49 protein-coding genes and 1 tRNA gene (2 of these 50 only partly in view) are annotated in these 57,671 nt (G+C 44.0%); 19 read left to right on the top strand and 31 right to left on the bottom strand.

Annotation, left to right across the window (positions count from 1 at the left end):
• The 6 genes from DUL71_RS16180 to DUL71_RS16155 form a co-directional block, all read right to left on the bottom strand.
• Positions 1 to 502, bottom strand: the 5' portion of a protein-coding gene (locus tag DUL71_RS16180; protein ID WP_114939066.1) for a DUF417 family protein. It extends 71 nt beyond the left edge of the window; only the first 502 of its 573 coding nucleotides appear in the window; its start codon is at positions 500 to 502; its stop codon lies beyond the left edge, outside the window.
• A gap of 67 nt (positions 503 to 569) precedes the next feature.
• Positions 570 to 1,427 carry a helix-turn-helix domain-containing protein gene (locus DUL71_RS16175; protein ID WP_114939065.1) on the bottom strand — a complete coding sequence of 286 codons (858 nt, stop codon included), beginning with the start codon at positions 1,425 to 1,427 and terminating at the stop codon, positions 570 to 572.
• A 200-nt stretch (positions 1,428 to 1,627) separates the two neighbouring features.
• Complete coding sequence (locus DUL71_RS32190; protein ID WP_114939064.1) at positions 1,628 to 1,759, bottom strand: SDR family oxidoreductase; 132 nt, start codon at positions 1,757 to 1,759, stop codon at positions 1,628 to 1,630.
• Between the two features lie 61 nt (positions 1,760 to 1,820).
• Positions 1,821 to 2,399 (bottom strand): sigma-70 family RNA polymerase sigma factor, encoded by a 579-nt coding sequence (locus DUL71_RS16165; protein WP_114939063.1) that lies wholly within the window; start codon positions 2,397 to 2,399, stop codon positions 1,821 to 1,823.
• A gap of 123 nt (positions 2,400 to 2,522) precedes the next feature.
• Positions 2,523 to 3,725, bottom strand: coding sequence for an aminotransferase class V-fold PLP-dependent enzyme (locus tag DUL71_RS16160; protein WP_114939062.1), 1,203 nt, complete (start codon positions 3,723 to 3,725; stop codon positions 2,523 to 2,525).
• A 7-nt stretch (positions 3,726 to 3,732) separates the two neighbouring features.
• Positions 3,733 to 4,200, bottom strand: coding sequence for a GNAT family N-acetyltransferase (locus DUL71_RS16155; protein WP_114939061.1), 468 nt, complete (start codon positions 4,198 to 4,200; stop codon positions 3,733 to 3,735).
• 91 nt (positions 4,201 to 4,291) lie between these two features.
• Between DUL71_RS16155 and DUL71_RS16150 the strand changes: the two genes are divergently transcribed.
• On the top strand, positions 4,292 to 5,734 hold the full coding sequence (locus tag DUL71_RS16150; protein WP_114939060.1) for an aminotransferase-like domain-containing protein: 1,443 nt from the start codon (positions 4,292 to 4,294) through the stop codon (positions 5,732 to 5,734).
• A 163-nt stretch (positions 5,735 to 5,897) separates the two neighbouring features.
• Here DUL71_RS16150 and DUL71_RS16145 read toward each other — a convergent pair whose 3' ends face one another.
• From DUL71_RS16145 to DUL71_RS16135, 3 genes are read right to left on the bottom strand one after another with little or no spacing between them, the layout of a single operon-like run.
• Entirely contained in the window at positions 5,898 to 6,320 is a 423-nt protein-coding gene (locus DUL71_RS16145) for a DUF1801 domain-containing protein (RefSeq protein ID WP_114939059.1), read from the bottom strand.
• Positions 6,321 to 6,360: 40 nt separating this feature from the next.
• Complete coding sequence (locus DUL71_RS16140; RefSeq protein WP_114939058.1) at positions 6,361 to 7,101, bottom strand: LytR/AlgR family response regulator transcription factor; 741 nt, start codon at positions 7,099 to 7,101, stop codon at positions 6,361 to 6,363.
• Positions 7,098 to 8,231 (bottom strand): sensor histidine kinase, encoded by a 1,134-nt coding sequence (locus DUL71_RS16135; RefSeq protein WP_114939057.1) that lies wholly within the window; start codon positions 8,229 to 8,231, stop codon positions 7,098 to 7,100. Before DUL71_RS16135 ends, DUL71_RS16140 begins: the two co-directional genes overlap by 4 nt.
• A 430-nt stretch (positions 8,232 to 8,661) precedes the next feature.
• Here DUL71_RS16135 and DUL71_RS16130 point away from each other — a divergent pair, with 430 nt between their 5' ends.
• The 5 genes from DUL71_RS16130 to DUL71_RS16110 all read left to right on the top strand — a co-directional run bounded on the left by DUL71_RS16130 (position 8,662) and on the right by DUL71_RS16110 (position 19,404).
• On the top strand, positions 8,662 to 11,127 hold the full coding sequence (locus DUL71_RS16130; protein WP_114939056.1) for a TonB-dependent receptor: 2,466 nt from the start codon (positions 8,662 to 8,664) through the stop codon (positions 11,125 to 11,127).
• A 538-nt stretch (positions 11,128 to 11,665) separates the two neighbouring features.
• On the top strand, positions 11,666 to 14,953 hold the full coding sequence (locus DUL71_RS16125; RefSeq protein WP_244228774.1) for a SusC/RagA family TonB-linked outer membrane protein: 3,288 nt from the start codon (positions 11,666 to 11,668) through the stop codon (positions 14,951 to 14,953).
• A 21-nt stretch (positions 14,954 to 14,974) separates the two neighbouring features.
• Positions 14,975 to 16,894 carry a RagB/SusD family nutrient uptake outer membrane protein gene (locus tag DUL71_RS16120; protein WP_114939055.1) on the top strand — a complete coding sequence of 640 codons (1,920 nt, stop codon included), beginning with the start codon at positions 14,975 to 14,977 and terminating at the stop codon, positions 16,892 to 16,894.
• Positions 16,895 to 16,945: 51 nt separating this feature from the next.
• Positions 16,946 to 18,172 (top strand): DUF4959 domain-containing protein, encoded by a 1,227-nt coding sequence (locus tag DUL71_RS16115; RefSeq protein WP_114939054.1) that lies wholly within the window; start codon positions 16,946 to 16,948, stop codon positions 18,170 to 18,172.
• A gap of 20 nt (positions 18,173 to 18,192) precedes the next feature.
• Positions 18,193 to 19,404, top strand: coding sequence for a DUF5000 domain-containing lipoprotein (locus DUL71_RS16110; RefSeq protein ID WP_114939053.1), 1,212 nt, complete (start codon positions 18,193 to 18,195; stop codon positions 19,402 to 19,404).
• A gap of 237 nt (positions 19,405 to 19,641) precedes the next feature.
• Here DUL71_RS16110 and DUL71_RS16105 read toward each other — a convergent pair whose 3' ends face one another.
• Positions 19,642 to 20,172: a DUF6886 family protein gene (locus DUL71_RS16105; protein WP_114939052.1), complete on the bottom strand. Its 531-nt coding sequence runs from the start codon at positions 20,170 to 20,172 to the stop codon at positions 19,642 to 19,644.
• 203 nt (positions 20,173 to 20,375) lie between these two features.
• Positions 20,376 to 21,272 (bottom strand): AraC family transcriptional regulator, encoded by an 897-nt coding sequence (locus tag DUL71_RS16100; protein ID WP_114939051.1) that lies wholly within the window; start codon positions 21,270 to 21,272, stop codon positions 20,376 to 20,378.
• Between the two features lie 229 nt (positions 21,273 to 21,501).
• Here DUL71_RS16100 and DUL71_RS16095 point away from each other — a divergent pair, with 229 nt between their 5' ends.
• The 5 genes from DUL71_RS16095 to DUL71_RS16075 all read left to right on the top strand — a co-directional run bounded on the left by DUL71_RS16095 (position 21,502) and on the right by DUL71_RS16075 (position 31,535).
• The gene (locus DUL71_RS16095) at positions 21,502 to 22,536 is read left to right on the top strand and encodes an aldose epimerase family protein (protein WP_208645570.1); all 1,035 of its coding nucleotides are present in this window, start codon (positions 21,502 to 21,504) and stop codon (positions 22,534 to 22,536) included.
• The gene (locus DUL71_RS16090; RefSeq protein ID WP_114939049.1) at positions 22,533 to 24,494 is read left to right on the top strand and encodes a glycoside hydrolase family 97 protein; all 1,962 of its coding nucleotides are present in this window, start codon (positions 22,533 to 22,535) and stop codon (positions 24,492 to 24,494) included. The genes DUL71_RS16095 and DUL71_RS16090 overlap by 4 nt, the downstream gene beginning before the upstream one ends.
• A gap of 101 nt (positions 24,495 to 24,595) precedes the next feature.
• Positions 24,596 to 25,954: a sugar porter family MFS transporter gene (locus tag DUL71_RS16085; RefSeq protein WP_114939048.1), complete on the top strand. Its 1,359-nt coding sequence runs from the start codon at positions 24,596 to 24,598 to the stop codon at positions 25,952 to 25,954.
• 14 nt (positions 25,955 to 25,968) lie between these two features.
• Complete coding sequence (locus DUL71_RS16080; RefSeq protein WP_114939047.1) at positions 25,969 to 29,307, top strand: DUF5107 domain-containing protein; 3,339 nt, start codon at positions 25,969 to 25,971, stop codon at positions 29,305 to 29,307.
• Positions 29,308 to 29,321: 14 nt separating this feature from the next.
• Complete coding sequence (locus DUL71_RS16075; RefSeq protein WP_244228773.1) at positions 29,322 to 31,535, top strand: alpha-galactosidase; 2,214 nt, start codon at positions 29,322 to 29,324, stop codon at positions 31,533 to 31,535.
• A 332-nt stretch (positions 31,536 to 31,867) separates the two neighbouring features.
• Here the strand turns inward: DUL71_RS16075 and DUL71_RS16070 are convergent, their stop codons facing one another.
• Both DUL71_RS16070 and DUL71_RS16065 read right to left on the bottom strand, forming a co-directional pair.
• Positions 31,868 to 32,812 (bottom strand): polysaccharide deacetylase family protein, encoded by a 945-nt coding sequence (locus tag DUL71_RS16070; RefSeq protein ID WP_114939045.1) that lies wholly within the window; start codon positions 32,810 to 32,812, stop codon positions 31,868 to 31,870.
• Between the two features lie 4 nt (positions 32,813 to 32,816).
• Entirely contained in the window at positions 32,817 to 33,212 is a 396-nt protein-coding gene (locus DUL71_RS16065; protein ID WP_112572545.1) for a DoxX family protein, read from the bottom strand.
• Between the two features lie 87 nt (positions 33,213 to 33,299).
• On the opposite strand from DUL71_RS16065, the gene DUL71_RS16060 reads away from it, so the two are divergent.
• A complete protein-coding gene (locus DUL71_RS16060; protein WP_114939044.1) occupies positions 33,300 to 34,142 on the top strand; it encodes a helix-turn-helix domain-containing protein in 843 nt (280 codons plus the stop codon).
• Between the two features lie 37 nt (positions 34,143 to 34,179).
• Here the strand turns inward: DUL71_RS16060 and DUL71_RS16055 are convergent.
• Positions 34,180 to 34,251 (bottom strand) — tRNA-Arg (locus DUL71_RS16055).
• Positions 34,252 to 34,581: 330 nt separating this feature from the next.
• Here DUL71_RS16055 and DUL71_RS16050 point away from each other — a divergent pair.
• Positions 34,582 to 35,574, top strand: a complete 993-nt coding sequence (locus DUL71_RS16050) for an amidohydrolase family protein (RefSeq protein WP_208645569.1) — start codon at positions 34,582 to 34,584, stop codon at positions 35,572 to 35,574.
• A gap of 58 nt (positions 35,575 to 35,632) precedes the next feature.
• On the opposite strand, the gene katG is transcribed toward DUL71_RS16050, so the two are convergent.
• Positions 35,633 to 37,906, bottom strand: coding sequence for a catalase/peroxidase HPI (gene katG / locus DUL71_RS16045; RefSeq protein WP_114939043.1), 2,274 nt, complete (start codon positions 37,904 to 37,906; stop codon positions 35,633 to 35,635).
• 1,134 nt (positions 37,907 to 39,040) lie between these two features.
• Here katG and DUL71_RS16040 point away from each other — a divergent pair.
• On the top strand, positions 39,041 to 39,790 hold the full coding sequence (locus DUL71_RS16040; protein WP_114939042.1) for a hypothetical protein: 750 nt from the start codon (positions 39,041 to 39,043) through the stop codon (positions 39,788 to 39,790).
• A 77-nt stretch (positions 39,791 to 39,867) separates the two neighbouring features.
• Here DUL71_RS16040 and DUL71_RS16035 read toward each other — a convergent pair whose 3' ends face one another.
• Positions 39,868 to 40,611, bottom strand: coding sequence for an SDR family NAD(P)-dependent oxidoreductase (locus tag DUL71_RS16035; protein ID WP_114939041.1), 744 nt, complete (start codon positions 40,609 to 40,611; stop codon positions 39,868 to 39,870).
• A 104-nt stretch (positions 40,612 to 40,715) separates the two neighbouring features.
• On the opposite strand from DUL71_RS16035, the gene DUL71_RS16030 reads away from it, so the two are divergent.
• Entirely contained in the window at positions 40,716 to 41,072 is a 357-nt protein-coding gene (locus DUL71_RS16030; protein ID WP_114939040.1) for a winged helix-turn-helix transcriptional regulator, read from the top strand.
• 58 nt (positions 41,073 to 41,130) lie between these two features.
• Here DUL71_RS16030 and DUL71_RS16025 read toward each other — a convergent pair whose 3' ends face one another.
• Positions 41,131 to 43,518, bottom strand: a complete 2,388-nt coding sequence (locus DUL71_RS16025) for a TonB-dependent receptor (RefSeq protein ID WP_114939039.1) — start codon at positions 43,516 to 43,518, stop codon at positions 41,131 to 41,133.
• 228 nt (positions 43,519 to 43,746) lie between these two features.
• On the opposite strand from DUL71_RS16025, the gene DUL71_RS16020 reads away from it, so the two are divergent.
• Positions 43,747 to 45,702 carry a sialate O-acetylesterase gene (locus tag DUL71_RS16020; RefSeq protein WP_114939204.1) on the top strand — a complete coding sequence of 652 codons (1,956 nt, stop codon included), beginning with the start codon at positions 43,747 to 43,749 and terminating at the stop codon, positions 45,700 to 45,702.
• Positions 45,703 to 45,996: 294 nt separating this feature from the next.
• Here the strand turns inward: DUL71_RS16020 and DUL71_RS16015 are convergent, their stop codons facing one another.
• Entirely contained in the window at positions 45,997 to 46,347 is a 351-nt protein-coding gene (locus DUL71_RS16015; RefSeq protein WP_114939038.1) for a nuclear transport factor 2 family protein, read from the bottom strand.
• Between the two features lie 78 nt (positions 46,348 to 46,425).
• Positions 46,426 to 46,926: a DUF3859 domain-containing protein gene (locus tag DUL71_RS16010; RefSeq protein WP_161964448.1), complete on the bottom strand. Its 501-nt coding sequence runs from the start codon at positions 46,924 to 46,926 to the stop codon at positions 46,426 to 46,428.
• Positions 46,927 to 47,013: 87 nt separating this feature from the next.
• Here DUL71_RS16010 and DUL71_RS16005 point away from each other — a divergent pair, with 87 nt between their 5' ends.
• A complete protein-coding gene (locus DUL71_RS16005) occupies positions 47,014 to 47,304 on the top strand; it encodes a YciI family protein (protein ID WP_114939036.1) in 291 nt (96 codons plus the stop codon).
• A gap of 71 nt (positions 47,305 to 47,375) precedes the next feature.
• Here the strand turns inward: DUL71_RS16005 and DUL71_RS16000 are convergent, their stop codons facing one another.
• The 3 genes from DUL71_RS16000 to DUL71_RS15990 form a co-directional block, all read right to left on the bottom strand.
• Entirely contained in the window at positions 47,376 to 47,813 is a 438-nt protein-coding gene (locus DUL71_RS16000; RefSeq protein WP_114939035.1) for a carboxymuconolactone decarboxylase family protein, read from the bottom strand.
• Positions 47,814 to 47,884: 71 nt separating this feature from the next.
• A complete protein-coding gene (locus tag DUL71_RS15995; RefSeq protein WP_114939034.1) occupies positions 47,885 to 48,457 on the bottom strand; it encodes a Crp/Fnr family transcriptional regulator in 573 nt (190 codons plus the stop codon).
• Between the two features lie 89 nt (positions 48,458 to 48,546).
• Positions 48,547 to 49,020, bottom strand: coding sequence for a hypothetical protein (locus tag DUL71_RS15990; RefSeq protein WP_114939033.1), 474 nt, complete (start codon positions 49,018 to 49,020; stop codon positions 48,547 to 48,549).
• A 140-nt stretch (positions 49,021 to 49,160) separates the two neighbouring features.
• Between DUL71_RS15990 and DUL71_RS15985 the strand changes: the two genes are divergently transcribed.
• Positions 49,161 to 49,517 (top strand): nuclear transport factor 2 family protein, encoded by a 357-nt coding sequence (locus tag DUL71_RS15985; RefSeq protein ID WP_114939032.1) that lies wholly within the window; start codon positions 49,161 to 49,163, stop codon positions 49,515 to 49,517.
• Between the two features lie 6 nt (positions 49,518 to 49,523).
• Here DUL71_RS15985 and DUL71_RS15980 read toward each other — a convergent pair whose 3' ends face one another.
• The 3 genes from DUL71_RS15980 to DUL71_RS15970 form a co-directional block, all read right to left on the bottom strand.
• A complete protein-coding gene (locus DUL71_RS15980) occupies positions 49,524 to 50,327 on the bottom strand; it encodes a helix-turn-helix domain-containing protein (RefSeq protein ID WP_114939031.1) in 804 nt (267 codons plus the stop codon).
• 29 nt (positions 50,328 to 50,356) lie between these two features.
• Positions 50,357 to 51,175 carry an oxidoreductase gene (locus tag DUL71_RS15975; protein WP_114939203.1) on the bottom strand — a complete coding sequence of 273 codons (819 nt, stop codon included), beginning with the start codon at positions 51,173 to 51,175 and terminating at the stop codon, positions 50,357 to 50,359.
• A 177-nt stretch (positions 51,176 to 51,352) separates the two neighbouring features.
• On the bottom strand, positions 51,353 to 51,640 hold the full coding sequence (locus DUL71_RS15970; RefSeq protein ID WP_114939030.1) for a DUF3892 domain-containing protein: 288 nt from the start codon (positions 51,638 to 51,640) through the stop codon (positions 51,353 to 51,355).
• A 584-nt stretch (positions 51,641 to 52,224) separates the two neighbouring features.
• On the opposite strand from DUL71_RS15970, the gene DUL71_RS15965 reads away from it, so the two are divergent.
• A complete protein-coding gene (locus tag DUL71_RS15965) occupies positions 52,225 to 52,686 on the top strand; it encodes a DUF4268 domain-containing protein (RefSeq protein ID WP_114939029.1) in 462 nt (153 codons plus the stop codon).
• A gap of 364 nt (positions 52,687 to 53,050) precedes the next feature.
• On the opposite strand, the gene DUL71_RS15960 is transcribed toward DUL71_RS15965, so the two are convergent.
• From DUL71_RS15960 to DUL71_RS15935, 6 genes are all read right to left on the bottom strand, one after another.
• Positions 53,051 to 53,440 carry a response regulator gene (locus DUL71_RS15960; RefSeq protein WP_112572508.1) on the bottom strand — a complete coding sequence of 130 codons (390 nt, stop codon included), beginning with the start codon at positions 53,438 to 53,440 and terminating at the stop codon, positions 53,051 to 53,053.
• A 102-nt stretch (positions 53,441 to 53,542) separates the two neighbouring features.
• On the bottom strand, positions 53,543 to 54,145 hold the full coding sequence (locus tag DUL71_RS15955) for a TetR/AcrR family transcriptional regulator (protein ID WP_112572506.1): 603 nt from the start codon (positions 54,143 to 54,145) through the stop codon (positions 53,543 to 53,545).
• Between the two features lie 30 nt (positions 54,146 to 54,175).
• Positions 54,176 to 55,717: a DHA2 family efflux MFS transporter permease subunit gene (locus tag DUL71_RS15950; protein ID WP_114939028.1), complete on the bottom strand. Its 1,542-nt coding sequence runs from the start codon at positions 55,715 to 55,717 to the stop codon at positions 54,176 to 54,178.
• 81 nt (positions 55,718 to 55,798) lie between these two features.
• Positions 55,799 to 56,536: an SDR family oxidoreductase gene (locus DUL71_RS15945; RefSeq protein WP_114939027.1), complete on the bottom strand. Its 738-nt coding sequence runs from the start codon at positions 56,534 to 56,536 to the stop codon at positions 55,799 to 55,801.
• A 28-nt stretch (positions 56,537 to 56,564) separates the two neighbouring features.
• Positions 56,565 to 57,305, bottom strand: a complete 741-nt coding sequence (locus DUL71_RS15940; protein ID WP_114939026.1) for an SDR family oxidoreductase — start codon at positions 57,303 to 57,305, stop codon at positions 56,565 to 56,567.
• Positions 57,306 to 57,582: 277 nt separating this feature from the next.
• Positions 57,583 to 57,671, bottom strand: the end of a protein-coding gene (locus tag DUL71_RS15935) for a LutC/YkgG family protein (protein ID WP_114939025.1). Its footprint extends 505 nt past the window's final position; 89 of the gene's 594 nt are visible here — the last part of the coding sequence; its start codon lies off the right edge, out of view; the stop codon is at positions 57,583 to 57,585.

Genomic DNA, 57,671 nt, shown 5'->3' with positions numbered 1-57,671 from the left:
GGATCACGATGTCTTTGATTACCAAACGGCCGCGGCCTGACAGGTAAGGGAAGCCCCATTGATTATCGGTTAAGTGTGGTACCCAGCTTTCGGGCGTAGTGATCAGGAAAGATAATGTACCCAGGGTCATGATAAATACCAGGATGCTGGCAATCATACTTGGTATTGGTACAACTTTATAAAGGGCAACTAAAATACCCAGGGCCACCAGGAAAATTCCCAATCCAACGGAAAAACCGTAAGTGTTATTTTCAGTATGCCATTGGTGATTGGCTGCAATCAGTTCACCTTCTTTGTTTACGTGTTTTTTGTATTCGGCTGGGTGATTATAGAAGAATGACATCACCGGGCTGTTAGCCACAAAGGGTACTACACCATCGGCCTCATAAGTGAAAAATTTAAGACCGCCTATCCAAAGGAATACGACTACGATGCCGAAACGAACGGCTTTTTTACCAAGCTGATCAAGGTTTGCTATGGTATTTATTATTGAAGTTTTCATGTTGTTGTTTTTTGATGAAGCAAAATTACAACGCCACGTACTCCCCCAACATGGACAAAAAAGGGTTTTACTTGTACAAATCCGCTACGATGGAAATTCCTGTTTTATCGCGGAATGTTTGCGGCGATACTTTGGTGAATTTTTTAAATACCCGGCTGAAGTAGAATTCGTCCTGAAATTTAAGGTTATAGGCAATTTCTTTAATGCTTTGCCGAGTGAGGTGAAGCTGTTTTTTGGCTTCGAGGATGAGCCGCTCCTGTATAAGCTGGGATGGTGACTTATGGAAGTATTTGGTACAGCGTCTGGTTAAGGTATCAGACGATATGGCCAGTAATGACGCGTAATCTGATGGTTTATGCAGATCAAGAAAATGCTGATTGAGCAGTGTACGGAATTTCTCCATCAGCTCATCTTTCTGAGGCTTATCCTGATCGGTATTGATGGCGTTTATTTTGATACTGCTGGCTTTGGCCAAAAAAAGCTGAAGGTATGCCCTCAATACAATTTCAGACGGTTGCGGCTGCATAAATTCGTCGTCCATCTGCATAAGCAGCAGCTCAAAAACTTTTACATCCTGCGGGGTAAGCGCAACAATAGGATCAAGATAAATGTTATTAAATAACAGTCCGTTGCAGGCTACTTCCTCCCTGTGGTACTCAATACAGTAAAAATCGCTGTGGAACTGCAATAAATTGCTTTTTACAGCGTGGCATTCATCTACATAAATGATCTGAAGCGGAGTTGAAAATAGCAACACCGGGCCGGTAAAAGGAAAAGCACCAAAATCAGCATGGAAAATACCTGAACCTTCAGGAACCAGGTAAACGGTATATTCTGAAAACTGGGCAGGTGTACATAAAATATCTTCCTGTGGTTCTTTCAGCCCAAGTAAAAACTCTCCTGATTTATCGCGGATTTCCTTCAAAACGCACGTGGTTTAGGCCGCTAATATAGCTAACCGGCGGCCTGTTTGGCAACGTTAATTACGCGATCGGGAAAAAGATTTTAAAATAAAGGATTCGAAATCAACTGCGTTTTAACAGAGGCGCCCACACTTACCGGTTAATACGGTGAGTGTGGGCGCTTATTAACTCTAATTAAAATATGCTTAGTTCCTACCCGTCATTACGCCACCGTCAACATTGTAAAGCGCGCTGGTGAGGCACCTTGTTGTAATAATTGTTTGGTGGTTTCTTTACCTATACCGCTACTGCCGCCTACTATGAGGGCTGTTTTGCCTTTAAATTGCTGTTCCATAAAAAGGAATTTTTAAAAATTTGCTCCCTATGACCGGCAACTTTCAAAAAGATGCAAAAAATCAGGAAATATTTTTGAGCCGTTGTTTTTCGGCCTGCAGCTCCTTGCATTGCGGCTTAATATCAAAGCTTATCATCTCGCCGTTCTCGTCAAAGGCAACAGCACAGCATTCTAAAAAACGTTCCTTCAGTTTTATCCGTGCCCTCTGAATCCGTGATTTGGTATTTGGCAGGCTGAGCCTAAGTTTATCGGCAATTGTTTTTTGATCTATGCCGTCCAGATCATACATCGCTAACGGAATGGCATAATCTTCGGGCAATAGTTGTAGCAGGGCCTTGATATACGCTGATGCTTCGCCAATTAACGAATCATCGTTTTCCATATCGATAAGGTCAAACTGCAATGGTTGCGATTTCCCGGTTGATTTATAATGATCAACAATGGTGTTGCTTGTGATCTTATATAACCAGGCCTTTAAATGAAGAACCGTTTTTCCTTTTGAACAATATTGATAACTTTTCAGAAGCACGTCCTGCAGCAGGTCTTTGGCTTCCTGCTCGTCAGGCACACGTTTTAATATAAATCCGTATAATGACGACTTATACTGCTCCCAAACTTCGAATATGTTACAGTCCTGCATCTGTCTGTTTTTAAGTATTGCAAAGTAAGATCAAAAGAAAATATTAATAAAGTTTTTTTAAGCCGTTGTTGGTGACAACGCCAACAACAGCTTAAAAATCTTTAAGTGGTAACAATTGCTGAATTAAACAACTTTGCCAATCATCCCTTTCAGCGCCTCACACAAAACCGCTATCTCTTCTTCAGTATTATAGTAATGCACGGATGCCCTTACAATATTATTCAAATGGTTTTTATTCATGTAGATAAGCGTTGATACAGCCTTACCAACTGATACATTGATATGTCGCTCTGCCAGTTTGTTTTTTACTGTTGCGGCGTCCGAGCCATCTACAGAGAAAGTGACAATGCCGCATAACTGATCGCCGAAGTCATGAACTGTTAGGCCGTTGACTTCTTTCAGCTTTTCGCGCAATAACCCTGCTAAGTATTGTACCCGCTGCCAGGTACGCTCAACACCAAGATTAAGCGCGTATTCAACAGCTTTTCCGAGGCCCAGCGTGAGGGCACGGTTTTTCTCATAAACTTCGAAACGACGTGCATCATCACGTGGTTTAAAATCGGTTTCGGTTACCCATTGCGTGGTAAAGCCATCCATAAAAAACAGTTTTAATTTATCCTGCACCACTTTACGTACATATAAAAAGCCGGTACCCCTCGGCGCACGCAGATACTTCCTACCGGTTACCGCCAGCATATCGCAGCCTATTTCCTCTACATCCAATGGTACATGGCCAACGCTCTGGCAGGCATCAAGCAGGTAGAGGATATTATGCCTGCGGGCTATTTCGCCTATTTCCACAATGGGTATCATTCCCCCGGCTGTGGATGGGATATGCGTTACCGCAATCAGCTTTGTTTTAGGGCCGATGGCTTCCTCAAAAGCTTTAAGCGGGAAATTACCATGCTCGTCATTAGGGATCACTTTAAACTCGACCCCCAGTGTTTTTTGCGCATGAAGTAAACCAATCAGGTTGGTTACATACTCCATTTCGCAGGTAATGATCTCATCGCCGGGTTTAAAATCAATCCCGTTAAATGCCAGCCACCAGCCAATACTGGCGTTTTCAACAATGGCAATCTCATCCTTGCGGGCGTTAATAAGTTTAGCTATCAGGTTGTACGTGTTCTCGAGCTCTTCGCGGTAAGTGTATTCGGTTTCATAGCCCCCATTTTGCGCTTCTTCGTACAGGTAATCTATCACCGTATCAACCACTGCATTGGGCGGCAGGGATGAACCTGCATTGTTAAAATGGATAGTTTTCTCGGTCCCCCGGGTTTCGGTCCTTAACTGGTGTATTTCCTGTTCGGTTAGTATATCTTTCATTGAGCTATTAGTTGTTAATAAAATTTATTTCCATCATAATATCGGCACGTTTGTAGGTGCCCGGTTCAACCGGTATTTCGGTAAAACCCAATTTGCGGTAAATGTGGATGGCATTTTCCAATACCCTGCTCGAAAACAATATCAGTTTTTTTACGCCAAGTTCCCTGGCTTTATCAATCCCCGTTTTACATAAAAACTGACCTGCACCCGCGCCGCGATAATCTTTATCAACGGCCATTTTAGTGAGCTCATAAACGCCATCTTCAATATATCGCAGGGCTACGGTTCCAATAATTTTTTGGTTTGAAGTAACAAAGTAAATGCTTCCGCCTGTTTTGATGATAGCCTCATCCGGATTTTCCAAAACCCATTTATCAAAAGGCTCAACGGTAAAATACTCTTCAAGCCATGCCTTATTAAATTTTTCAAAGTAGGGGGCATGTTGGGGCTGATAATTGATAACCTGTAGTTCCATGTGCTTAATTATTTGATCGATACAAAATAAAAGTATCCGGCAATAGAAAAACAGATGCAGTTTTTTTAATTTTGAGCATAACAGATTTGCTATGGAAAGTCCGGTAATCAGTACAGATAATGATTTTTTGTATGCGCAGATAGCTGCCCGTATAGAAAAACAGATCAAACAAAACCTGCTCAAGCCGGGAGATAAGCTGCCATCGGTAAGGATGCTGAGCCAAGAACAGGGTATTAGCCTGAGCACGGCGTATAAGGCTTACGTAGAGCTGGAAAATATGGGATTGATAGAAGCCCGTACCAAATCGGGTTATTATGTAAAATATCTACCGGCCCGTTTTACCAGCGTGCCGGAAACCAAGCCCCCGGTTAGTAAAGCGGAGCAGGTTAGCGTTGCCGAAATGATTGCCATGGTTTACCGCAACATGTCCGAAGACAGCGTTATACAGTTGTCCCGCTCGTCCCCACCTCTGAGTTTGATTCCGATGGCTAAGCTCAGTAAATCCATGCTCGAGTCTATTCGTAACAGTCCCACCGGAAATATTACTTATGAAAACCCACAGGGTAACATGGCTTTGCGCAAGCAGGTTGCAAAAAATGCCTTTAACTGGGGCGGCAACATTACCGAAGATGATGTAATTACCACGCAAGGTTGTCTGGAAGCACTGATATTTTGCCTGAGGGCGCTTACCAAACCGGGCGACACCATCGCTATTGAAAGCCCTACCTATTTCGGGATTTTCAATGTGATGCTGAGCCTCGATTTGAAAGTATTGGAGATTCCTGTAAAACCGGATACCGGCCTCGACCTGGAATACCTGGAGCGGGCAATGGAAGAAGTGCCTGTAAAGGTATGCCTGTTTGTTACCAATTTCAGCAACCCCATAGGTGTTTGCATGTCCGATGAACGCAAGCAACAACTGGTTCGCCTGCTGGCCAAAAAACAAGTTCCCTTAATTGAGGACGATATTTATGGCGAGATCTATTTTGGCAAAAGCCGGCCGCGAACCTGCAAAAGCTATGATACCGAAGGCCTGGTGATCCTGTGCTCATCAGTTTCCAAGTCCATAGCGCCGGGTTACCGTGTGGGTTGGTGTATACCCGGACGGTTTAAAGAGCAGGTGCTGAATATCAAAATGATGCATAGTATAGCCTCCGCTACCCCCACGCAGGCAGCTATCGGTCATTTTTTTGAAACCGGACGGTATGACCTGCACATGCGGCACCTACGTAAAGCGCTATACACCCAATGCCTGAGGTATACGCAGGCTATAGCGACACACTTTCCGGCGGGTACAAAAATAAGCAGGCCCCAGGGCGGTTATGCCCTTTGGATTGAGCTGGATAAAAAGGTTAACGCCTTTGAACTTTATCAGGCGGCTATGGAGCATAACATCAGTATAGCTCCCGGCCAGATCTTTAGTGTAGACGGGCGTTTTAACAATTTTATCCGCATTAGCTTTGGTTTAGCTTTTGATGATGTGGTTGAGGAGAGTTTTAAGGTATTAGGAAAATTGGTAAAGCAACTTTCTTAAAAGCTGCTTAAAAATGAAGGGTATTCATTGCCGTTGGTTTTAACCAACGGAATAAAAGCTGAAAAAAGTTCTGGCTTTAGCCTAATTATGCAAGCGGATTTGGGCTGAAGCCCCCTTTTGCTACTCATTATTCCGTTGGTTAAAACCAACGGTAATGATTTTTTTACTTACAGTGCGTTGTTTCGGCGTGCTTAAACGATTCGCTAAGCAATTGCGTTAGCACAGCGGCATCAACATCGGTTAACTTAATAATATGTGTACAACCGCCGCTTTGTTTATGCTTACCTAACTTTTGCAGTAGTTGTTCTTTACTCTCAAAGCTTGGAAGGTAAAGGGTAAGCGAACTCTTACGTGGTGAAAACGCGATGAGTGGCGCGTCACCTTCGCGGCCACTTTCATATTTGTAATGATAGCTACCAAAACCCACAATAGCCGGGCCCCACATTTTTGCTTTTTGTCCGCTGGCTTCCTCCATCAGTTTGGCAAGCTTAAAGCTGTCGGCGCGTTTAGTTTCATCCGCTATGGTGTTAATGAAATCGGCAACACTGCTTTCGTTTTCGGTGGTTTTATTGGTGTTTTTGGCCATGGCTTTACGCGGATAAAGGTTTAAAACTGATATAAATATATCATGAAAATTTTATTTTATCCCACAGTTTATTGGTAACAACCTGCTGTATCACCTGCTCGCGGTAATTGCGGCTTATGGGCACACGATGCTGGCCGATAAAAATATCGTTCCCTTCAATACCATCAATTTTACTGGTAGATACAATGTATGATTTATGCACGCGGATAAATAATTTACTATCCAGGTTTTGCTCCAGGCTTTTAAGGTTTAACAGCGTAACGTATTTGGCTTTAGTGGTAAAAATGGTCACATAGTTCTGCATGCCCTCAACATACAGGATCTCATCAAAATAGATCTTTTCATACTTGTTGCCGCATTTGATAAAAAAATATCCCTCATCAGTTTCTGTTTTCGGCGCGCCGGGCTGGGCCGAATTACAAAGCAGCCGGTGGTAATCTTTAGCCTTATTGGCCGATTTGAAAAAGCGATCGAACGTGATGGGTTTCAGCAGGTAGTCAAGCACATTGAGCTGGAAACCTTCCAGCGCGTAACTTGGGTAGGCCGTGGTGATGATTACCATGGGTGGTTTTTGCATGATCTTTAAAAAATCAATCCCGTTCATTTTGGGCATCTGGATATCCAGGAATATCAGGTCAATGGCTTCACGGTCGAGCAGTTTGATGAGTTCAAGCGGGTTTTCGCAGGTGCCTGTTAAGTTCAAGAAATCTACCTCGCGTACATAGCTGGCCAATCCTTCCCGGGCCAAAGGTTCATCGTCAATTATTACACAATTCATCATAATGAAGCCATTTGAAGGGTTGTGGCCGATTGTTCCAGTTCGGCCAAAGTCAATTGCAGGTGTACCTCAAAGCGGTTACCCGTATTTTGAATCTCCAGTTTATGAAGATCGGGGTAGATCAGATCAAGTCTGCGTTTTACATTTTTCAGACCGATGCCACCGTAGTCTAATACTTCGGTACCCGGCTCATTGGAGGTACTGTTGGCGACTGAAAAGTCAAGCTGATTATTGGTTAACCCGAGTTTAATTCCGATCCAGTTAGGTTGTCCTGCATCTTTTGATACATGTTTAAAAGCGTTTTCTACAAAGGTCATGAGTATGAAAGGGGCTATACCTAAATGCCCGGGCATGGGTTCATCGGCCTCAAAAGTGACATGCACGTTGTTGTTTTGGCGAAGCTTTTCCAGTTCGATAAAATTTTCGAGGTAGGTGAGCTCTTTTCCCAGGGGGATTTGATGATCGTTACATTCGTAAAGCTGATATCGTAACAACTCCGAAAATTTGGCAAGGGAAGCAGACGCCATTCCCGGATTTTTATGGATCAGGAAAAATATAGAGTTGATACTGTTGAACAGGAAATGCGGGTTAAACTGATACTTGAGGAATTTGAGTTCGGTTTCCAGTTTCTCTTTTTCGAGTAATTGCTGGCGATGCTGGGTTTGCAGCCAGTTTTTAGTAAGCTTGATGCTCATGCCTAAGGTCATGCTGGCGATGGTTGAAGGGAATGAAGTATTATAGAAATACATGAAGTTATCCGGATCAACCCCGAACATTGTTTTAACCGAACAGCCCGCGAAGAATGCGCTCAAATAATAACCGCCATTAATAAGTGACGACGCGCAAATTGCCGTTAACGAAAGGTATATAACATATTTTGTAAGACTGCCCTTTTTCATATACCTGGGCATCAGGTAGTACAGATTAAAATAAACCGCAAATGCCTGTAAAACCACGTAAGCCAGCATCTTAACGCTATAAGCAGAAAAAAACATGGATTTGGCAGCAGCCACAGGATTAGCCACCGCTATAGTGAACCAGAAATAATGGTACACACACCAAAACGGGATGTGGTACAGCTTGTATTTAAACAACCAGTTCTGGTTTAAAGTATCTACGGATAATCTGGTCATATCAAATATGATATAGTTAGGTAACAAGTTAAAAACGGATGTCATGTTGAGCCTGTCGAAGCATGGTGGGATGGGCCTCTGCGCGCATCCTTCGACAAGCTCAGGATGACAGTCCCGCCGCACCACGATGGAATATTAAAATCCTTTCATTATTGCTCATCATGACAGATTTTTCAACTTCATACCTAAAGATACGGCAATAGCACTGATTTATACATGGTTATTGTATCAAGCGGGGTAAATAATTGATCAAATGCAAGCTTTGGGGTATAACCAGCTAAAAAGGTAATATAGTTTAGGTTTTAAGCTTGTTGGGTTGCTTTTTCAGTATCTCGTCAATTATCCCCGGCTACTCATCACTGAAGTTTTTTAAAGATTAATAACCGGTTTTTATTTGTTGGTATAACCGCTAAAAAGGTTGTGGAAACTTATGAAAACTTTAAGTATCAGTCTGTTATTTATTTGCCTTTTACAAGTGGTGAAAGCGCAGGTATCTGGCCGGGTAACTACAGTCAACGGTCAGCCTTTAGCATATGCAACTGTATCGCTCATTAAAACGGTAGATTCTTCATCAGTTAAAAGTATGCTTACCACCGAGCAGGGTAGTTATAATATTGCCGATGTATCTGCCGGGAATTACCGCCTTAAGCTTAGTAATATAGGTTATCAAACCTGGTTTTCGTCACCTTTCGCTATCAGCGGAAGCAAAGAGGTAAAATACCTTGCGGTTATAGTAATGAAGGAGGATACCCGCCAACTGGGCGAAGTGGTGATCCGCTCCCGCAAGCCGCTATACCAGCAACGCAGCGACGGATTGGTGGTAAACGTTGAAAACAGTGTGCTTACCAAAGGTAGTACAGCTTTGCAGGTATTGGAGCGCTCGCCGGGAGTAGCTATCGATCACAGGGATAACGGAATCTCCCTGAATGGTAAAAGCGGTGCTACAGTTATGATTAACGGAAAGCTGGTGCGGATGCCGCTTGCACAGGTCATGAATCTGCTTAACGGTACCAGTGCCGATAATATTGAAAAGATAGAGTTGCTGAGCACCCCGCCTGCTGGTTATGATGCCGAGGGAAGCGCCGGGATCATTAACGTTGTGATGAAGAAAAATAAAAAGCAGGGAACTAACGGTTCATATTCTTTAACCGGTGGCTATGGCATGGGCGAAAAAGGTACAGCCAGCATCAACCTCAATCACAATACGCAAAATGTTAGCCTATACGGCTCCTATACTTTTCAGCACGACAGGACTTATACCGATCTGTTTATCACGGGTAGTCAAAATATGCCCTTCCTTGGCGGTGATGCCGAAGTGGAGTTTTACACTAAAACCAAACGGGTAAGTAATAACCATAATGCCAATTTGGGGGCCGATATTAAGCTGGACAGTAAAACTACCCTAAGCGGCAATGTGAGCTATAACAATATCCATTCCCCAACTTATACCTATAGCAATGCAGGTTACAATGTCCTTCCGGATTCTTTGATCAGGTATATTGGGCATGTTAACGGTAGGGATGGTATTGATAACCTCATAAGTTCACTTAGTATGGAGCGGGTACTGAAGGAAGGGGGGAAGATTAGTGTGGAGGGTGATTATATCCATTACAACAGCGATGGTCCAACGGTAGTTAATACTTCCTTTATCAACAAACATGGCGAGCAGGTATATGCCGATAACAGCGTAAGCGCTCAACAACAGCGCGGATTTGCCAATACCACTATCAACGTAGGCGTATTCAAGGCTGATTACGCCAACCAGTTATCATCATTGTTAAAACTGGAAACAGGCATCAAGGGAACGCATACAGGTAGTTCAAGTTCCTCAGGTATCGAAAGCTTTAACAATGGCGTTTGGGAGCGTAACATGCAAACCGCTGCTAATATTTATATGAAGGAGGATATCGGCGCGGCTTACCTTTCCCTTAACTGGCAGCTGGCTAAAGGCACAAGTCTGAATACCGGGGCACGATATGAATACTCGTATACCAATATGGACAACCCGCAAACCGGCAGCAACATCGTAAACCGCAAATTAGGAAAACTGTTCCCGACGGTACTTTTTACTGCTAAGCTGGGCGACCGCTCGGAGTTGCAGTTATCCTATACCAAAAGGATAGCAAGGCCATCATATGACGACCTGGCCTCGTACTTTGCCTACAGTGATCCAACCGCGGTGTACACCGGTAACCCTTTTTTGAAACCAACTATCACCAATAATATAAAACTGGGATATAACTACGACGATTATAGTTTCTCATTGCTTTACAGCCGGGATGATAATGCCATCGCCCGTTATCAGCTTAGCGAAAGTGCTGACCACGATATTTTATTTATCTCGCCTCAAAACTTGTCACGCCAAAACTTTCTGAGCTTCCAGGTAAATGCCCCGTTTAAGGTGGGCAACTGGTGGGAAATGACCTATAGTTTTGTGGGGGGATTAAGGCAGTTTAAGGAAAATTATACTTTAAACGCTTTGAGCAAATCATACTTCGGCTATTCCTTTAATTTTAACCAGCTGTTTAAGTTGCCAGACAGTTTTTCGGCGGAAGTATCAGGGCAATATAATTCCCTCTCATATAATGGTACAACCCGGGTTGATGGTTTCGGGGTGATCAACGCGGGGATCAAAAAGGAGTTGAAAAACAATGGTGGCAGTCTGCAATTGGCGGTAGCCGATGTGTTAAGTGCATCGCAGATCCATGTAAGGTATGGCACACTCACCCGCGAAGCTTTTGATATAAAAAGCCATGTGATTGTCAATACCGAAACCAGGCGTTTCCCGGTGATTAAGCTTACTTATACAAAGTCGTTCGGTGGCGCCGGATCGGCAAATCGTAATAAACAGGAAAATGGTATGAAAGAAGAGCGTGACCGGCTTAAGAATAACTAAAAGGTTTTTGCAATGGTAAAAAAGCAATATCGTTAATTTTTACTAAGGTCGCGACGCGGCCTTTTTCTTTTTATAGTGCTTAAAAATGGTGCAGGTTTATTTGATTAAATCGACCCGGAAAGTTTATCTAAATACCTGTAATTCACTTTGAAATGGAGTATTGTGAAAGATAATATTATCCATCTTTTTATGTGTTTTATCCATTTTAAATTTTGCGACACACTTATAGATTTACAAAACCAATTAGTTAAATCAAACGCAAAAAATTATGAAAAGAAGTGCTACTCCCTTAATGCGGCGAAACTGTCGTTGCTACAATTAAAATTCACGGAGCCTGGATAAGTCTGGCAAGTCATCGAGCCATTTTGCTCAAATGATATTATTAGCCATTATTTAATTTTTCCTTTTGGTGTGGTCGCTTAGCCATTTAACCCCTGGTTAAGTCTGCCGACATAGGAATGTTATGGACTTAAACTAAGGGCAGGTTGAATTTTAAACCCGGCCAATAACCCTAAATACTTTATATGAACCCAATTTTATGAAACCATTTTACAATTATGATCAATTTCCGGTGAAGAGGGGCAGGCAGCAAAGCCATCTTTTTATTGGTCGGTTATTAATGCTTCTGATACTATCATGTTTTGTCATTAATGTGCATGCGCAAAACAAGATCACAGTTGTGGGGCAGGTAACCGACACCCTTGGCGTAAAAATACCCGGCGCCAACATTACTGCCGAAAATGTTAAAAACACAGGCACAACCTCCGATATAAACGGCCGGTTTGTGCTTGAAGTGCCGGCAGGTACCAGTCTTAAAATCTCGTTTGTTGGTTTTATCGATCAGCATATGGTGGTAACTTCAGATAATCAACATATCACCATCAGGCTTAAAGAACAAAAACTCCTGGCCGAAGAGGTAGTGGTAACGGCCTTTGGTAAAAAGGAACGTAAGGAAGCCTTGGTAGGTTCGGTTACCAGTATCAAGCCCGGCGAGTTAAAAATCCCGGCAAGTAACCTTACCAACGCGCTTGCAGGCCAGGCGGCAGGTATTATTGCTTATCAGCGCAGCGGCCAGCCCGGGCAGGATAACGCCTCGTTCTTTATTCGTGGCGTAACTACTTTTGGCTACAAACGCGATCCGTTAATCTTGATTGATAACGTTGAGCTATCAACCAATGACCTTGCCCGCTTAAACGTGGATGATATCGCCAGTTTTTCGATATTGAAAGATGCGAGTGCTACCGCCTTATATGGTGCACGTGGTGCAAACGGCGTAATTTTGGTTGCCACCAAAGAGGGTAAACAAGGCCCGGCCAAAGTAAACTTCCGTTCGGAGTTTTCTTCGTCGCAATCAACACAAACCCCACAACTGGTTGATCCTATCCAGTACATGAACCTGTATAACGAGGCATCGCTAACACGTGATCCTACGTTGCCGCTTCCCTTTCCTCAAACAAAAATTAATAATACTGTTAATACCATAAACCACACGCCGGGCAGTAACCCTTATGTTTATCCGGCGGTTGACTGGCTGGGGCTGTTATTCAAAAAGCAGGCTACCACACAGCGCAACGATTTAAGCGTTAGTGGCGGCGGTCCAACGGCACGTTATTATATTGCCGGTTCATATAATATTGATAACGGCGTTTTGCGCGAGGATATCCGCAATAACAATAACAACAACGTTAAGTTTAAAAACTACCAGTTGCGCTCAAACGTAAATGTTAACCTTACCAAAACTACCGAGGTTATAGTACGTTTATCGGGTACTTTCAGTGAGTATAACGGCCCGATTACTTCTGATGGTTCTTTCGCCTCCGATCTTTACAACGTGGCCATTCATACCAGCCCGGTTTTATTTCCTGCGTATTTTGAGCCCGATGCGGCTAATGCCAACGCTCAGCATATCTTGTTTGGTAACGTAGGTTTGGCATCAGGTACTACCAGTAACAGTATCCAGTACAATAACCCCTATGCTGCTTTACTAAGAGGTCACAAAAACTCGTCGGAGTCAAGGATGTCGGCCCAGTTTGAGTTAAACCAGGATTTGAAATTTATTACCGATGGTTTAAAGTTCAAGAGCATCTTCAACACCAACAGGTATTCGTACTTTGATTCACAACTGGCTTACTCGCCTTTTTATTACAACGTTGGCAGCTATGATAAGGATAGTAATAAATACACCCTAACCTGGCTTAACCCGCAGCCTACAGGCAACAACGTAGCAACCGAATATCTGAACTACAGCCGTAATGAGCCTAACGCCAATACGTTCTTTTACCTGCAAACCGCGCTGGAGTATAATAAGCCATTCGGCAAAGGGCACAATATCAGCTCAACGTTAATTGGTACAGCACAGCAAACGCTTTATTCAAGTGCCAAGGACCCAAAAACAAATACTACTACGCTGCCTTACTCATTGCCATATCGCAATTTAGGTTTGGCGGGCCGGTTAACTTACTCCTACCTGAGCAGGTATTTTATCGAAACTAACTTTGGTTATAACGGCTCGGAGCGTTTCTCGGCAAACCACCGTTATGGCTTTTTCCCAACCATCGGCGGCTCATGGGTGGTATCAAACGAGAAATTCTGGAACCCTAATATCCTTGATCGTTTAAAGATCAGGGCCAGCTATGGTTTAGTAGGTAATGATGCTATTGGCAATCAAAGGTTCTTCTACCAATCGGATGTTACTCTTAACGCAGGGCCTAACTATGCCCAGTTTGGTATCAATAACCAGTACGAGCGTAAAGGTGTGTTCATTAATAACTACGCCAATCCTGATGTTACCTGGGAAACGTCCAAACAAACCAATATCGCGGTTGAAGCCACTTTCCTGAAAAACTTCAACATAGTGGCGGAGTTTTATCGTAACAACCGCTATAACATTTTGCAGGAGCGTACCAACACTCCAACCAGCGAAGGTTTGGAATCAACAACCAGTGCCAACTTAGGCAAGGTAAATTCAAAAGGTGTTGATTTGTCGCTGGATTATAAGCAGAGCTTCAGCAATGGTGCATGGGCATCTATCCGGGGTAACTTCACCTATTCAACCAACAGGTATAAATATATTGAAGAGCCGGATTATAAAGAGCCCTGGAGGCATTTTATTGGTCAGCCTATAAGTCGTGGCTATGGGTACATTGCCGAGCGTTTATTCGTTGACGATCAGGAAGCCCGCAACTCGCCCACACAGATCTTCAGCGCTAACGGTACCAACGGTATCCTGCCACAGGGCGGTGACATCAAATATCGCGATTTGAACGGCGACGGTAAGATAGATTACCTTGACCAGGCCTTTTTAGGCTATCCGCAAACACCCGAAATTGTTTATGGTTTCGGTTTCTCAACCGGATTTAAAGGGTTTGATCTTTCAGCGTTTTTCCAGGGCCAGGCAAGGGTATCATTCTTTATCGATCCAAACAAGGTTAGTCCTTTCATCCCAAGTAATGATCCCTATATCTACGGAAATACCCAGGTACTACAGGCTTTTGCCGATAGTCACTGGAGCGAAGAACACCAGGACCTGTACGCCTTGTATCCGCGCCTTGGTACTACTTCAACCACGGTGCTTAATAACCTGCAGCCAAGTACCTGGTGGTTGCGCGATGGCAGCTTTATGAGGCTTAAATCGGTGGAGTTGGGTTATACACTGCCAAAAAGCATATCAAAAGCAATGCACCTTACTAATTGCCGCATTTACTTCAACGGCCTTAACCTGCTTACCTGGAGCCCCTTCAAAATGTGGGACCCTGAGCAGGGTGGTAACGGCTTTGCTTATCCGATACAGAAAGTGTTTAACCTGGGCTTAAACGTGAATTTATAACCGTTAACGGATTTTAGAGAGATGAAAAATATAAGATCATATTATAAAATTGTGATGCTGGCCGCTTTGGTTACCATGGGCCAGTCATGCAAAAAGTACCTGGATATTACTCCTGATAATGTGGCCACGATAGACTATACCTTCCGGAACCGTAACGAAGCGGAAGATTACCTGTTTACCTGCTACTCCACCATGCAGCATTTAAATGATGTGGTGAACAATCCGGGTTTTGTGTATTCATCTGAGATCGTGTACCCTAACACGCTGAACGATCATTACTTTAACGAGGCCGGTTTTAACCTGATCCGCGGCTTGCAAAGCAACTCGAACGTGAGCCTTAACTACTGGGATGGGGCTAACGGTGGTCTGGCAATTTTCCAGGCTTTGAGGAGATGTAATATCATGCTTGAGAACATCGATAAACCTATCGACCTGAGCGCATCTGAAAAGAAAAGGTGGATTGCCGAAACCAAATTCCTGAAGGCATACTATCATTATTACCTTATCAGGATGTACGGCCCAATGCTGCTCATTAAAGAAAACTTCCCGATCAACGCATCGGCAGAAGAGGTAAAACGTAAGCGCTCATCAGTTGATGAAGGTTTTGATTACGTGGTGTCATTGCTTGATGAGGCAATTCCAGATCTGCCGCCGGTTATTGATAATCAGGCTACGGAATTTGGCCGCATTACCAAATTTATAGCGCTATCGGTTAAAGCCGAGATTCTGACTACAGCTGCAAGTCCGCTGTTTAATGGTAACCCTGACTATGCAGGTTTTAAAGATCATGACGGCAAAAGTCTTTTTTCTGCAACTTATGACGCGGGCAAATGGCAAAAAGCTGCCGATGCCTGCAAGGCTGCTATTACCGAGTGCGAGGCGCAGGGGCTTAAGTTATATACCACACCGCCAACAGTAGGTGTAGGTAATGTATCAGATAAGCTGAAGAAAGTTTTAACCCTGCAAAATGATATCACCGAAAAATGGGAGCAAAACCCCGAGCTGATCTGGGCACTGAACTATGGTTTTACTTACCAGAACTTCACCATCCCGAGGATGACTTCGGCAGCCGTAGGCCTGGCTTCTACAAATCCGGGTACTTTCGCGGTGCCTATCCAGACAGCCGATCTGTTTTATACCGATAAAGGTGTGCCGATTAATGAGGATAAAACCTGGGATTATACTAACCGTAATTCGACACAAATGGGCGATGATTCAAGCGCGCCGCTGATCATGAGTGGTTATGAAACTGCCAAAGCCCACTTTAACCGCGAGCTAAGGTTTTATGCTGATATCGGTTTTGATGGCGGTATCTGGTTTGGTAATGGCAAACGCGACGAAAGTACTGCTTATTACGTGCAGGCCCGCGGTCCGTACGCGTTGGCCGGCCCTAAAAGTATCAGCGCTACCAACATCACGGGTTACTGGCCTAAAAAGCTGGCAAATTACCTGTCGGTTTATGATAACATCTTTACTACCGAAAATTATCGCTTGCCGGTAATGCGCTTGTCGGGTTTATACCTGCTGTACGCCGAAGCTTTGAACGAAGTACAGGGCCCAACTGCAGAGGTTTACTCGTATATAGATAAGGTTCGTGCAAGGGCCGGTTTAGATGGTGTGCAAGCCTCTTGGAGCAACTACTCAAAAAATCCATCCAAGCCAAACTCTAAAGATGGCTTAAGGGCCATCATTCACCAGGAACGCCGGATTGAGCTTTGTTTTGAAGCGCAAAGCGGCTGGGACCTTCGCCGCTGGAAAGAACTGCAGGATGTGTTAAGCAAGCCAATACAGGGATGGAATATTTACGAAGGAACAGCGGCCAATTATTATCGCCCGCAAACCATTATTCAGCCGGTATTTGGTATTAAAGATTATTTATGGCCTATCAGTACCAACGACCTGATAGTGAACAATAACCTTACCCAAAACCCTTACTGGTAGGATCATCCTGTTTTTTGAAAGATTAGATAATTTAATATAGAGATATAAATTATGAAAAAGATTAATAACCGCAGATGGCTTACCGGTTTAATACTTATCCCGGTTTTGCTCATCATGCTCATCGTTTCCTGTAAAAAGAGCGAATCGAACATCGAGGTGGTATCCAACGATACTACCAAGCCCGGCGTAGTAACCAACGTAAAGGTCGAGAACCTGAACGGCGCGGCAAGGCTTACCTATACGCTGCCAAACTCTAAAAACCTGTTGTACGTTTTGGCCAGCTATAATATTAACGATAAAACAACAAGGGAAACCAAGGCCAGCTACTATACCGATACTATTACGGTTGATGGTTTTGCAAGGGCCAAAGAGTATGAAGTTACGTTGTATGCGGTGAGCAGAGCCAATATTAAATCAGATCCGGTGGTGATAAAGGTTAGCCCTAAAACGCCCAACTATTTGCTGATCAATGATAACCTGGATATTACTCCCGATTTTGGCGGTGCAAATTTCTTTGGCTTAAACCCTAACAAAGTGCCGATTGCCGTGCATGTGCTCTCGTTAAATGATAAAACCAATAAATATGACGAGCAGGATCCGCAGTACATCAATACCGATTCCGTAAATTTTTCGGTTCGTGGATACGATGCCACGCCTAAAAAGTTTGGTGTGTATACTACCGATAGGTTTGGCAATGTGTCGGACACGGTGTATAAAACCCTTACGCCGCTGTTTGAAACCCTGCTGGATAAAAGCAAGTTTTACACTTATCACCTGGATAGCGATAGCCCTATTGGTTACGGCTGGGAGTTTAAATACCTGTTTGACGGCAACACCGGCGAACCCGGCTGGCATACACTAAGCGCACCTACCAAACAGGGCACCTTTGCCCTGGGCGTGAATGCCAAGCTGAGCCGTTTTGTTTTGTGGGAGAGGTTAAGCGGCGTATTCGGCTATCAAAATATCAGGCAGCTAACACTCTGGGGCACCAGCAGCGATGCACCTAAAGACTCTGTGTTGCCTAAAAACTCGGCTCAGGGTACTGTATCCGGTGACTGGGTTAACCTGGGAAACTTTACTTATCCTAACCCGCCATCGGGCTTACCGCCAAATCAGGCTAACGCTTCCGACATCGCTTTTGTGGCTGCCGGTGTTAATTTCAAGATTGGCATTAACGCGCCTGCAACCAAATTTATCAGGTTGGAGTGTACACAAACCTGGGGCGGTTTGGATTATGTGAACGCGCTGGAGATTTCACTATATGGCAACCCATTGTAATACCATTAAAAATTAAAGACATGAAGATCAGATATAGTATAGCTGCTTTCTTTCTGGCGAGTATTGCAATATTTGCCTGTAAAAAGTACGATAATGATTATAAGGGCTTTTTAAATAACCATGAGGTAACATATCCGGGTTTGGCCACTAAAGTTAGCTTTCATCCGGGTAATTTAAGGGCGGTGCTGGTTTGGCACCCAAGCCCCGATCCAAGTATTAAAAATTATAAAATTACCTGGAACAACGCCACCGACTCGGTAATTGTTGATGCCTCAAGCCATAGCCCTGCCGACTCGATCAGTATATCAATCCCTAATTTGAAGGAGTATGTGTACAGCTTCAGGCTGGTAGCACGTGACAATGCCGGCAATACCTCGGTAGGTCAGGATATTAATAACGTGCGTGTTTATGGCCCGGCTTACCAGTCGGCATTATTAAACCGCTCGTACAATACGGCTAATCCTTTCCTGGTAAATGATAATGGTTCGGTAAGGTTGTTTTTTATTAAGGCTGATACCGGTAACGTGTCAACTACTATTAAATACACCAATACGGCCGGAGCCGAGGCAACAAAAGAGCTTAGCGCGGATAGTACCGGCATAACCCTAACCGATCTTAAACTTGGAACAGCTATCCAGTATCGCTCATCATACAAGCCAACGCCCGATGCTGTTGACGTTTTCAATGCTCCGGCTTTCGATGATTTTCCTAAGATCTATGGGATAGTGGAGTGTGATAAGTCGTTGTTTAAACCATATAACCTGCCAACCGATATTCCGTCGGCCTATGGTTGGGAAACATATTACCTGTGGGATAAGAGCACCAATGAACCGGGTTTCCATACACCGGGAACAAGCATGCCGCAATGGTTTACATTTGATATGGGGCAACAGGCGTCGCTGGCTAAAATGAAGATCTGGCAACGTACTTCGGCCTTGTACAATTATGGTAATCCTAAGCGGTTCGAGATCTACGGTAGTAACAGTCCATCTGCCGATGGTAGTTACAACAGTTGGACAAAACTGGCAAGCTTTACCTCGGTTAAGCCATCGGGCTTACCGACAGGGCAAACCACCCAGGCCGATGCCGACTTTGCAGCCGCCGGTGAGCCGTTCACTTTCCCTGCTGATCTGCCTGCTTACCGTTACATCAGGTTCAAGGTTCTGGAAACCTGGGGCGGAACAAATTATTTCCACCTCATAGAACTAACGATGTACAAAGTGGATAAATAAAAACTTGGTTTGGTTTAATAATGGCAAATTCCCGTTGTTTCAATTGAAGCAGCGGGATTTGTAGTTTTTGGGGGATACGGTGGCTTTATAAAGAATGTCATTTCGAGTGAGCGAGGAAGGCATGAGCGTTGGGGCGAAAGAGAAATCTTATGCGCCGAGCAGGCCGATTAGCATAACCACTCAACAAGGCGTATAAGATTTCTCACTCGTTCCTCGTTTCGAAATGACAATTTTTTATTACGTATCCTTTTTCGCGTTCCGCATCCTGATTAGTGAAAACTGCAGGCTGGAATTACGGATAGCCGCCGCAATATCTATTAACGACGGCATAAACCGCAGTTCGATATTCCTGCTTAATAAGGCCGCCATAATATCATCAATAACCGTAACCGCTATCGGCAAAGCCGGTTTATAGGATACATAATAGCCCGCGCACTCATCTATCAGCATAAAATCGTCGGGAGCAAATTCGTAGCGAAATAGGATAGTTTCCTTTATCTGTTGATACCAACCATTTTCAACAGCAATAACATAATGAGCTGTTGTGTTGCCCATAAACTGGTTTTTATCATTGTCAGTTGCGTTTTTACCTGCGTAAAATGTTACCCTCGGGCAATCGCGGGGCAACAAGTAGTTATGTAGTAGTTGATCGATGATGGCAAAAACAACATCGCCGGTAACATTATCAAAATGTGATGGGGAAGGGCGGGGAGTAAATATGCTGATGCCTGGCTGTTCGCTGATATGAAAAAGGCGGGGTTGGGGCATGGTTAAAAATGAATTTTGCTGTAGAGATGCATAATTGCGTCTTTCGATTGCAAGTTACGTTAGAATTATAAACTTGCAAGACGACTCATCCTGCGGGAGACGCAAATATGCGTCTCTACAAAAAAAGGAATTCATTGCCGTCGGTTTTAACCGACGGGGAAAAGATAATCGGTCAACCGGCTTTAGCCAAAATCTCCCGGCAACTACCGCTTATGCGTTTTCCGATACTTAGACGGTGACATGCCAATCAGCTTAGTAAACAACCTCGAAAAATAATACGGATCATCAAAACCCAGATCTGAGCAGATCTCCTTGATACTTCTGTCGGTAAAATATAAATATTGGCATGAGGCCTGGATCTTGAGCAGGTTAAAATAGTTAATGGGCGATGATCCGGTTTTCTGTTTAAATAGCCGCAAATAATGCGATGCCGAAATACCTTGCTGCTTAGCCAAATGCATTACCTCAAACTTTTTGCTGATATGCTTTTTCATGTAAGCGATGGAGTTGCTCACAAAATCATTATCATAATCAACCGGGTTGGTTTGTTTGTAATACACCAATGAGGAGATGAAGCTGAGCAGGTTAATGTTCACGATTTCCATTTCCTTTTCATGATAGCTATGTTCGAGTACAGCATAGATTTGCTCGTACAGTTTGATCCGGCTGCTATCGTACGGAACGGATTGCACTGCTGGCTGCCCGTTTTCAAGCGAGCGCTCATATATCAGTTGTGAGTTTAAACCGCTGAAATGTATCCAGTAGATACTCCAGGGATTAGTTTCGGAGCTTTTGTAACGATGGGCAACGTTACGCGGAATGATGAAAAAAGTATTGGGTTTAAGCACATGGTCCTGGCCACCCAAATAAACATAGCCTTCTCCATCTATGCAATAAAGCAGGATATATTCGCTGCTGCCCGTGCGGCGCTCGCGGTCATGATAGGCCGCTTTGGGATAATAGCCTATAGCGGTAAGGTAAAAGCCTTTGATCAAAGCATTGTTGGTGATTGATTTTTTAATGTTTGGCGGCAATACGATCATTTTTTGACCTATAAAGCCCTCTTTGATCCGCTTTTTGGGTTCGGCTACGGCACTCATAACATTACAGCATAATTGGTGTTTAAAGGTATTTATTTTTTTGATCAATACAAGTTTTCAAAAACGATGTATTGATGATAGGATTATCCATCACTTTTTGAAAAATATCCATTTTTTTAACCGCCGTTTCATAGTAGGTTTACCAAAACCAATTAGGGACTAAAACAGGTAGTTACCTGCCCAACTACAAGTAAATACATGAAGCATCAATTTAAATATCAATATGCACGTGGCTGTTAAAACTTCATCCCGGTTATGGGGGCAGGTTAACGGCGCCGATGTTTTCCTTTTCAGGATAGAAAACGAAAGCGGGGCTTACGTTGAACTTACCAACTACGGTGCAGCCATTGTATCGGTTGTGGTGCCTGACAGGGAACAACAATTTGAGAACGTGGTAGTGGGTTTTCCAGACCTGGATGGATATTTGAATGATACCTGTTACATAGGCTCAACCATAGGCCGTTACGCCAACCGCATCACTAATGCCCGCTTTAAACTGGATAATAAGATCTGTTATTTAGATACCAATGATGGCAAAAACTCCAACCATGCGGGCAACAGCGGTTTTAATTACAGGGTGTTTGCTGCTGAAACAATTGATAATGGCGTGGTGATGACGCTTCGTAGTCCGGATGGAGATGGTGGTTATCCCGGTGCATTGGAGCTTGGGGTTATTTACACCTGGAGCGCTGATAATGAACTGCTGATCCATTACAAAGCTACCGCCGATAAAAACACTATAGCTAATTTTACCAATCACGCTTACTTTAACCTCTCGGCATTTAAAAGCAAAATCTATAACCACAAGCTTACCATGTTATCGGATAATATTGTGGATTCGTATGAAGATTATACGCCGAGCGGGGCCATTATACCTGCCAAACAAAAGGCTTTTAATAATAATAAGCTGAGTGATAAATTTAAGATAGATGAAAGTCGGGTTGAAGGACTTAACCTGTTTTATATCATCAACAAAGAAGCCGGAGAGCGGGCCCTAACCAATGCCGCGCTGTTAATTGATGAGGCATCGGGCCGCAGCCTTGAAGTTTATACCGATTATCCCGGCGTATTCCTTTACACCGGCGATTATTTAAACAGTACCTCGCCAACCCATACCGGTAATCCTGCAAAACCATTCGACGCGCTTTGCCTCGAATGCCAGCACTACCCGGATAGCATTAACCATCCTAATTTTCCGCAGGCCATTTTACAGGTGGGCGATGTTTACGATCAAAGCATTTTATACAAGTTTGGTACTATATGAAAAAAACTACCCTGATATTTTTTTTACTATCTGCTTTTAGCCTTTGTGGTTCGGCACAAAGCTATACGGTTAAATCGCCTGATAATAACCTGAAACTGGAACTTAAGGTAAATGACAGCATTAGCTATGCCTTGAGCTACAAAAACAATCAGCTGATCTCGCCATCGGCTATTGGCGTTAAACTGGATAAAATTATCCTTGGCACGAATGGCAAAGTATTAAGCGCTAAACCATCAACAGTAAATAAAACAATCCGCCCGTTGTATGGAAAAGCTGCTGTGCTTACCGATAACTATAATGAACTGACCATCAGTTTTGCAGGAAATTATAAATTGCTTATCCGCGCTTATAATGAAGGTGTGGCCTATCGTTTTGTTACCGATTCAAAAGATTCGGTTAAAGTAATGAGCGAACAGGCTGGCTTCAACCTGAAAGGAAATCCCGGTGCAACTATTGCAGAAACAGATAATTATACGGCCTGGGAGCTGGCTTATAACCAATACAAATCTATCGGCGAAATAAAGGAAGATAAACACGCCATTACTCCGGCTTTGTACGCTTATAACAACGGCGTAAAACTGGTTATTGCAGAGGCTGATCTGTTTGATTATCCGGGTATGTACGTTAAAAAGCGAAACGGCAATATGATTGGGGAGTGGGCTGGTTATCCCGCGACTACCAAAATGGGTAGCTGGGGCGATTTTGTATCGGTAGTAACCTCCCGCGAAAACTACATTGCTAAAGAACCCGGTAAAAAAGAGTATCCATGGCGGGTTATCATCGCGACTGATGATGATAAAACTTTGCTGAATAATCAGCTGATCTACAAGTTATCGAAACCCTCGGTATTGGAAAACGCAGCCTGGATAAAACCGGGAAAAGCAGCATGGGAGTGGTGGCATGACGCCATTTTGCCCGGCGCGCCAATCCCATCGGGTATGGAAAACCGAAGCACGCAATTGTATAATTTCTATACCGATTTCGCGGCCAAAAATCACCTGGAATACATGATGATTGATGCCGGCTGGAGCGATAATTATGATGTTAAAAAGCGTTTGCAAAAAACAGATATCCGCGCGGTAATTCAGCATGCTAATGAAAAGCATGTAGGCATTTTTGTTTGGTGCGTGGCTGCGCCGCTATTGAAAGATCTGGATGCAAATCTTGATTATCTGAAAGAAATTGGCGCGGTAGGTATTAAGGTTGATTTTTTTGACCGTGACGATCAGCAAGCCATCAAATGGCTTCAGTTAATTGCCGAAGCTGCTGCCAAACGTCACCTGATGGTTGATTTTCATGGCTGTTCAAAACCTACCGGTTTACAGCGCACCTATCCAAATATTGTTAATTACGAGGCCGTACGCGGGCAGGAATGTTCAAAGTGGGATTTTACAACCAACCCGGTACATCATACTACGTTCCCTTTTATCCGGATGCTGGGCGGTCCGCTGGATTACACACCGGGCTCTATGCGCAATAAATCAAAAGATAGTTTTAAGCCGATAGCCGAGGGATTACCTTCAACCCAGGGCACCCGCTGCCATGAGCTGGCCATGTTTGTGGTGTTTGATCAGCCGTTGGCTGTATTTTGCGATTCGCCTACCGAGTATGAAAAGTACCCGGATATCGAACAATATTTATCAGCCGTGCCAACTGTTTTTGACGAAACAAAACCGCTTGATGCAAAAGTTGGCGAATACATCGCGATAGCAAAAAAGAAAGGTAGCGACTGGTATGTTGGCGCTATGACCAACTGGGATGCCAGGGATATCAATGTTGATTTCTCTTTCCTGCCTGCAGGCGTTAATTACACTGCCGATTTGTACGCTGATGCAACCGACGCGGATAAAAATGCCGAGAAATATGAGCATAAAACCATCACCGTTAACCGCTCAACTAAACTGAACCTGAAACTTGCACCAGGTGGCGGCGCGGTTGTGCATTTGCACGGGAAGTAAGGTAAAAGGATAAAGGTGAAAGGTAGGAAAACGGAACGCTTTAAGTAACCGATGCTAATTAAGTAAATTTATAAAGAGAAGAAGAAGCTAACCAATAACAAATGATCACTGATTTAAAAAAAGAAGTTAAGTTTAACAGCAGCTACATTATAGGGATTTCCTTTATTTCGGCGCTGGGCGGCTACCTGTTCGGTTTTGATTTTGCCGTAATATCGGGCGCGTTGCCGTTCCTTCGCAAAGAGTTCGCGCTTGATCCGCTTTGGGAGGGTTTCCTTACCGGGTCGCTGGCACTGGGTTGTATTGTGGGCTGTATCATTGCCGGTAGTATTGCCGAAAAATTTGGCCGTAAGCCGGGGTTGATGCTTGCCGCGTTCATCTTCGCGGTATCATCATTGGCTATTTCATTTTCAACATGGCTCGCTTACTTTATCACCATGCGTTTTGCCGCTGGTATTGGCGTAGGGATGGCATCGATGCTGTGCCCCATGTACATTGCCGAGATTTCGCCGGCCAAGGTGCGCGGGCGAAACGTAGCCATTAATCAGCTTACGGTAGTATTGGGCATCCTGATCACCAACCTGTGCAATTACTTTTTGGCCAATGCCGGTGATAACGCCTGGCGCTGGATGTTTGGCTTAGGCACCGTACCGGCACTTGTTTTTATGCTGGGTGTATTATTTCTGCCCGAAAGCCCGAGATGGCTCATGAAAGTTGGCAGGCATGATGATGCCGAAAAAGTACTTTACAAAATAGGTTCCGAAGAATTTGTTACCTCCACGCAGGAAGCTATCCAAAAATCACTGAAGGGAGCAACAAGCAAAGAGTCATACCGTGCTGTATTTGAAAAAGCTGTTCGCCCTGCTGTGCTGATTGGCATCACCCTCGCTGTATTTCAACAATTTTGTGGTATCAACGTGGTGTTCAATTATACCTCAACCATTTTCGCTTCGGTGGGCTCAAGCCTTAACCAGCAATTGTTTGAAACCGTTTCTATCGGTATAGTTAACCTGGTATTTACGCTCCTGGCTATGTGGCAGGTTGATAAACTCGGTCGTAAGCCGTTGATGCTCATTGGCTCCTTAGGGCTTTCGATATTTTATATTGTCCTGGCTTACCTGCTACAAAACCATTTATCGGCCAAATTGGTATCTGTATTTGTACTGCTTGCCATCAGCACCTATGCGCTTTCGCTTGCACCTATTACCTGGGTACTTATTGCCGAAATCTTCCCTAATAAAATTCGCAGCGCTGCATCAACAGTAGCCATTGTATCGTTATGGGGCGCCTATTTTATACTGGTGTTTACCTTCCCGATCCTGGCTAAGGTATTGGGTACTTACGGGCCCTTTTATATGTACGCCGGGATATGCTTTTTAGGCTTCGTGTTTGTATTGAAGAAGGTAAAAGAAACCAAAGGTCAGACCCTTGAAGAGTTAGAAGAAAATTTAATAAGACATTAATAATTATAAGCTACATGAATAATTTGTATGTAAATGTTTGGGAAGAGAAAGTAATCATCCCAACCTACGGTATAGGCAAGCCTGATAAAAACCCCATGTTTTTTGAAAAGCGTGTTTACCAGGGCAGCAGTGGCAAGGTGTATCCAAACCCTGTTATCGAAAAAATTTACGACGAAAAAGAAGATAAAGAATACACAGGTTTGTACCTGGAGAATAAATATCTCAAAGTGCTGATCCTGCCCGAGCTTGGCGGCCGTATCCAAATGGCTTATGACAAGATCAAGGACCGTCATTTCATTTATTACAACCAGGTAATTAAGCCTGCGCTGGTAGGCTTAACCGGTCCGTGGATTTCAGGCGGCATCGAGTTTAACTGGCCTCAGCACCATCGCCCAAGTACGTTTGAGCCGGTTGATTATAAAACTGAAGAAAACGCCGATGGCAGCAAAACCGTTTGGGTTAACGAGGTAGAGCGCATGTTTCATACCAAAGGCATGGCCGGTTTTACGTTGCATCCTGATAAGGCATACATCGAAATAAAAGCTAAACTTTATAACCGGTCTGCCTTGCCGCAAACTTTTTTATGGTGGGCTAACCCGGCAGTAAAGGTTAATGACGATTACCAGTCGGTCTTTCCACCGGATGTGAACGCGGTTTTTGACCACGGTAAGCGCGATGTATCAACTTTCCCGATAGCTACAGGTACATATTACAAGGTTGATTATTCGCCTGGTACGGATATCTCGAGGTATAAAAATATCCCGGTGCCAACATCGTACATGGCTATCAACTCTAATTATGATTTTGTGGGTGGATATGAGCATGATTCGCAGGCAGGCTTACTGCACGTAGCCAATCACCACGTATCGCCAGGCAAAAAACAGTGGACCTGGGGGCATAGCGATTTCGGTGTAGCCTGGGACAGGAACCTGACCGATGAAGACGGCCCCTACATTGAGCTTATGACAGGTATGTTTACTGATAATCAGCCCGATTTTACCTGGTTAATGCCGCACGAGGAAAAGCATTTTACCCAATACTTTATGCCATACCGCGAACTTGGTGTAATTAAAAATGCTACAAAAGATATCCTGCTGGCGCTTGACTACGCTGAAGGTAAGCTATTATTAAAAGTTTACGTAACCGGTGAGCAAAACAACCTGAATATCAAACTACAGCACGATGGGAAGGTATTGCTAAGTGAGCAGGTTTGCATTGTACCTGAACAGGTTTATACCCGCGAGATAGTCATTAAAGATATCAATGAGAACTTATTATTGCTTACCGTACACTCGGCAGCAGGCAAAGAATTGATTAAGTATGATGCAGCAAGCAATAAACTCAACAACATCCCGGAAGCGGCCAAACCAGCCCTGTTACCTGCCGATGTAGAAAATAACGAGCAGTTGTTTTTAACCGCTCAGCATTTGGAGCAGTATCGTCATGCTACTTATAGCCCGGTACCATATTATGAAGAAGCTTTACGCCGCGACGCAAAGGATATCCGGAATAACAATGCTTTAGGTTTATGGTACCTGCGCCGTGGGCAGTTTGCTAAAAGCGAACCCTATTTCCGCAAGGCAGTTGAAACCATTACGCAGCGTAATCCTAACCCTTATGATAGCGAGTGCTATTACAATTTAGGACTGGCCTTGAAATTCCTGGGTAAAAAGGATGAGGCTTACAAATCTTTCTATAAAGCTACCTGGAGCAACGCCTGGAAAGATAGTGGGTATTTTTCGGTAGCCCAGATTGACCTGGAAAATGGTGACTATGAACTGGCGCTTGACCATTCGTTATCGTCACTGGATAGAAATGCCAATAACAGCAAGGCTTATGTTTTACGTTCGGCGGCTTTCCGCAAGTTGGGACGTTTTGAAGAAGCTGTTGAGGTAGCCACCACAGCTATAAAAAGGGACGCGTTTAACTTAGGTGCTTTGTTTGAGCTGGTTTATGCTTACAAGGCTTTGGGTAATGAAGAAAAAGCCATGAACAGCCTTAACGAACTATCCAAACTGTCACGAGGTTACTACCAAAATTACATTGAGTATTCGCTTGATTATGCTAACGCGGGCCTGTACCAGGAAGCTGCCGATTTGCTTATTTATGCGGTAAATGATGACGCTACCGGCCCTATGGTATATTATTACCTTGGCTACTTTGCTTGCCAGTTAGGTAATAACGAACAGGCATCCGGTTATTTCAAACAGGCATCTGCCGCTGATTCATATTTATGTTTTCCCGACAGGCTGGAAGATATCAGTGTGCTAAAACTGGCTGCTGCTTTAACTCCTACCGATGCCAAAGCGTCATATTACTTAGGCAACTTGTTTTATGATAAACTGCAGTATGACGATGCCATTGCCGCCTGGGAAACGTCGGCACAATTGGATGATACTTTCCCAACCGTGTTCAGGAATTTGGGTATAGCTTATTACAATAAGCGCAATGACCCGGCTAAAGCCCTGGCTTGTTTTGAAAAGGCTTTTGCCCTCGATACCACCGATGCCCGGATCCTGATGGAGCTTGATCAGCTTTATAAAAAACTGAACCATGCGGCCGATTCACGCCTGCAATTTGTTGAAGCCAACCTGGAAACCGCCAAGCTACGTGACGATGTTTATTTAGAGCGGGCCACCCTATACAATTTCTTAGGTGAGCATCAAACGGCGTTTGAACAAGTGATGCAAAGAACATTCCACCCCTGGGAGGGAGGCGAAGGCAAAGCATCCGGTCAGTATGTTGCGGCGCTGGTTGAATTGGCTAAACAAAACATCCGCGATGGTAAATATAATGAGGCCGTTGAGCAGTTAACGCAGGCACAAACTTACCCGCATAATTTAGGCGAGGGCAAGCTGTTCGGCACGCAGGAAAATGATATCTTTTATTGGTTAGGCAGGGCTTATGAAGGCCTGCAGGAAACGGAGCACGCAAAGGCTTATTTTGAGCGAGCAGCGGTAGGTTTGGAAGACCCGACGGCGGCTGTTTTTTATAACGATCAACAGCCTGATAAGATCTTTTATCAGGGTTTAGCTAAAAAATGTCTGGGTGACAGTACATCAGCAGAGCGTATCTTCAAGAAACTGCTTAATTATGGTATTAAGCACATGGATGATAACGTAAAAATTGATTACTTTGCCGTCTCGCTGCCAAATTTGCTCATTTTTGAAGATGATCTGCAGGTAAGGAACCGCGTGCATTGCCACTTTTTACAGGGACTGGGATACCTCGGTTTACATGATTTTGAGCAGGCACAAAAGGCCTTTACCGAGGTTCTGAAACTTGATGCCGGGCACTATGGCGCGAGGATACATCAAAACATGATAAACCAAATTACCGAAGTAGCCGGTTAAACCAAAATTCACACGTGAGAACTACTCAAAGAAAAACTTTACCGCTGGGCCTGCTTTTCGCAGGCTCAATGCTGTTGGCCGGAAGGGCGGCAGCACAGGATGTAACCATTCCTGTTGAAACCCAGCACAACGCGCTGGTATTACAAACCGATGCCGAGAAACATCTGAACATGGTGTACCTGGGTGCAAAGCTTGCTAACGCGGCCGAGTACAGCAGCATCCGCAAAATGTATAAACAAGCTGATGATTCGGGTGTACAGAATGATGTTTATACGCCATCAGGATCGGCAAGTTTGGGCGAGCCTGCTATTACCGTTACCCATGCCGATGGTAATAAATCACTGAACCTTGCTTATGTGAGCCACACGGTGAGCAAGGTGAGCGATGATGTTTCACTATTGGTTGTTACCCTGAAAGATCCTGCTTATGATTTTGAGGTAAAACTATACTACAAAACATACTTTAAAGAAGATGTGACCGAACAATGGTCGGTTATTAAGCACAACGAGAAAGGTGTTGTTACGCTTAACAAATACGCATCGGCCAATTTAAACCTGAAGGGCAATACCACCGGCGGTTTCTGGCTTAAACAATATCATGGCAACTGGGCTATGGAAGTTCAGCCGGAAGAGGCCCGTTTAACCCACGGTATTAAAACCATCGACAGTAAACTGGGTACCCGTGCCAATTTGTACGAGCATTCCATGTTCGCGATATCGATGGATAAGCCTGCTACAGAAGACGAAGGCAAAGTGCTTTATGGCGCTATGGAATGGTCGGGCAATTTCAGGGTGGATTTTGAATTGGATGTAGCCAACAACCTGAAAATTATTGCGGGCATTAACAACGCCGCTTCTGAGTATCATTTAAAGCCGGGCGTTGAATTTACTACGCCAGCTTTCCTGTACACTTACTCCGACCATGGAAAAGGCGATGCCAGCCGTAAACTGCAAAGCTGGGCTCGTCAATACAAAATTGTTGATGGTAACGGCTCAAGGCTTACACTGTTGAACAATTGGGAGTCTACCTATTTTGATTTTAACGAGAGCAAACTTGCCGGTTTGTTAAAGGATACCAAAAAATTAGGTGTCGACCTGTTTTTATTGGACGACGGCTGGTTTGGTAACAGCCATCCGCGCAATGGAGATAATGCCGGTTTAGGCGATTGGCAGGAGAATAAACAAAAGCTGCCTAACGGAATCAGCTCATTGGTAAAAGAAGCGCAGGCTAACGGTGTAAAATTCGGGATTTGGATTGAGCCGGAGATGGTTAACCCGGCCAGCGATTTGTACAAAGCTCATCCTGATTGGGTGATTAAACAACCAAACCGCCCTGAAAAATATTTCAGGAACCAGTTGGTACTTGATTTGGCCAACCCTAAAGTACAGGATTTTGTATTTGGTGTGGTTGATAACCTGTTTACCAAAAATCCAGATCTGGCTTACATCAAGTGGGATTGTAACGCGGTTATCTACAACGCGTACTCGGCATACCTGAAAAAAGACCAGTCGCATATTTATGTTGACTATGTGAACGGCTTGTACAATGTATTGAAACGTGTTCGTGCTAAATATCCTAAAGTGCCTTTGATGCTTTGCTCAGGCGGCGGCGGTCGTGTGGATTATGGAGCATTGCAATATTTTACCGAGTACTGGCCAAGTGATAATACCGATCCGTTGGAGCGCGTATTTATTCAGTGGGAGTATTCGTTCTTTTACCCGGCTATCACCAGCTCAAACCACGTAACCGATTGGGGCAAGCAGCCTATTAAATACCGTGTGGATGTGGCTATGATGGGTAAAATGGGTTTTGATATTGTTATCGGCAAACTAAGCGAAAATGATCTGAGCTTCTGCCAGTCGGCCCTTAAAAACTACGATGGTCTGAAAGATGCGATCTGGCATGGCGATCAGTACCGTTTAGCCTCGCCATGGGATAACGATGCTGCATCTATCATGTATGTAAATACTGATAAATCAAAAGCGGTTATGTTCAATTACCTGGTGAATAATCGTTATGGCTCAGGTACCAAAGTTCCGGTACGTTTAAAAGGCCTCGACCCTAACAAAAAATACCGTGTAAAAGAGATTAACCTTTACCCGGGCACAGGTTCGGTATTAGGTAATGAGGATTTAACCTTTACCGGCGATTTCCTGATGAACGTAGGTATCAACCCGGAAACTAATACTTACCACACCAGCGTGGTATTGCAGTTGGAGGCAATCTAATTGAAATAATTCTGATAAAACGAGTAAAGGCTGCCTCACAGGGCAGCCTTTACTCGTTTTATAGCTATTTAGCAAAACAAAGGTTTTTTATCCCTTTTTGAGAGTTTCAGTGTGTGTACAACTTTTCCCTTCTGATTCCCCGTAGGGGATACCTATTTGTAGCAAAAAGGCAATAGTTCTTTTGCCTCGTAGAGGCTACCCTTTCAACGGTGCAATGTAGCCGCTTTGTCCGGGGTAGCACCTACCGGCGCAAAGGATTATTTTAAAAGCTCTTTCTACAAACAGGTAGCGCCTATGGCGCATAACCTCAAGAGGATATACTTATTTTACTATTACTCCCTTATCGTTGTTTTATCCTCCAAAGCCATTTTTGCGATCTCATCTTTGCGTTTAAAGCTTACGCCTTTATGTTGCTGCATGTATTTGATCAGGTCGTTGGCGGCTTTAACCATTTGTGGGGTGCCTCCAATACGATCATGGAAGCTGATAGACATTTGGCGGCGTTTAAACTCAGCTTCGGCATAAAGCTGGTCAAACTCCATTTTTACCTGGTTTAGGAACTGATCAATAGAGAAGTTTTTTCCTTCAATAAGTACAATATCATTGTTGCGCAGGGTATATGGCACCACCACAAAATCTTTGTTATTTACCGGGATGATAAAAGGCTCATCGCGGCTCAGGTCGTCAATATGGTATACAAAACCAAGCTCCTGTAATATTTTCAGCGTGTTTTCGCCGCGGCGCAGCCAGTTGGCATTGTAGCCCACCGGGGTAAAGCCGGTTACTTTTTCAATGGCATCGGCACCGTCTTTTATAAATTGTTTTTCCTGCTCGTAAGGCATGGTATATTGTGTAGCCCAGTTCATACCATGTGCGGCTGCTTCGTGCCCGCGGTCTACAATTTCTTTAGCCAGGGCCGGGTTTTTCAACACTGCTGAGCCAACCATGTGCGAGGTTACTTTTACGCCCAGTTTATCCCAATTGTCCAGCATGCGGGGGATACCTTCTTTATAACCATACTGAAACCAGGTTGCGCCCGGCAAATCGATATAGCCTTTTTGCATATTTTGAGGAAATGGGCTTTCGGCGTTATCCGGCTGACCGCCCGCTTCAAACTGCATGGATACAGAAACCACCAATCTTGAGCCATCGGCCCATTTTGAGGTGTTAACGTTATTGGAAGCCTGGTGTTCTTTAGCAGATACCAAATTACTGCCTACAAGACCGGCCAAACCCAGTAGGCCGCCTTGTTTCATAAATTCTCTTCTTGAGCTCATGATTTTATTTATTGAAGAAAAGTTTATCTAATGAATAAGTGTTATTTGCTGCAAACTGAAGTAATACAGCAAAAAAAGCAGCGTGGATCAGTTGTGAGGGAAGGATCTCCCAGTTCTCGATCATACAGCTGCCAAATATTAATATGATCATTACCAGGCCACCGCCAATTAAGGCAGGTTTGGTAAATAAGCCTGATATCAGTAATAACCCTATAGTAAATTCGGCGATGGGAAGCAGGTAACTGAATGGTGTTACCATGGCTTTAGGCAGCATTGATTTTTCAAAAGTGCCAACCATCCAGTTGCTGAAACCATGAAGTTTAGGTAAGCGAACCAAACCGTGACCAAACATGCTGGCTCCGATGGCCAGTCTTAAAAGTAAAAAAGATGTAGTGTTCATTTTCGTTTTGTTTTGATATGTCAAAGTTCCGCATTATCAGGCCCCTGGCGTTGTACATTTCAGGGTATCATATGTAACTTTACAGGTATGGAGATCAAAAACCTTTACCGCCCGTATGAGTTGGAGCTGCTTGAAACCAACCAGTATACAGCCAAGCCGCACCGCAATACCTTTTTTGAAATGGTTTTTACGTTGGAGGGGAAGGGGATCCAGATCATTAACGGGCACGAATTGCCTTATTCCTCTAATAAGTTTTTTCTGATTTTTCCTGAAGACCAGCACGGTTTTGAAGTGCATGAGCTTACAAGGTTTTACTTCATCCGTTTTACCGATAGCTACCTCAAAACACAAAGCGAAAAGTGGGTTAAAAAAATGGAATACATTTTTCATAACCATAACCATTTGCCGGGTTGCATTTTAAAAACCGTTACCGATAAGCCACTGGTGAGAGCACTGATTGAAGCTTTACAACGGGAAACATCAAACGAGTTTCCGCAGCATAATGAGGTGGTGGAGCAATTGATGAATACCATTATTACTATTGCCGCCCGCAACATCACCCTGCAGCAGCATGCCGATATCATTAAACAGCCATCAACAACCACCTTGCCGCTGCTTAATTACATCCACGAATATATTTACCAGCCCGACCGCTTAAAGGCCGAATGCATAGCCTCGTCGTTTAACTTTTCGCCCAACTATATCAGTGAATACTTTAAGAAAACCACCGGCGAAAGTTTGCAGCAATACATCACCAACTATAAACTCAAACTAATAGAAACCCGCCTGCAATACACCGATAAACGAATGAGCGAAATAGCCTACGAATTTGGTTTTACCGATGAAAGCCACCTCAACCGGATCTTTAAAAAGTACAAAGGGGAAAATCCGACCGCGTTTAGGAAAAGGTATGCGGAGGTGAATGGATAAAAACAAAAAGGGACTTACAAGCTGTAAATCCCTTTTGTGCTCCCGACGAGATTCGAACTCATATCGATGGTACCGGAAACCATAATTCTATCCATTGAACTACGGAAGCATATAGGGGCAAAGATATAAAATTGATTTAATCCAAAAGCATTGTTTAATACATTAAAAGCGGCGTAAAACAAAAAGCGTCATTGCGAGGAACGAAGCAATCCCCGACTTCAGAGCGGCTAAGTAAATCCCCCTGTACAGTTCGCGATTGCTTCGTGCCTCGCAATGACGAGATGAAGATTCTGTTCGTTTCAAGAAGCTATTTCTCGGTAATCATCCATCTTTAATAATCAAAAATCTCACTAAACTGATTTAGGTAATCGATTGTAAATTGATTTGCTTTTATTTAAATTTAGAGGGTAAGTCATAACCAATTAACCCAAAGCTTTTTATGAGAAAAATTACTTTGTTAATCGCCTGGGCGCTTTTTCCCGCTTTTTTGTATGCCCAAACGGTAACTGCCCCTAAAAAAAGCGCACCCTTGCCTATTATTGATGTTCACGTTCATGCCATGAAGGTATCGCCCGGCATGGCACCCTTATGCCCATGGTTTTTGAGGGATATGCCCGGTAGCGATCCAAATTCGGCACCGCCATCTTTTCTGACTACTGGTTGCGCCATACCGCTGCAGCCTGCGCACTCTGATAAGGAAATGCAGGACTCGCTTATGGCTACCATGAAACGCCTCAACATGACCATGGTGGTTTATGGCGACGCCGGTATCATCCGCAACTGGAAAAAAGTGGCCGGAGACCGGATCATTCCCGGCATCGGCGTAAGCTCACCAAGCGATATGACTGTAATGGCATTTACCGATTCACTTTCTTCAGGCTTTTACAAAGTGATGGGAGAGGTGGCGCCGCAATACCAGGGACTTTCGCCAAGTGATATTTCGCTCGATGCGTATTTTGCCGCCGCCGAAAAAAATAATATCCCTGTAGGCATCCACATGGGTACTGGCGGCAACGGCATGGCTAACCTTACATCGCCTAAATACAGGGCTTCAAAAGGGGATCCGCTGTTATTGGAAGACCTTTTGGCACGCCATCCTAAATTGAAAGTTTGGGTAATGCATGCCGGATACCCAATGGTTGATAATATGATAGCGCTGATGGGTGCAAACGCCTACGTTTATGTGGATATAGCAGGCCTGATCTGGAGCTATTCACAAGTTGAGGTTAATGCCTATCTGAAAAGATTGGTGCAGGCCGGTTTCGGAAAACGGATCATGTACGGCACTGATATGCTGATATGGCCTAAACTGGTTGAAACTTCACTAAGCGTGATAGAAAATGCCGATTATCTGTCGTACGATCAAAAACGGGACATTCTCTTCAATAATGCTGTAAGATTTTTCAGGCTCGATCCTGATAAGTATAAATAAAACAGAAACGCCTCAGATCATCCGACCTGAGGCGTTTTCATTATTACTTTTATAAAGATTACAGATCAAACCTGTCAAGGTTCATTACCTTGGTCCACGCTGCTACGAAATCTTTTATAAACTTATCTTTTCCATCGGCGCTGCCATATACTTCGGCAATAGCCCTCAATTCGGCATTAGAGCCAAATACCAGGTCGGCACGGGTAGCAGTCCATTTCGCTGCACCTGTTTCACGGTCGCTACCCTCATAAAGTTCTTTACTTTCAGATGTAGCTTTCCATGCTGTACCCATATCAAGCAGGTTCACAAAGAAATCGCTACTAAGTACGCCTTCATGTATGGTAAACACACCATGTTTCGATCCGTCATGGTTAATGTTCAATACCCGCAGGCCACCCAATAACGCGGTTAACTCAGGAGCAGTAAGTGTAAGCAGATGCGCCTTGTCAATCAGTAATTCCTCGGTAGAAACCGGGTACTTTGTTTTGCGGTAGTTACGGAAACCATCGGCCGCAGGTTCCAGGTAACCAAATGATTCCACATCGGTTTCCTCCTGTGAGGCATCGGTACGGCCCGGAGTGAACGGAACAGTAACGTTATGGTCTCCGTCTTTAGCTGCTTTTTCAACGGCCGCAGTTCCGGCCAGTACGATCAAATCTGCCAGTGAAACTTTTTTGCCACCGGTTTGTGCTCCGTTAAAGTCTTTCTGGATGCCTTCAAGCACATTCAATACTTTTTGCAGTTGTACAGGGTTGTTTGCCTGCCAGTATCTTTGCGGAGCCAGACGAATACGTGCACCATTAGCGCCACCACGTTTATCAGTACCGCGGAAAGTAGAAGCCGAAGCCCATGCTGTAGAAACCAGTTCAGACACGCTTAAGCCCGATGCCAGGATCTTTCCTTTTAAAGCTGCCACGTCACTTTCAACTATCGGAGCATAATCGGCAGCCGGGATTGGATCCTGCCAAAGCAGTACTTCTTGCGGCACATCGGCCCCCAGGTAACGTACCCGCGGGCCCATATCACGGTGGGTTAGTTTAAACCAGGCGCGTGCAAAGGCATCGGCAAAAGCATCCGGATTTTCCAGGAAGTTTCTTGATACTTTTTCGTAAGCCGGATCAAACCTCAAGGCAAGGTCGGTAGTGAGCATGGTTGGCAAATGCTTTTTTGAAGCATCATAAGCATCAGGGATAATAGCTTCCGCGTTTTTTGCAACCCATTGGTGCGCACCGGCCGGACTTTTGGTTAACTCCCATTCGTAACCGAAAAGGTTTTCGAAAAAGTTGTTGCTCCATTTGGTTGGGGTTGTTGTCCAGGTAACTTCCAGACCGCTGGTAATGGTATCGGCACCTTTACCAGATCCGTAGCCATTTTTCCAGCCAAAACCCTGTAGTTCAAGATCAGAGGCTTCAGGTTCTTTACCTACATTATCTGCAGATGCCGCGCCATGGGTTTTACCAAAGGTATGGCCACCGGCTATCAAAGCAACAGTTTCCTCATCGTTCATAGCCATACGGCCGAAGGTATCGCGGATATCCTTAGCCGCCATAACCGGGTCAGGGTTGCCATCCGGACCTTCAGGGTTTACGTATATTAAGCCCATTTGCACAGCGGCAAGTGGTTTTTCGAGATTACGCGAGTGGATATCGCCATCGGCGTCATCGTCAGATACCAGCACGCCGTGACCTTCCTGTACACCATGCGAGCCATGAGCGTAGCGAATATCGCCACCCAGCCAGGTAGTTTCGGCACCCCAGTAAACAGATTCGTCGGCTTCCCAGGCATCTTCGCGGCCACCTGCAAATCCAAAGGTTTTAAAGCCCATTGATTCAAGCGCGATGTTACCGGTAAGGATCATCAGATCGGCCCATGAAATTTTGCGGCCATATTTTTGTTTGATAGGCCAAAGCAACCTGCGGGCTTTATCAAGGCTCACGTTATCCGGCCAGCTGTTAAGCGGCGCAAAGCGTTGTAAACCCGCACCTGCACCACCACGCCCGTCGCCTACACGATAGGTTCCGGCGCTGTGCCAGGCCATACGGATAAACAGGCCTCCGTAGTGCCCAAAATCGGCTGGCCACCAATCCTGCGAATCGGTCATGAGCGCATGAAGGTCTTTTTTTACAGCTTCCAGGTCGAGGCTTTTAAAGGCTTCAGCATAGTTAAAATCTTCTTCCATCGGGTTTGACAGCGAAGAGTGCTGGCGCAGGATGTTAAGCTTTAACTGGTTAGGCCACCAGTTATGGTTGCGTGTACCGCCACCGCCAGCATTGTTTTTCATAGTGCCGTTGTGAAACGGGCATTTACTGATGTCATTTGATCCGTTTTCCATAATTGTATTTATATATTGAATCTGCTGCTTAACCCCTTGGTTAGGTATTAAGTTTCATAAAATTATGATGTTAACTTCAACAATCACAATCAATTAATTCTATAAGCTGATAGCTAAAAACTATAACAGGATTAAATGACGCGAAATCATTAAAATGGAAGAGAAAATGCCATCTATCTAAGGCAAAAGAGGGCAAGTAACTTTTATTTTACCTCAATTAATAGGTAAAAAACACTTTTCTAATCAATTTTTAATCTTTTTGTTAACGAATTGTTTAGTTTTGCAATAACCTTAATCTTATTCAGTGTTGAAAAAAATATCCCATCCTGCAACGATAACCCGATCAAAGTCGTCTTATTGAAAATATAGAGATGTTAACAGCTATGTCTGTTAATTGGTTTAGTGATGTTTTTGCTGAAAGATTTAATTAAGAATATACAGGGCAAACGTTTGTTTCCCGTAACGATATTCCCGATAGTTCTTTAATGGGTATTTTCATTGTAAAATACAGTTTTAGTTAAAAAGCAATGTGTTAGCCAGGGATAGCACATTGTTTATTTTCTCCTCCGGATAGTTTTCTCAAGCTTTTCCGCCTAAGTATTCTTTTCAACTTATCAATATCAATTTTTTGTGCTGGCATGATCTTCATGGTTGCCATTACCAGCAGTGTCTTAGCTAAATAGCAGGCAGCTTGCACCAGCGGCGCAAAAGGTATGTAGCAATAAATTATTGCCAATTTTTAGTGTGCCCAGCGGTACACAACTCCAGTTGATGTTCCATACCTACGGCACGGTTGTTTTGGATGCGTACATTGCTACAAACCTGTACCCCCTCCGGGGGAGTAATATCCCGTGTTAGACATAATGGGTAAAATCAGTTCGCATATCAACTCACCCCAACATCGCTGCGCTCGTGACCCCTCTCTACGCAAGCGTAAAGAGAGGGGGGAATTTATATCCTTTATTTTTCTTACCCTCTTTCCGCCAAAGGCGAAGAGAGGGTGGTCCAGCGTAGCGTAGACCGGGTGAGTCCATTATACGGTCTGTCATTTTCCGCTGCTGTCCAATGATGGGCTATTACCCCCTCCGGGGGATTTCTGCCTGGCGGCTGCTTAATAATTGCTAATTTGGCGGCATGAAACTATCTGTATTCAGGGTTATACTGCTTTTTACATTTATGCCTTTTGCCGGTAACGCGAGCGCTTACTGGATGGAAATCAAAGGTTCGGGTAAATTGAACGAAACCGCATATATCCAGGTTTGCTACGGTAACATTGATGAGTTTAGTATCCGGCATCGTGATACTGGAGTTGAGCTTGATCGCGCCGGAGATTTTGAGATATCGCTTTTGGATGAAAAAGGGAACAAAACAGCATTACCTATCCTTAAAAAGGCCGATTGCTGGGAAGCGTCCTTTACACCCTCACATAACGGCGTTTACCGCATCCTGGGCATAAATGATACTCACGAGGTTGTTGACCGCTCTAAAACCGGGGGTAAAAATATCAGGCCTATTGATTATTTGTGCTCCGCCTATGTAGTGGGTACCGGAAATACAGATTCGACTCCGGCCCAGCTATTGGATATCATTGCTACAACCGGTAAAAAGGGATTGATATCGGTTAAAGCGTTTAAAGATGGCCGTGTTGCCGAACCAAAAACATCGCTACGGGTTTTCAATCCTGAAAACTGGGAAAAGGAGTTAATTATCAATGAAGAAGGCGAAGCCTTTTTTAAACCTACAATGTCTGGCTTGTATATTATCAGGGAAGATTGGGAAGATCCATCTCCCGGAAACTACAAAGGCGTGGCTTATAAAGCGGTACGCCATCGCTGTAATTACTGCCTGCAGGTTGAGGCATCAGCAATTACAGTTAAACAATAAGCGATTATATAAAAAGAAAACCATTGAGGCCGGAAGAAATTCCGGCCTCAATGGTTTTACAGGATTACCCGCCGGTTTTACTTTAAACCGTAGGTAAGATAACCGCCGTCAACTACAATCTCCGTTCCGGTAATAAAGCTTGCTGCATCCGATGCCAGGAACAATACGGTACTGGCAACCTCTTTAGCGTCACCTATACGTTGCAGGGCTGTGGCGGCTGCCAAATGTGGTTTAGCTTCGGCAGGTATAGCATAGTCTAATCCGGGTGTTTGGATTGGCCCTGGGCTAAGAATGTTTACACGAATTTTTCTGGGAGCTAATTCATTTGCCGCGATCTGGGCAATTTTATTGACAGCGCCTTTGGTGGCAGAATATACACTGGTACCTACGTTTGAAGCCGTAGCCACGGTTGAGGATGTGAATATTACCGCCGAGCCATCTGCCAGATGCGGAATCAACTTTTGAAGCGTAAAGAAATAACCTTTAACATTGGTATTAAATTGCACGTCAAAATCAGCCTCGGTGGCTTGTTCAATCGGGGTAAATACGGCTATACCGGCGTTAAGGAAAAGCACGTCCAGCTTATTGCCACTTTCCGCCACGGCTTTTTCTAAAATTGCTATCCCTTCCAGGTTTGATGTGTCGGAAACTATGGTTTTTAGTTTTGGGCTGTTGATGGTTTCGGCGGCTTTTTGCAGATTACCGGCACTTCTGCTTGTGATCCATACGTTTGCGCCTGCCTTAATAAATGCCTGTGCGCTTGCCAGGCCAATTCCGGTACTACCACCGGTTATAACTACGTTTTTGTCTTTGAAGTTCATTTTAAATTTTTCATTTGTTTATGATGCAAACTTAGGGTAGATTGATTTATTTTTGTTACTTTGTAACTAAAAGTAACAGTAACTTTTGAGTAACCAGGTAACTTATGATTGACATCAACGCCTGTATTGCAGGGCACAAAAAAGAGATCATGGCCATCCATGACGCGATGGATGTATTGAGCGGGAAATGGAAGATCTCCATTATATCATCAATTTGCTATTATAACCAGAGGAGGTTTTCTGATATTTTGAATGATGTGGATGGCATATCAAACAAAATGCTCAGTAAAGAACTGAAGGAGCTGGAACAGAATAAGCTGATCAAGCGTACTGTTTTGGATACCCAGCCTGTTACCGTTCAGTATAATTTAACCGAATACGGCTGGACATTACAAGGTATTATTCATGACCTTGCCGACTGGGGAAAGAAGCATCGCGAGGTAATTATTGGCGACAGATAAAAAACAAAGGCCGGAAGGTTTAATCTTCCGGCCTTTGCTATGCTTAAGCGCTCTTCTGTTAAAACTTAAGGCTCATGCTACCTATAAACCGGGCAGGTGCCTGCGGCGTTAACCTTACAGACCATGCTTTTTCGCTGGTCAGGTTATCAACCTTAAAGCTGATGCGGTATTTTGGCTGATCATAAAACAGGGTTGCATCAAGCAGGGTATACGATGGGATAATGATTTTGGTAAGTGTAGTATTGGTTTGGTACGAAGCATTACCATAGTTACCGCCAAAACCGGCACCTAAACCTCTCAGATTACCTGTTGGAATACGGTAGCTAACCCAAAAGTTCACGGTATGCGGCGAGCCAGATAAGCCCGGGCGCAGACCCTGGGTTGTTGAGTCGCCTTTGGTAACCTTGCTGTCATTGTATGCATAACCAGCCACGATGTTAAGGCCCGCGAATGGGTTGGCTGTAAGGTCAACCTCAACGCCACGGCTGCGCTGGTTACCATCCTGTACAGAATAGTTTACCGGATCGGCCGGATCAGGCCTGATGATATCTTTTACCTCAATATCGTAGTAACTGATAGTACCTGTTAATCTGTGGTCAAGCACATCGCCTTTTACACCAAACTCAAGCTGGTTAGCGTGTTCAGGTTTAAAGGCACTGCCATCTTTAAACACGCCGCTTTTGTTAAAAAAGCCGTTCATGTAGTTACCAAATAACGATAATTTATCTTTAAACAGCTCATAAACTACACCTAATTTAGGCGAGAAAGCAGTCTGTCCGTAAGGACCGGTTTGCACGCCATTGGCGCCAAGACCACCGGCTGTTACACCTGTAGCGATATTGTAAACACCACCATACTGATAACGATCGGCACGTAAGCTTGCCATCACCAACAATTGGTCGGTAACATTAAATACATCCGATATGTAAGCGGCGTAAGTATTATCGCCGTTGTTTTCTTTACGCAGTGTGCCTTTGCTCGTCAGCGAGTCAATCTTGAAACGACTAACGCGGTAGCTTGACGGAACGTTGATAAAATCAATTGCCGGCAGGTTAACCGTTACCCTGTCAAAGCTGTTGGAGTTGTTGTAATAATCCAACCCGGCTACTACGCGGTTGCGGTGGTTGCCGATCTTGAAATCACCAATAAAATTTTGTTGCAGGTCCGTAGCTATGAACGATGTATTACCTGCAATAACCTGCGGACTCATGGTTGTTGCCGATTTACCATTAAGCGCTGTGATATATCCGTTTATGGTTGAACGTGCACGGGAAATAATGGTTTGTGAAGTCCATTTTTCGGAAATCTTATAGTTAAGCTGAGCAAAAATGTTGATCATCTGGGTTGAATAAGCCAGATCATTACTCATGAAAGTTTTGTTGTAAGGAAAATTAAGATCTGCGATTGATTTTGGAGCTACCGGGGTTTTGTTGCCAACGTAAGGGTTAAAACGTACTACCGACGTTGCTTTAGCCTGGCCAAATTCAACATCGAGCAATAAGGAAAGCCTGTCGGTTATTTGGTATGAAAAACTTGGCGCAAGGCTTATGGTATTGGTAAAGCCCAAATCCTGGAAGCTTTTTTGAAAAGAGGTAGCGCCGTTTAAACGGAATAATGCTGTTTTATCGGCATTAACCGGGGTATTCACATCCCATGCAATACGGTTAAAATTCCAGCTGCCGCCGTAGTAGGCTACTTCACCGCCAAAGCCGTTGTAGGGTTTTTTAGTAACACGGTTGTACAAACCGCCATAGCTGCTGGAGATACTGGTACCAAATAACGTAGCAGATGGCCCTTTGATGGCCTCAATACGCTCCAGGTTTACCGGATCAATAAAAGAAAATGCCGCGCCTGCAACGCCGTTACGGGCATTAGGTTCAGTCTCAAAGCCACGTGAGCGGAAAGTAACCCTGCCCTGGTTGGCTATCATCGGGATACCTGCACCCGGTACATTCTTAGAGATGCTACCCAGATCAACCGCAACCTGCTCCTGGATCAGTTCTTTAGAAACTGAGTTGTAAACCTGCGGGTTTTCCAGATTTTTTAAAGGAAGACGGGCAATGTAAACGCTCTCCTTTTTTGAAAACTTGTTGGTGTTGGTAGTTATGGTCACTTCCTGCAGGGCCTGAACGTTCTCTTTCGGAAGTTGATAATTAACCGTAACGGTTTGCCCTGCGGTAACTTTTACCGGGATATCTTTTTCGGCTGCGCCCAGCACCTGTACCTTGATGGTATAATTACCTTCGGCAATGTTGTTGAATGAGTAGTTACCATTTTCGTCGGTAAGGGTGGTTTTGGCGAGTTCCGTGATGGAAACTGAGCCCGATGCCAGTGGCTGGCCATCTACCAGGGTTACTTTACCTGTGATATTGCCCGTTGTTTGGGCTTGTAAAGTAAATGGTGTTATAAATAGAAATGCGAGGATGATGGAGAATAAGGGTTTCATCAATAGTCAATATGAGTTAGTGTAACTTAAACGCCGGCAAATATAACTCCTTATTTATATTAAGTCTAAATAAAATGAAATTTGATAGGATGTGTTGCTTTTGCCGGCCTAATAGAAATAATTGTTTGTTAAATGTTGCTAAAACGTTTTTTAATTTGTCAGTTGCAGCACTTAACTTTAAGGCCAATCAAATCAATCAATAAACCTGTAATCTTAAATCAAAATTTAATGAACCTGAAAAAGTGTTTACCTGTGATAATCGGGGGCTTGTTGCTTAATACCGGTGTATTCGCCAAAGTGGTAATGCCGGGCGTTTTTAGCGATAATATGGTTTTACAGCAAAAAACAATGGCCCGTGTGTGGGGCAAGGCCGATGCCGGTAAAACCGTAACCGTCACATCTTCATGGAATAATAAAACCTATACAACAGTAGCTGATGCTGATGGTAACTGGAAGTTGAAGGTCAAAACACCATCATACGGCGGCCCATACAAGGTTACTATTACCGATGGCAGCGATCCCGTTGTTTTAAATAATGTATTGATAGGCGAGGTGTGGATCTGCTCGGGCCAGTCGAATATGGAAATGCCTGTAGCCGGTTGGGGGCAGGTGAATAATTACAAGGAAGAGATAGCCAATGCCAATTATCCCCAAATACGCTTATTGCAGGTATCACAAGCTAACAGCCTGATACCGCAAACCGAAGCTAAAATAGCTAACAATGGCTGGATGGTATGCTCGCCTCAAACCATTGGTGAGTTTTCATCGGTAGCTTACTTTTTTGCGCGGGAAATCAACAAACAGGCAAATATTCCGATTGGCGTCGTCAGCACCAATTGGGGTGGTACCATGATTGAAGCATGGAGCGATGAAAATACATTAACCGGTAATCCCGTATTTAGTCAGCAAATCAAACAACAGCAGGAAACAGCCAAAACCGAAAGTCAGCAAACTTTTGCCCAAAAACTGGAAGCCTGGAACCAGCAGGCTACAGCGGCAGATTGGGGTTATACCAATAACAACGCTTTTAACCCCGATACAACAGGATGGAGAACCATGGCATTGCCCCAGTTTTTTGAAAAAAGCGTATTGGGAGATTTTGACGGCGTGGTTTGGTTCCGGAAAAAGATCACTATCCCGGCAGCATGGGCCGGGCAGGATGTTAAAGTTAACTTAGGTAAGATTGACGATAATGACATTACCTGGATTAACGGCGAAAAAATAGGCGCGACAGAAGGTTACTTACAATCTCGCAATTACACTATTCCCGGTTCAAAAGTAAAAGCTGGTGAAACAGTGATTACCGTACGGGTTTTTGACAGCGGTGGTGGTGGCGGCCTTTATGGTGTTGACGATATGCAGTTAATCTCGGCTTCGGGAGAAAAAATGAGTTTGGCCGGCAATTGGGATTATAAAGTAGGTTTTAATATGAAAAGCCTTCCGCCTGTACCGGTTGCAAATAACCCTAACAGGCTTGCGGTATTATACAATGCCATGATCAATCCGCTTACACCAATGGCAATCCGCGGTGCTATCTGGTACCAGGGCGAAGCCAACACCGGCCGGCCAGCCCAATATAAAGATCTGTTTGAAGGGATGATAAAAGGCTGGCGCAGCATCTGGAACGAAGGTAATTTTCCTTTTTACTTTGTACAGCTGGCCAACTGGCAGAAACGTGATACCGAACCTGTCCGTTCGGGTTGGGCCGAGTTAAGAGAGGCACAGACCCAAACGCTTGAATTACCAAACACAGGCATGGCCGTAGCGGTAGACCTTGGGGAGGCCGATAATATCCACCCTAAAAATAAACAGGAAGTAGGACGGAGATTGGCGCTGGTGGCCCTGGATAAAACTTATCACAAATCGCAGCCTTATTCGGGCCCGATGTATAAATCGCAAAAAATTGACGGCGATAAAATTGAGTTAAGCTTCAACTTTACTGATGGAGGTTTAAAAGCGCAGGGCGGCGACAATATGCAGGGCTTTGCCATTGCAGGTGAGGATATGAAGTTTCATTGGGCAACAGCGGTAATAAAAGGCAACAAGGTTATTGTGAGCAGTCCTGATGTTAAAAGCCCGGTGGCAGTACGCTATGCCTGGGCCAATAACCCGGTAAGTACTTTGTACAACGGTGTTGGATTACCGGCTTCACCTTTCCGTACGGATAATTGGGAGGGGAAGTAATTTAAATAGAGTGATTTAAGAAATACTTATGTCATTGCGAGCGAAGCGCGGCAATCTCGTAGCCAATGCATATTCGATATGCTAAGCTACGAGATTGCTTCGTCGTTCTTCGTACTGACGATATCATTGAAACGGGTGTCATGCTGAGCCAGTCGAAGCATGGTGGGTAGGGCCTCTGCGCGCGTCCTTCGACAGGCTCAGGGTGACAATCCCTCTTTTGTTAATGTCATTTCTCCTTCACAGATCCCAATGTTACCCACTTATAATGACATTTTTGTTGTTTATCGGCTTCATTTACAATAACGGCCTCGGGTCAAATATCACCCTGATGGAATTTACTTTGCCCTCAAATACGTGATACCAGCCGCAACTGAAAATGGTTGTGCGGCCCATATCTATATCGTAGAAGATGCAAACGTCATCGCCATCGCTAAATACGCGTTTGATATCATATTTTAACTTCATCTTACGCATATCGGTGAAATAAGCTTCCGCGCCATCGCGCTCGCCGAGCACGCCTACAAATTTCAGGTCGCCGGCGGCGTAACCTCGGGCTGCCGCAAAATCTTCTTCATTTAATGCTTTTATAAATTGCAGTACTATATCGTTAGCGCTGCCATGGGATGCATTTGCTTCTGTTGCCATAGGAGTATTTTTAGATTATAATGATGTTTCATATAACTATCAATAATTATTCCTAAGCGCTGCCCTTACCGGAAGTTTTTAATACAGCACAAATTTTTTGCTGTATACTATTTTGCTATCATGATAGATATTTAATACCCAGTTACCTTTTAAAAGCTCAGATTTTTTTTCGAGCGTGTAACTGCTGTTATTCACCATGTTTGCCGGGATAGCCAGGGGATATTTCAGGCTTGTGTTGGTGGTGCCTTTGGCCGGATCATACACTGCCGGAAGTATCCATTCAACCTCGACAGGAACAGTGCTATTCCCATCGGCCGCTACCTTGTATTCGGCGCCAAATTGGATGCCTAATTTAGCCGGGATCCTTTGCGTTTTTTTTACCAGTACTGAGGTGTCGGCTACGTTATGGTAACCTGTAGGCGATCCGGCCATGGGTTCTTTGGCTACTGTTTTTGATGTGTAAATTCCATAGCTTATTTCGGTAATTTCAAATGTGTGTACTACCGTTTGCTGGGCATTTGTACGCAGGTTGATAAACAGCAAGAAGGCAATTAAGCCAAGTGATAAAGGTTTGATCATTGTGTAAAGATTTATGGTTTCGCTAAAGTAACAATTGCCCTTGCTATTATTATGAAGCATTAAAAAAAATAGCCTAAATTTATTAGGATGAAAAAGCATTACGTGATAAAGCTAACCGGTAAACGCCCAACGTTTCCTAATGATATGACCGAGGATGAGCGGATTATTATGCAGGCGCACTCTGAGTACCTGAAAGGAAAAATGAAGGAGGGACTGGTTCTTATCTTCGGGCCGGTTTTCGACCCGAAAGGTGTTTACGGTTTGGGCATTGTGGTTGTTGATGATGAAACACAAGTGCAGGAAATCATCGCTAATGATCCTGCCACTGCGCTGGGGACTTATGAGGTTGCATTGATGATGGCCTGGATGCCGTCTTAATTTAGGCTAATAACAAAGCCGCCCGGTATTACCCGCGCGGCTCAAAATCAAAACAACAAAATTAAAAGGAATTAATTAAGCGGTGGCTGTAGTTGGGTAGTTACACCGATGCGGTTCCAGGCGTTAATGGTGATGATGGCCATAATTACCTGCGCTAAATATTTTTCGTCAAATAGTTCGGCTGCTTTTTTATAAGTTTCGTCAGATACGCGGCCGGCGATCAGCGTTACTTCTTCAGTTAAAGCCAGGATAGCGCGTTCCTGTTCGTCAAAGAAAGGAGCTTCATGCCAAACGCTGATATTGTAAATGCGGCGTTCGGTTTCACCTGCTTTGCGGGCGTCGGTAGTGTGCATATCCACACAAAAGGCACAACCATTAATTTGTGAAGCACGGATCTTGATCAGGTCTTTATGACGGGTAGTTAACTCAGTGCTTTCGATGTATTTTTCAAGGGCTATCATGGCCCTGTATCCGGCTGGTTCGGCGGTGTTGATTTTTATACGGTTCATGTTTTCTGTTTTTTGTTAATACAAAGTTGGGGATAAACATGCCCTCAAAAAATGAACTGAGTTTAAGAAAATCAGATTTTTTTGGCTCTGAGCCTGCTTAAAAACTGGGGAGTGAAGCCTAAATAGGAGGCCAGCATATACTGAGGTACCCGTTGTACAAAGCCAGGAAACAAGCCGGTAAAGTGGCGGTAGCGTTCCTCATCGTTCTGATTAAAAATATAACCGATGCGCCTTTGCGACGCGATGAAGGCCTTTTGCATCATTACACGGAAATAACCTTCCATTTGCGGCACCGCCTGAAATAGGGTTACACGGTTCTTTTCGCTAAGCAGCAATAATTCTGAAGCCTCGATGGTTTGGATATAGGTGGTAGCCGGTTGATGGTTAAGCAGGCTGTCCTGATCTGCAATCCACCAGCTTTCCAAACCAAACTGGATGATCTGTTCGTTAAGCTTGTTGTTAACAAAGTATTGCCGTACCAGGCCTTTGATCACAAAATAGTTGCCCGCGCAAAGTTTTCCCGGCTCCAGAATGAGCTCTTTCTTTTTAAATTTCTTCAGTTCAAAATGCCGGCAAATATTTTCCTCATCAGCCGGGGATAACTGGATGTATCGTTTAATATGGTTGATGAGTTCGGGATACATAGATCAGGCGCAATTTGGTTGGCGCAAATTTCTTGAATTTGATCGAATTACACGAATTGCTTAGCACTCAATTTAACTATTGATATCAATTATCCAAGTTCTGCCTTTTCCTCATACCCTAAACTCAGGTCGTCCTCAATTTTTTGCCTTGTTGGGCGCAGGTAAATAAAGTAGGCTATGATGGCTCCGGTTATGCCCAAAAAAATCATGTTACCCGTTAGTAAAAAGCCCACAATGCTAAACAATGAGGGGCCTTCAAGTAAGGCCAGCCTGACAATAGTTGCAGATTGATACGCCATAAGTTTATCCTTCAATGTACTATCGCTTTTGATATTGCCCAATAATTTCAGGAACAGGAAATGGCCTGCTATAAAACATGTTACAGCTAATATAGGTGCTATATAGATCAACATATCATTGCCTGCGCTTTTAACCGGGTTTTTAGGAATGATAAATGTGGTTGCTGCAAATAATGTCTGCCCTGCTACAAGGGCCATGTGTATTATAGGGAGGGTTTTTACAATGGCCGCCGGGCTTTGGTTTTGTGCTTGTTTGCTGATCATGTGATATGGCTGGTGTTTAATTGCAGCAATTTAAATAATAAATTGGGAAATGGTCACAAACCACCCCGATAATGTCGTTTTTGCCCCTCTTATCCCGGAGGTATCCTCCCTAACTTTATCGTAAACAAAATCAAACTATCATGACAACTAAAGAAATTGTATTGCAGGTTCTGGACGCTTTTGACAATAACGACGTGGAGAAGATCTTAAGCTTTTTTGCAGATGATGTAGAATGGACAATGAGAGGCTCATCCGTAACGGTTATGAACGGAAAGGATTCGGTTTATAAGTTTTTCGGGGGAATGGAAGATGTAAAAATGGTTTCATCAACTAAAGATCATATCGTAGTTGACGGTAATATCGCCGCAGTTGACGGACTTGTTCAGTGTAAAGGCAAAAACGGGGAAGAAATGGCTATGTACTATGCCGATTTTTACGAGCTGGAAAATGGCAAAGTAAAAAGGCTTAGCTCGTATATTGTTGATAAAAAGGAATAAGCACCATCAAATAGTTGATGGCGCTACCCCGAATGTTTTCTTGAAAGAGTACGAAAAGTGCGATAAATTTTCAAAACCGACATCCAGATAAACATCTGATGGTTTGCGCCCTTTTTCACGGATAAGAAAATAAGCTTCGTTCAGGCGCTTTTGCTGCAGCCACTGGCCTGGCGGGATTTTAAAGATCTTTTCAAAATCACGCTTAAAACCGGCAAGGCTGCGGCCTGTGAGGCGGGCAAACTGGGCAGTAGGTACATTGTACATGTAATGCCGGTTCATGTAGGCTTCCAGGTCTATTTTGTGTGGCTCACTGAAATCGAACAGAAAGTTTTTTAGTTCGGGATTTGCCCTTAACAATAGCTCAATTGCCTCACGGGTTTTGAGCTCGGCCAGTTGCGCGTTAAGCTGCGCCCCATAGGTGAAGTAGGGCAGCAGCGAATCAAAGTAGCCTTTTATAAAAGGATCATTAGTCAGTTCAATCAATGGCTCACCGGTATAATGGTCAACTGGCGGGAGCTTGTTTTCGGCTGCATAACGACGTAAAAAGCCCTGCTCCAGAAATATATTGATCGATTTAAAATCGCCGCCCGGTGCAGGAACTTTTACTGATTTTACCAGTTGATTGCGGCGTACCAAGCCAATCATTCCCTGTTTAAAAATCTGTTTTTCATTATTGCTAAGTGAATGTACCTCGCCCGATATAATGTACCCAAACGCGTGTTCGCGTACAAACTGCTCGTTGCCGCGTTCCTTTTGTTCGGTACAGGAGTAAAGCAGGTTATTGAACTGGATATGGCTTTTATCTTCCATGTTTTGCTTAACGCTAATATAAATCAAACTTATTTTATCTGGCTGCTTATGAGCCCGTCGAAAGCACGGTCAGATAACAGCTTTCGCAAAAAAAGCAGCAGTGAAGCCATATAGCCGCCGTGATAGCGGGTTTTGGGTTTTTTACTGGCGATGGCTTTGCGTACCAGGTTCACTATTACCATTGGGCCGGGAATTTTGGCCTCAACGGTTTGGGTTAACATGTTTGCGAACTTATTTGCTATAGAAGCGTATGCTCCCCTGCCAGAAACCTTAAGCAGGTTATCTGCCGCTATGCCACTCCATTCAGATTTAATGCCGCCCGGTTCAATAACCACTACGTTAATGCCGAATTGCTTAACCTCATTACGTAAACTATCGCTCATTGCCTCAAGCGCGAACTTACTTGAGTGGTACCAGCCGCCCAGCGGCGCGGCAAATTTGCCGCCAATGCTTGAAATATTGATGATTGTGCCCGAACGCTGATCACGCATGTAGGGCAACACCAACTGGATTAACCGAGCTGCCCCTAAAACGTTTACCTCAAGCTGGTAACGTGCATCGCTTAAAGGCACATCTTCAATAGCTCCGTACGAGCCGAAGCCGGCATTGTTAATGAGTACATCTATCCGGCCTTCGGTTTTTATAGTGGTTTCAATGCCTTCTATCATCTCGGCTTCGTTGGTTACATCCATGGCCAGTATCTTTACGCCAAGTTTGCTGATGTCGTCCATTTTTTCGATCCGGCGGGCGGCACCATATACAGTATGCCCATCTTTCAATAACTCTTCGGCAAATGCTTTCCCCATACCGGCCGAGGCGCCGGTTACCAATATTACTTTCTTTTTCATTGTTTCAATTTTGATATTTTGTTGACTGTATGGCATCAGCCTTACAGCAAATCAAAGGTCGGGTTAAAACAAGGGGGCAGGTTTGGTGTGTGGCTCAAATTTGCTTTGGTGTGGAGCTCAATTTTTGAGGCGAAAGGGAAAAGGTTAAAGGCGAAAGGTTTAGTTTTGGAGGAATGCTTAAACCTCTTCCAAGGTCAGCAGGTTATCAATACCCGCCTTGTCGGTTAATGATTTGAGGTGTTTTTTGCCACCGTCTTCTGGTTTTACTACGGTGAGGTAGGTTTTGCCCCGTTCGGTACTTACGTAAAAGGCCTGATTATTGTCTTCAATCCGGGCTATGGCCTCGGCGACAGAAATTACTACCCTTGGCCTGTCTAACGATTCATAATAACCAATGTGAGTGATCTGTTCAACTGTACTTGATGCTTTGGGTTTATCGATGCAGTTTACCTGATAGCTTGCCATAAAATATAAATGTGGTAGGGCTAAAGATATGGTTTATCTTTCTACCGATGACATAATTAAAAAATAGTGCTTTTCGCAGCAGATCAGCTTCGGGTGAAAACGGGCAGAACGATGCTGGGAATATGCGGCTGCAGGGGCATAGCAAGTTTTTGCAGAAGCCTGTGGGAGTGCGCACAGGGGCAAAATAATTGCAGCCCGTGGTTCTGTTCGTTTTGCAGGGAAGGCCGTGATGGTGGAATTGAGCGACTGGCTGCGGGCAAAGAAGCCTTTCTGCTGCAAGCCTTTTTGGGTACTTTTGTGGCGACAAAAGTACCTGGCCCTCGCGCGGCCAAGAGCGCGACAATGTAAGTTCATTATAACGATAGCCGTTACCTGCCTCTGTGCGATTGCTTCGTACCTCGCAGCAATGACATGATGGAGATGTCATTTCACTTTCACACATCCCGATTTTGCACACTCAGGATGACAATTAGAGCTGATGTCATTTTACCTTCAAAGATCTCAATTTTCCTCCACTCCGGATAAGACTTTACATCGTTTAATTTTAAAACCCTTACTTTTGCCCCTTATCAATTCCCATAAATTTGTATTCAAAAGAAAAGGCAACTCAATTAAAACAGGCGTTTTGGACAGCGTTCGGGCAGTATCTCAAACCCCAGCTTTCGGCAGATGGTCTGCGCACTAACTGGGTGAACTATAAAACAGGTATCAAGCACCTGTACTTTAAAATGGAAGCTGATAAAAAATCGGCTTTTATAGCTATTGAAATGAACCACCCAGATGCCGACATTCAGCAATTGATGTTTGATCAATTTATGGAATTAAAGAATGTACTCAACGCTCAGCTTGATGAAGAATGGGACTGGCAATTGCATACTATCGACGAGTATAACAAAACCGTAAGCCGGATCATTAAAAGATTACCAGATGTAAGTGTTTTTAAACAGGAAGACTGGCCCGCGCTCATCTCCTTTTTTAAACCCCGGATCATCGCGCTTGATGAATTTTGGAGTGTAGCGCAATATAGTTTTGAATTGTTTAAATAAAATAGATTTGTTTCTAAAACCATGGTCATTGCGAGTAACCATCAGGGCAGTCCTGAAAAAACGGAATGAGGCTAAGTAAAAATATATCGTTTTGGGTTTGCAGTTATGGTGCGTAGGCCCGCGTTAGGGATTGCAGTGTAAAGCCCGGAGCGAGTGTTGGAGTGTGGGGCGGAAAAGCGAGGACTTGTAACGGAAAGCCCGGGCCGCAGGCAACGCCCAAATTGATAATAGACATCAAAAAAAATATATTTGATAGTCAGTAATTTACAACCCTTACAGCAATGGCGAGTTAGAGATGTTAATAAAATGAAAACGTACGAAGTTTTTAAAACTTCGTACGTTTATAATCCTCAAGCATAAAATCTTACGCTACGTGTGCCACGTCATCACCGGCTCCTAAAAAGCAGTGATTTACAGTGTCAATAATATCGCTGATGTTAAAGGGCTTGGCAATAAAAGCGTCTGAACCGTAATTACCTAACGATTCGAGTACGCGCGGATAGGCAGATACCATTACCACCGGGATGTGCGCTGTAGCCGGGGTTGTTTTGAGCATGTGACAAAGTTCGCCACCATTAATACCGAATAAAATGTAGTCCAAAATTACAAGATCGGCATTGGCTGATAGAGCCGCCTTGCATATGTCATCAGTATAATTCAATACCTCAACTTCGTAGTGCTCCATTTCAAGAGCATCTTTCATCACTTCCAAAATATCCTCGCTATCATCAAGGATCAATATTTTTTTTGACATAAATAATAATTGGTAAAGGAGACAACGCTGGGAACGTTTCTTTTGTTTTCAAAGTTATGTCCAATTATTGTAACAATCAAGTCACAACCTGAAGCTATAAAATTACAGCTTCAGGCTGTCTACCATACTATGAACAGATGTCAAAACTATATCAAGATTTGCAGGTGAATCTGTTACTTTCGAGATCATAATTCCACCCTCAATCATTGCAATCATGCTTAAAGCTGTCTCCGTAATATTAATGTCCGGCTTGAGTTCGCCGGCTTCAATACCTCCCTTAATAAGGTTTTCGATCCCGGTTTTCCAGCGGATTACCGCTTTGGCGGCTTTATCTTTTAACAGCGGATTAGTGTCATCGGCATCAACAGCGGTGTTCAGGATAGGGCAGCCGCCGGGAATAAAATCACCCCGGGTAAAGCTGTGATATACCTGGGCGTAAACCAATAGCTTATCATGATAGCTGGTAGCCCGTTGAATGCGCTCCTGGATCTGTTTACGCACCTTGCCCGAGTTATATTCAAATACTTCGGCAGCTACTTCTTCCTTGTTTTTAAAGTTGCCGTAAATGCTGCCTTTGGTAAGGCCGGTAGCTTCGGTAAGGTCAGAAAGAGAAGTGCCTGCGTAACCTTTTTTATTAAATACAGGTGAAGTACGCTCAATAATGAACTGACGCGTACGCTCGGCTTTTGACAATTCGTTTTCCATAATACAAATATACCAACTGGTATTTAGTTTTTAGTGATCACTAACAATAACAACAGGTCTGTTTTGTTTTTTACGACTGATAACCAGGAACAGGAGCGGCATAGCGAGTAAGAATACTAACCCCGAAAACAGGTAAGCATCCAGATAACTCAGCAATGATGATTGCCTGTTGATGGTACTGTCGATAACTGCTATGGCCTTGTTATGCGCGTCGAACGATGAGAAGCCCCGGCTGCTGAAATAGTTAGTTAGCTTGGCTATCCTTGCCGTAGTTTGATCGTTAAAGATATTGATGTTCTGCAGCAAGTCGCTGCGGTGCAACCCGAAACGTTGAGCTACATAGGTATTGATCACCGCGATACCAAAGGAGCCGCCCAATTGCCGCATCATGTTATTAAGGGCTGTACCCTGTGGGATATCTTTAGGCTCAAGACCTGATACAGCCAGAGCGGTAAGTGGAACGGTCAATAACGCTATACCCATTGCCCGGTAAATAAGCGGGCCAACCAGGTCACCAGGTGATGCCTCCAAATTCATGTGCGACATTTGCCAGGTAAATGAGATGAAGATAACAAAGCCTGCGGTGATAATAACCAGCGGCGACACGCCCTTTTTTAACAGTGTTGCCGAAAACAGCAAACCCACAATGGCCAGCACCGCGCCCGGTAATAAAATAAGGCCGGTAATGGTAGGCGGAAATAGTAACACCCTTTGTGCAAGTACCGGTGTAAGGAATACAGATGTAAATAACCCAAAGCCGGTCACAAATGTCAGGATGGCGGCAACTGCCAGAGATTTGCTTCGTAATACCCTTAAATCAATAACCGGGTTAGGGGTTGTCAATTCCCACCAGATAAATGTGCTTAAAGAGATAACGGCTACAATAGTTAAAACGATAATGTAATTGGCAGAAAACCAGTCGTCAGTTTCACCACGTTCCAGCACAGTTTGAAGTGATCCAATGCCTATGATCAGCAGGAGAATACCCCACCAGTCTACACTTTTTACTTTGGCTTTTATCTCCGGTTCGGTAACCAGCAATAGGCTTGATACGGTTACAGCGATACCGATAGGGATGTTAATATAAAAGATCCATGGCCAGGTGTAATGTTCGGTGATAAAGCCACCAAGTGTAGGACCAATTGTCGGGCCTAAAAACACACCCACGCCAAACAACGCACTGGCTATGCTCACACGTTCCTTACCATAAACCTCAAATACAATGGCCTGCGATACTGATAGCAATGCACCGCCACCAATGCCCTGCAAAAAGCGGAAGGCAACCAGCGTCCAGATATTTGAGGCCAGCCCGCACATGGCCGAAAAGAAGGTAAACGCGATAATAGAGCCAATATAGTAATTGCGGCGGCCAAGCTTTGCGGTTAAAAAGCTGGTCATGGGTATTACTATGATATTAGCTATGGCATAAGCCGTAATAACCCAGGAAGTATCTTCAAGCGTGGCGCCAAGGTTACCGCTCATGTGTGATAGCGCTACGTTTACTATAGAGGTATCTATCAGTTCCATGATAGCGGCGGCTATAACGGTAATGATAAGGATGCTTTTTTTCATTGGAGTATTTATTTGAAAGTAATAATCGTCCTAAAAAATACCAATCGGTATTTTTTAGGACGAAAAAATTAAACCAGAGAATTATCTCTGGTGAAGGGCTTTCAGGGCTTCGGCTGGGTTTGACAGGAACAAGCGGTAAAATGGCTCGGTACCACCAACACGGATTTCGAAATTATTGCTTTCAAAACCGGCAACAAACTCATCAGCAACCTGTGAAGCTGGAATACCGTTATGACCACCAATCTCTGCCGAAAATTCGGTATCAACCAACGGAGGCATTAGTTCAAACACTTTAACATTGGTATCTTCCAAAGCTACCCTTAACGAAATGGTGTATGAATGTAAAGCTGCTTTGCTTGCCGAATAAGTTGAGGTTTGTTTGCCGGGCAAAAAGGCAACTATTGATGATACGTTCACGATGGCGGCTTCGCTTTGTTGTTGTAAAACAGGCAACAATTTTTCGTTTAAACGGATAACTGAAATATAGTTGGTGAACATTTCGGTTTGGGCAATTTCAAAAACATTGGGTGTATTAAGCAGATCGTTAACCTGTGCTGCACCGGCGTTATTGATCACCACGTTTAATTGTGGGAAATCTTTAGTCAGTTTTGCGGTTAATGCTTCTACATCATCTGCATTTGATATATCGGCTTTAATAGCAGTTACGTTTTGCAACTGGGCTGCTGCTTTATCCAAACGTTCCTGGTTACGGCCAACTATAATTACATGGTTGTTTTTAGCTGATAATTGTTTGGCAATTTCAAAACCTATACCTGCGCTGCCGCCTGTAATAAGTACTGTGTTTTGTGAGTTTTTCATTTTGTTTGTTTTTATAGAGTTGTTGTGATTATTTAATTGAGTTGATTGCTTTTAAGGCATCATCAGGGTTTGATAGGTATAAACGGTAAAATTGTTCGGTACCGGCTACCCTAATCTCATAGTTGTCGGTTTCTAACGAGGCTAACAGCTCGTCTGCAACCTGTGAGGCAGGAATACCGCGTTCTGCTCCGCCAATTTCTGCCGAAAACTCGGTGTTAACCAATGGCGGCATTAATTCAAATACCTTAACGCTGCTATCCCTCAGCGCCAGACGTAAAGCACGGGTATACGAATGTAAAGCGGCTTTAGTAGCTGCGTAGGTGGCCAGTTTAATACTTGGGGCAAACGCAACAATTGATGATACGTTTACGATAGCGGCTTCACTCTGTTTTTGAAGAACAGGCAGCAATTTTTCATTAAGCCTTACTACCGAAAGATAGTTGGTAAACATTTCGGTTTGTGCTTTGCCAAAAATATCGTCGCCGCTAATAAGGTCGTTGTACTGGGCGGCGCCCGCGTTATTAATCACAACATTTAGTTGAGGAAAATCATGTTGAAGTTTATTTACCAAGGCGTCAACATCCAGGGCATCTGATATATCGGCTTTAATGGCTGTAACATTTTGTAACTGAGCAGCAGCAGCGTCTAAGCGTTCCTGATTGCGGCCGACAATAATTACATGGTTGTTTTTTGATAATAGCCTGGCTGTCTCGAAGCCGATACCGGCACTGCCGCCGGTGATTAATATGGTGTTTTTTGAGGTTTTCATTTTTTATTTGCCGATCATTAATTTCGACAAAACAAAAATATACCGATTGGTATATTTTTTTATCATCTTTTTGTCATTGTTGTAAATTGTTGATTTTTAGGGGACGGAGGGGATTTTGCGCTCGATTGGACGAGCGCAATTGTTAGAAAAATATGTCATTGCGAGGAGGAACGACGAAGCAATCTCGTAGCTATGCAAATCGAACATGTATTGGCTACGAGATTGCCATGCTTCGCTCGCAATGACATGAGTTTTGGGGATGTTTTGAAATAACCTTTTACGAAAGTATAAACACCGATAAACTCCTCGGCCCGTGGGCGCCGATAACCAAGGATTGCTCAATATCGGCCGTTTTTGAAGGGCCGG

The sequence above is a fragment of the Mucilaginibacter endophyticus genome (assembly GCF_003351025.1).
GTDB classification, from domain to species: domain Bacteria; phylum Bacteroidota; class Bacteroidia; order Sphingobacteriales; family Sphingobacteriaceae; genus Mucilaginibacter; species Mucilaginibacter endophyticus.
Note: the sequence above shows the minus strand (reverse complement) of the source record. Positions and strands in the feature narration are given on the sequence as shown.

Coding starts and splice junctions, on each gene's coding strand:
- katG (WP_114939043.1), bottom strand. CDS start 37,906: ATGGAAAACGGATCAAATGACATCAGTAAATGCCCGTTTCACAACGGC.
- DUL71_RS16020 (WP_114939204.1), top strand. CDS start 43,747: ATGAACCTGAAAAAGTGTTTACCTGTGATAATCGGGGGCTTGTTGCTT.
- DUL71_RS15990 (WP_114939033.1), bottom strand. CDS start 49,020: ATGATCAGCAAACAAGCACAAAACCAAAGCCCGGCGGCCATTGTAAAA.
- DUL71_RS15945 (WP_114939027.1), bottom strand. CDS start 56,536: ATGAAAAACTCACAAAACACAGTACTTATTACAGGCGGCAGCGCAGGT.
- DUL71_RS15960 (WP_112572508.1), bottom strand. CDS start 53,440: ATGTCAAAAAAAATATTGATCCTTGATGATAGCGAGGATATTTTGGAA.
- DUL71_RS32190 (WP_114939064.1), bottom strand. CDS start 1,759: ATGGAACAGCAATTTAAAGGCAAAACAGCCCTCATAGTAGGCGGCAGT.
- DUL71_RS16155 (WP_114939061.1), bottom strand. CDS start 4,200: ATGGAACTACAGGTTATCAATTATCAGCCCCAACATGCCCCCTACTTT.
- DUL71_RS16160 (WP_114939062.1), bottom strand. CDS start 3,725: ATGAAAGATATACTAACCGAACAGGAAATACACCAGTTAAGGACCGAA.
- DUL71_RS16000 (WP_114939035.1), bottom strand. CDS start 47,813: ATGAACCGTATAAAAATCAACACCGCCGAACCAGCCGGATACAGGGCC.
- DUL71_RS16130 (WP_114939056.1), top strand. CDS start 8,662: ATGAAAACTTTAAGTATCAGTCTGTTATTTATTTGCCTTTTACAAGTG.
- DUL71_RS16015 (WP_114939038.1), bottom strand. CDS start 46,347: ATGGCAACAGAAGCAAATGCATCCCATGGCAGCGCTAACGATATAGTA.
- DUL71_RS16135 (WP_114939057.1), bottom strand. CDS start 8,231: ATGACCAGATTATCCGTAGATACTTTAAACCAGAACTGGTTGTTTAAA.
- DUL71_RS16150 (WP_114939060.1), top strand. CDS start 4,292: ATGGAAAGTCCGGTAATCAGTACAGATAATGATTTTTTGTATGCGCAG.
- DUL71_RS15955 (WP_112572506.1), bottom strand. CDS start 54,145: ATGGAAAACGAATTGTCAAAAGCCGAGCGTACGCGTCAGTTCATTATT.
- DUL71_RS16085 (WP_114939048.1), top strand. CDS start 24,596: ATGATCACTGATTTAAAAAAAGAAGTTAAGTTTAACAGCAGCTACATT.
- DUL71_RS16080 (WP_114939047.1), top strand. CDS start 25,969: ATGAATAATTTGTATGTAAATGTTTGGGAAGAGAAAGTAATCATCCCA.
- DUL71_RS16110 (WP_114939053.1), top strand. CDS start 18,193: ATGAAGATCAGATATAGTATAGCTGCTTTCTTTCTGGCGAGTATTGCA.
- DUL71_RS15975 (WP_114939203.1), bottom strand. CDS start 51,175: ATGAAAAAGAAAGTAATATTGGTAACCGGCGCCTCGGCCGGTATGGGG.
- DUL71_RS16025 (WP_114939039.1), bottom strand. CDS start 43,518: ATGAAACCCTTATTCTCCATCATCCTCGCATTTCTATTTATAACACCA.
- DUL71_RS16065 (WP_112572545.1), bottom strand. CDS start 33,212: ATGAACACTACATCTTTTTTACTTTTAAGACTGGCCATCGGAGCCAGC.
- DUL71_RS16140 (WP_114939058.1), bottom strand. CDS start 7,101: ATGATGAATTGTGTAATAATTGACGATGAACCTTTGGCCCGGGAAGGA.
- DUL71_RS16165 (WP_114939063.1), bottom strand. CDS start 2,399: ATGCAGGACTGTAACATATTCGAAGTTTGGGAGCAGTATAAGTCGTCA.
- DUL71_RS16120 (WP_114939055.1), top strand. CDS start 14,975: ATGAAAAATATAAGATCATATTATAAAATTGTGATGCTGGCCGCTTTG.
- DUL71_RS16115 (WP_114939054.1), top strand. CDS start 16,946: ATGAAAAAGATTAATAACCGCAGATGGCTTACCGGTTTAATACTTATC.
- DUL71_RS16040 (WP_114939042.1), top strand. CDS start 39,041: ATGAAACTATCTGTATTCAGGGTTATACTGCTTTTTACATTTATGCCT.
- DUL71_RS16050 (WP_208645569.1), top strand. CDS start 34,582: ATGAGAAAAATTACTTTGTTAATCGCCTGGGCGCTTTTTCCCGCTTTT.
- DUL71_RS16035 (WP_114939041.1), bottom strand. CDS start 40,611: ATGAACTTCAAAGACAAAAACGTAGTTATAACCGGTGGTAGTACCGGA.
- DUL71_RS16070 (WP_114939045.1), bottom strand. CDS start 32,812: ATGAGCTCAAGAAGAGAATTTATGAAACAAGGCGGCCTACTGGGTTTG.
- DUL71_RS16105 (WP_114939052.1), bottom strand. CDS start 20,172: ATGCCCCAACCCCGCCTTTTTCATATCAGCGAACAGCCAGGCATCAGC.
- DUL71_RS15950 (WP_114939028.1), bottom strand. CDS start 55,717: ATGAAAAAAAGCATCCTTATCATTACCGTTATAGCCGCCGCTATCATG.
- DUL71_RS16090 (WP_114939049.1), top strand. CDS start 22,533: ATGAAAAAAACTACCCTGATATTTTTTTTACTATCTGCTTTTAGCCTT.
- DUL71_RS16010 (WP_161964448.1), bottom strand. CDS start 46,926: ATGATCAAACCTTTATCACTTGGCTTAATTGCCTTCTTGCTGTTTATC.
- DUL71_RS16030 (WP_114939040.1), top strand. CDS start 40,716: ATGATTGACATCAACGCCTGTATTGCAGGGCACAAAAAAGAGATCATG.
- DUL71_RS15995 (WP_114939034.1), bottom strand. CDS start 48,457: ATGTATCCCGAACTCATCAACCATATTAAACGATACATCCAGTTATCC.
- DUL71_RS15985 (WP_114939032.1), top strand. CDS start 49,161: ATGACAACTAAAGAAATTGTATTGCAGGTTCTGGACGCTTTTGACAAT.
- DUL71_RS16060 (WP_114939044.1), top strand. CDS start 33,300: ATGGAGATCAAAAACCTTTACCGCCCGTATGAGTTGGAGCTGCTTGAA.
- DUL71_RS15980 (WP_114939031.1), bottom strand. CDS start 50,327: ATGGAAGATAAAAGCCATATCCAGTTCAATAACCTGCTTTACTCCTGT.
- DUL71_RS15970 (WP_114939030.1), bottom strand. CDS start 51,640: ATGGCAAGCTATCAGGTAAACTGCATCGATAAACCCAAAGCATCAAGT.
- DUL71_RS15940 (WP_114939026.1), bottom strand. CDS start 57,305: ATGAAAACCTCAAAAAACACCATATTAATCACCGGCGGCAGTGCCGGT.
- DUL71_RS16100 (WP_114939051.1), bottom strand. CDS start 21,272: ATGAGTGCCGTAGCCGAACCCAAAAAGCGGATCAAAGAGGGCTTTATA.
- DUL71_RS16145 (WP_114939059.1), bottom strand. CDS start 6,320: ATGGCCAAAAACACCAATAAAACCACCGAAAACGAAAGCAGTGTTGCC.
- DUL71_RS16125 (WP_244228774.1), top strand. CDS start 11,666: ATGAAACCATTTTACAATTATGATCAATTTCCGGTGAAGAGGGGCAGG.
- DUL71_RS16005 (WP_114939036.1), top strand. CDS start 47,014: ATGAAAAAGCATTACGTGATAAAGCTAACCGGTAAACGCCCAACGTTT.